This is a genomic window from Streptomyces sp. NPDC001153, from assembly GCF_053598315.1.
Window position 1 is genome coordinate 1 of record NZ_JBSFJZ010000013.1, and the last position, 53,644, is coordinate 53,644.

The window sequence follows — 53,644 nt, forward strand, 5'->3', positions numbered from 1 at the left end:
CGCGCCCTCGCGGAACGCGCCCAGCACCATGGAAGCCTCACCGATGGCGGCCAGTCCCTTGCCCCGGACGTCACCGATGATCACGCGGGTGCCGCAGTCGGAGCGGGCGATCGCGAACAGGTCGCCGCCTATACGGGTCTCGTCCTCGGCTGCCAGGTACAGCCACGCCACCCGCAGCGGCCCGATCCGGCGTCGTGGGGGCCGCAGCAATACAAGTTGCGCCGTCTCGGCGACCGACCGTGCCCGAGTCAGCTCCCGGCTGCGCCGCTCGCGCACGTGGCAGACGAAGACGACCAAGGCGGACAGCAGGGCCAAGCCAGCGATCTGCGAGAGGTGGTTGGTTGTGGTCAGTCCGCCGTGGAACACGGCGATGAGCACCTGGGCAGCCACAGCCAGTGCGCCGATGAGGGCGGTCAGCCGCGGCCCGGCCAGGGACGCGGTCAGGGCCGGCGCGATCACCAGCAAGGGGCCCAGGTGGACGTCCGGCGGGGAATGGATGTCCACCACGGTGATCACGACGATCAGCGCAAGGGGGATTGCCACCAGCCTGCGGCCCAGCTGCTGCTCTGGGAGGCGGTCCACCGGCACACGCCCCGCACCCATACATATCGGTATACACCCGCCTGTAGTGGATGTCCCCGATGCCACGCAGTACTGGCATGGCCACGACACTCCCTGGCCCAGCGTCCGAGACCGTGCCCGCTGCGTGCCGGTGCCGGCCGCCCTGGAGGGCCGAAGGTGGTTGGACTGGCAAGGTGCCGTTGCACGCCCGGTGCGATACGCGCCGGATGCGTCAGGGGGTCAGGCCGGCACTGGTCAGCCAGGTGTGTTCGCAGGTCGCAGAGACGTCGCGGCCCACCCGTCCGAACCCTGGCAGGAGCGAACCCGATGCCGTACGCGAACATCAAGGTCCCCGCAGGCACCCTCACCGAGCAGCAGAAGGGGCAGATCATCGCATCGGCAGCCACGTCCTGACCGCCGCCGACAGGAGGAGATGCACCGACGCGACGTTCTCATTCGTGCAACAGCCCTGCCGGCCGCACCCGCCGTGCCGGCCCCGCCCATCCCGGACAGCGTGGAAACACCAGGCTGACCGGGCACTCCGAGCTCACCGGTCCCGCACGAGTACCGCAGCGGGTGGCAGGCACTGCCGCCCATAGGCGGCGGCGCCCGACAGGAGCACGGTGCCGTCGTCCTCGGCAGCAAGGTCTACGTCATCGCGGGCATAGCCCCGACACCTGCCGGCGGCTTCACCACCACCAACCGGGTCGAGGTCTACGACTCCCGGACCGGCCGCTGGTCGGACGTCGCTCCGCTGCCGGTGGCGATGAATCACTCCAAGGCGGCGGCGGTCGGCGGCAGGATCTACGTACTCGGCGGCATGTCCGGTGGGGAATCCTGGCAGGCGCTGCGCGACGCCTATGTCTTCGACCCGCGCACGAACCGGTGGTCCTCCGTGCCCTTGATGCCACCGGGCACCGAGCGGCCGTGACCGGGGGCAGGCCCACGTACGGGGAGAGGTCTACGCCCTCGACGTGCGCACCCGTCGGTGGGGCCGGCGTTCCTCCATGCCGACGGCCCGCGGCGGCATCGCGGCGGCCGCCGTCGGCATGACGGCGCGCGACCGCCGGCAGCTCCTCGCGCCCATGCCCGTGCCCCGCCACGGCACCGCCACTGCCGCCGTGGACAACATGATCCACATACCCGGAGGAGGCACCAAGGGTGGCGGCGCCCCGGTGGACACCCGCAACGCCTACCGCCCGCACGGGCGCTGGCCCGGACACGTTCCTCCATAGCGTGGACCTGGAACACACCACAGGAGGTGGATCGTTGTCGCCGCCCCACTGTCCCAGGGCCGTGCGGGGCAGTCGGCAGGGCTCAATCGGCGCATTCCCGGCCGTCGGAGTAGATCACCAGTGTCTGTTCCGGCTGTTCGGCCAGGTGGAACGCGGTGTAGGCGAAATCGACCGTCCCGCGTCCCGGGCTCCGTAGCCGTTTACGTCCGCCGTGCCGGACTTGCACGTCGTACTGCGGCCACCAGGCACGCACTTGCGGGCTGCCCGCGGTCAACTCGTCGATCAGCCGGGTGTACCGGACGTCGCCCGCGTGGCGTCCGGCCAGCGTCCGCAGCCGGGCAAGCAGGCCGCGCGCCTCGGGCTCCCAGTCGACCAGAACGTCCCGGGCCGCAGGTTCGAGGAACACCCAGCGGGCGAAGTTCGCCGGACGGTCCGCGGCCGCGGTCAGGTGCGGGAACAGCTCGTCGGCCGCCTGGTTGTAGCTGAGCACGTCGTAGGTGCCGCCGATGATGTACGCCGGGTGCGGCTGAAGCAGGAGCGGGACTGCCGCCACCTCGGCCGCGAGCGCCTCGGGTTCTTCGGGTTCGGCCGCGGGCGCGTGTCCGGCCAGCCGGAAGAGGTGAGCGCGCTCGTGCCGGTCCAGCTGCAGCACCGCGGCGAGGGCGTCGAGCACCTGCTCCGAGGCGCGGATGTCCCGGCCCTGCTCAAGGTACGTGTACCAGGTCGCGCTGATCCCGGCGAGCAGCGCGAGTTCCTCCCGGCGCAGGCCCGGCGTCCGGCGTCGGCCGGTGTGCGGCAGTCCGACCTTGTCAGGGGTGATCCGCTCCCTGCGGCTGCGGAGGAAAGCGCCCAGCTCACGGCGTTGGTCCGGCTGTTGCGGCATGGCGGGATGGCACCTCTGGTTCCAGAATGAACGCGCTCTGGATACCAGGCTAATGCCATCGCAGACTGAAGCCCGAGCGGGAGGTGCGGATGTCACCGGCGGCCTGCGGCCGGTCATCCCGGCGCCGGGCGGTCCGGGCGCGCGGACGCGTTCGGGGCGATCACCCGGAACCGGTACCGAGAAGGAAGAGGAAGACGTCATGTCGGGAATCGACGGCAAGGTTGTGGCGATCACGGGAGCCGGCAGCGGCATCGGCGAGGCGACCGCACTGCTGCTCGCCGAGCGAGGCGCGCGGCTCGTGTTGGGTGCGCGCCGGTCCGAGCGCCTCGCGGAGCTGGTGGCGCGGATCGAGAAGTCGGGCGGAGCGGCCGTGCAGACCCGTACAGACGTGACCCGACGGGACGACCTGCACGCCCTGGTCGCGCTGGCGGGCGAGCGATTCGGCCGGCTCGATGTGCTGGTCAGCAACGCCGGGGCCGGCACGATCTCGCCTCTCGACGATCTGCGGGTCGACGAGTGGGACCAGATGGTCGACGTCAACATCAAAGGCGTGTTGCACGGGATCGGCGCCGCGCTGCCGGTCTTCCGGGCCCAGGGCACGGGCCAGTTCATCACCATCGCCTCCACGGCCGCATTTCGCATCGTGCCGACCATGGCGGTCTACGCCGGTACCAAGCTCGCGGTCCGCGCCATCTGTGAGGGCCTGCGCCAGGAAGCCGGTGACTCCTTGCGGGTGACCACCGTCTCGCCCGGCGTCATCGGGACCGGCTTCGCCGAGGCATCAACCAATCCGCAGGTCCGAGCGGAGATCACGAAGATGCGGGACCGGATCGCGATCCCGCCCGAGGCGATCGCCCAAGCCATCGCCTTCGCCATCGAGCAGCCGGCCACGGTCGACGTGAACGAGATCGTCGTCCGGCCCACAGCCCAGAACTGAACCCGCCCAAGTCCGAGGCGCATTGCGGCCCCGGACGCCCATCGCTCCTCGAGGCCCTGGCCTCCAACCGCTCCGAGCAGGTGCGGCGGTGCAGAGCACGGACGGAATGCACACGGATGCCTGCCGGTCGGCCCCTACACCGACGACGTCCAGCGGCTGGTCACCAGCCTCGCTCGCCGCACCGGCCTCCGGCGACCACCGGCTCGATCCCGCACACCGCTGCCCGGCCGCCGTCGACGACGCCGTCACGGCCTACCGTGCGCTGCTGGACGCCGGGGCCACGGTCACGGGGGAGCCGGCCGGGGCCGGTCTGGCGACGGCAACCCTGCCCGCCGCCCGGCGCGCAGGTCTGATGTTGTTCGCAGCGTCGGTGAACGGCGCGGTCGAGCCGCCCAGCTTGCCGTGTGCGACGGTGCCGAAGACGGCGAGGGTGCCCAGGATGTAGATGACGGCGCAGATGAGCGTGCCGTAGACGGCGGCGCGGGGGGGGCGTTGCGCTCCGGGTCGCGGACCCGGATCACGCCACCCAAGGAAGGCCTGTTCAGCTCCCTGTAGCGAGCCGACGGACAGGCCTGGCGGCCGGGTGGTTCAGACCCGCGCGGGCCCGGGCCTTCTCCCCCGCAGCCAGGCGCGCAGACCTCGCTTGGTCCGGGCCGCGGCCTGTTCGGCACCGCGGTCTGCCCGGCGGGCCGAGGACGGTGCGGCCGCCCGCACCACCGGCGTGCCGTGCCAGTCGAACGCTCGGGCCGCGGGCTCGCCCTTCGGCTCGGGCGGCCACTGCAGCGGTGGACCGCTCGGCCCGGTCGCCACCGTCACCGGGCCGCCCTCCGGCCCGGGTGCTCCCAGCAGCGGCTCGGCGGCCCAGGCCTCAGCCGACTGCGCGCCGGTCTCCGACAGCGCCGCTACGGCTTCCCCCGTGAGTCGTGTGTCCGTGCGGGCCAAGGGCGGGATGGGTCGTGCGACGGCTCGCACGGCCGGTGCGGTGCGACGGAAGGCCGGGCTCGGGGCCGGTGAGTGGGCGCGGGCCTCCTCGAGCACATGAGCCAGTTCGCTGCGGAGCCACTCGATCTCGTCCGCGTCCTGCGCGGTCGTGATCCGTTCGGCGAGGTCGGCGGCAGGCGATCCCGGAATGTCGTGACCGGGTGGCGCGGGCCGGAACCGGTTCACATAAGAGCGTTCGTAGGGATCCTTGACGACGTCCGCGATCTCGACGCGCGACAGGAAGGCTGCCACGGCGCCGGCCCGAGCCCACGGATCGTCCGCTTGCCTCAGCAGGAACCCCAGATGGCGTCCCCGCCAGTTGCGGGCACGCAGGTCCACTCCGGCCTCCAACTGGCCCCGCAGGTTCTCGGGCGTACGTCCCTTGAGCAGATGGGCGTTCTCGGTGTCCGAGGTGAAGTTCCGCAGGTCGTCGGCCAGATACAGCCAGACCACGGCTCGGTAGCGGTTGAGGTACCACTTCACCGGCACGAGCAGGCCCAGGCGGGCGAGGCGGGTGAACCGCCCGGCCGGGATCTTCATGAGGGCGGCACCCTCGGTCGTGCCGACCACCCGCACCCGGTCACGGAGAACGTCAGGGTAGGTCTCCTGCGCGCGAAGGCGGTCGATCTCCGCGCGCTCCACCCTGCGGTCTCCTCCCCCGCCCTCGTCGGGCACGGTCCGGATGTGGCCGAGGTGAACGGCGAGGTCGAACTCGCCCCGTTTGAGGCCCAGTTCCCGAGCGGCATGGCTCCGGGTGCAAGTGGTGGGCCGGCTCGGGCTGAAGGTGCTTGCCGACATGGTCGCACTCCCCCGTGGAGTCGTTGGCTCACGCCCTGTGCGTTCGCCGTGCACCCACCGTAGCCAATTCGGCGCAAGGCGTGGCAGCCCTGTGGATAACTCTGCGACGCGAAGAGAAACCGCAGGTCAGGCGTCTGCGGTAGGGGTTCGCTCCGGTTGCCTGGCGTCGACGCCGAGGTGCTCTCCGACGCGATTGACGAGCAGGGTCATCTCGTAGGCGATCTGGCCGATGTCGGCCTCCGCGCCGCTGAGCACGCACAGGCAGCTGCCGGTGCCGGCCGCGGTCACGAACAGCACCGCGTCGTCGTACTCGATCATGGTCTGGCGTACCCTGCCGGCGCCGAAGTGGCGTCCCGATCCCTTGGCGAGGCTGTGCAACCCGGATGCCACGGCGGCCAGATGCTCGGAGTCCTCACGTCGTAGGCCCGTGCTCGCGCCCGTGACCAGCCCGTCGTTCGACAGGACCAGCGCGTGCCGCACGTCGTCCACTCGCTCGGTCAGATCGTCCAGGAGCCAGCCGAGTCCCTGGTTCTGCGCCATCTCCGTCTCCCCGTGTGGTGTCTCCCCCTGGCTGGAGGAACTCCCCGCCAGCCTTCCCCACGTCCGGCGTCCGGGCAAGCAGGATGGGCACATGGCACAGAAGATGACCGACGAGGAATGGCGGGCGTTCGTCTCGCACGGTACCCGGACCGGCAAGCTGTCCACCGTTCGCGCCGATGGGAGCCCTCATGTGGCGCCGATCTGGTTTCTGCTGGACGGTGACGAACTGGTCTTCAACACAGGCAAGGACACGGTGAAGGGGCGCAATCTCGCCCGGGACGGGCGCGTCGCCCTGTGTGTGGACGACGACCGTCCGCCGTTCCACTTCGTGGTGCTGAACGGCCGCGCACGGCTGTCGGAGAACCTGGAGGAGGTGCGTCATTGGGCCACCCGGATCGCCGCCCGGTACATGGGTGAGGAGCGCGCCGAGGAGTACGGCGCCCGCAACGGCGTTCCGGGCGAACTGCTGGTCAGGGTCCCGGTCGACCAGGTGGTGGCTGTGAAGGATCTGGCGGCTTGAGCGACGGGCTCAGCCGACCGAGTCCAGGAGCCGGGCGGTGTGCATCCGCCCGGCGTACTCGACGAGCCGGATCAGGACCTCCTTCCCGGAGTCCCGGTCACGGGCGTCGCACAGCACCACGGGAGTGCCGTGGTCGAGGTCGAGGGCACGCGAGACGTCGTGTGCGCCGTAGGTGCGGGCGCCCGCGAAGCAGTTGACGGCCACCACGAACGGGATGCGCCGGTGCTCGAAGTAGTCGACGGCGGGAAAGCAGTCCTCCAGGCGCCGGGTGTCCGCGAGGACGACGGCGCCGAGGGCGCCCTGGGACAACTCGTCCCAGAGGAACCAGAAGCGGTCCTGTCCTGGTGTGCCGAAGAGGTAGAGGGACAGGCCGGAGCGGATGGTGATGCGGCCGAAGTCCATGGCGACGGTGGTGGTGACCTTCTGGTCCACGCCGTCGGTGTCGTCCACCAGTTGCCCTGCCTCGCTGAGCAGTTCCTCGGTGCGCAGCGGCCGGATCTCGCTGACGGCCCCGACCAGGGTCGTCTTGCCGACGCCGAAGCCGCCGGCGACCAGTATCTTCAGCGCCAGGGCGGTGGTGTCGCCGACGGCTTCGGAGTGCTCGGTGACCATGATCACTTCTCTCGGGATGGCCGGCTTCGGCCGGCGTCCGTCTGCTGCGGGCGCGAAGGCAGCATCATGACAACGGGGCCGCGCCCGCGGGCTGTTGGACCGAAACCCACCTGATGTGACTGACTCGCGTCCGGTCGGAGGCGGAACGCGTACGGATCGGCCTGCCGAGCGGCGTGCGGCGGCTTCGGAACGTTCATCACAGGGCTCGCAATCCCTCGATGACCTCGCGCAGGATCCGCTCGTCGGGCAGGTGGGCCGGCGGCACGGGACGGCTGATGACCACGCAGCCGAGTTCCAGGAGGTCGCCGAGGAGCACCCTGACGACGCCGACGGGAAGGTCGGCGTCCGCCGCGAGTTCGGCGACGGACTGTGTCTCCGTGCGGCACAGTTCGATCAGGGTGCGGTGTTCGGGGCCGAGCGCCGCGTCCTCGAGCGCCGGTGCCGCGGGGTCGAGGGTGACGAGGGCGATCAGGTCGAAGCGCACCCCGGTGGGACCCGGCTGGGTGCGCCCGCCCGTCATCGCGTACGGGCGCACGAGTGGTCCGGCTTCGCCGTCGTACCACTGGCTGCCCGGCTCCCACGGACCGGCGCTGTGGTTCTCGGTCATCTGTGCCGCCTGTTCCGGGTCATCCGGCTGCGGGCGGCTGCGCGGTGACCCGCGGCGGCGTGTACAGGTGCTCGCCGACCCGTTTGACCAGGCGCGCCATCTCGTAGGCGACCAGCCCGATGTCGGCGGTCACGGCGGTGAGTACGGCGAGGCAGGAACCGTCACCGGCGGCGGCCACGAAGAGGAACGCGTCGTCCATCTCGACCATGGTCTGCCGCACGCCACCCGCTCCGAAGTGCCGTCCCGCGCCCTTGGCGAGGCTGTTGAAGCCGGAGGCCACGGCGGCGAGGTGTTCGGCGTCCTCGCGCGCGAGGCCGGTGGAGGCGCCGACGGCCAGTCCGTCGTTGGAGAGCACGACGGCGTGCCGTACCTCGTTCACGCGCATCACCAGGTCGTCGAGCAGCCAGTCCAGTTCGCCGGAGCGCTGGCCGGCCCTCGTGTTCGGGTCCTGGATCATGCCGGGTCTCCTTCGCTGTGGTCACTGCCCGTTTCGGGGTCCGGGGCGGCGCCGCGCCCGGGCTGTCTGCCGCCGCCGCGAGCCCAGCCGTCGCGGTAGGCGGCCATCCGGTCCCGTACCAGTTCGGGGGTGCGCCGTTCGTCGCTGTGCCGTGTGGTCTCCTGCGCCGGCTCCTGGGAACGCTGCTGCCGGAGCTGAGGGGCGAGGCTCGCCTGGCGCACACGGCGTGGGAGGTTGTCCGAGCTCTCGGAGTCGTTGGGCGGTCGGTGCAGCCTCAAGGCGGTGACTCCGGGGGGTGGGGTCTCGTCTCCGGTTCCGTGGGGGCGTGGCTCGTCGACGGCGCCATGAGGGCCGGGAACGGTGACCGCGAGGGCGGGCCGGTCCGGCCGTGCGGCGACGGCCTCTTGATGTGGACTTGTGCCGGGTACGCGCGCGTACTCGCGTTCCGGGTCCTGACGGGACTGTTCACCTTGACGAGAGGAACGTTCCGTCGCGCCGGTGTGCAGCAGCGCGGTGGGCAGCAGGACGACCGCGGTGGTGCCTCCGTAGGGGGAGGTCCGCAGATGCACCCTGACGTCGTGCCGGGAGGCGAGCCGGCTGACCACGAAAAGTCCGAGCCGGTCGCTGTCGAACAGGTCGAGTGCCTCGGACTGTTCGATGCGGCGATTGGCCTCCGCGAGGGTTTCGGCGCCCATGCCGAGACCCCTGTCCTCGATCTCCAGGGCGTAGCCGTTGCCGACGGGCTCGCCGGTGACGCGCACACGCGTGTGGGGCGGGGAGAACTGGGCGGCGTTCTCGACGAGTTCGGCGAGCAGGTGGGTGAGGTCGGCTACGGCGGCACCGCTGACATGGGCTTCGGGGAGCTGACGCACCTCCACGCGCGCGTAGTCCTCGATCTCGGACACGGCGGCCCGTACGACGTTGGTCAGGGACACCGGCATGCGCCAGGCCCTACCGGGTGCGGCGCCGGAGAGGATGATCAGGCTCTCGGCGTGCCGCCGCATACGCGTGGTGAGGTGGTCGAGGCGGAACAGGTCGCTGAGCTCGTTGGGGTCCTCCGAGCGGCGCTCCATGCTGTCCAGGAGGCTCAGCTGGCGGTGGACCAGCACCTGGCTGCGGCGGGCCAGGTTGACGAAGACGCCGGAGATGCCGCTGGCGAGTTCGGCGCGTTCCACGGCAGCGCGCAGGGCGGCGCGGTGCACGGTGGTCAGGGCTTCGGAGACCTGACCCGTCTCGTCCTCGGCGGGTGGTCCGGCGGGCGCCTCCGCCTGGATGTCGATCTCCTCGCCCGCGCGCAGTCTGCGCATCGCTTCGGGGAGTTTGCGGCGGGCGATCTCCAGGGCGTCGTTGCGCAGGCTCACGAGTTCGACCACGAGACCGCGTCCGATGCGGACGGAGATGACGAGCGAGGCGGCGACGGCGGCCAGGCCGAGGACAACGGCGGCGCCCGCGGGGCTGAGCAGGCCGCGCGTGACCGGGTCGGCGCGGCCCGCGACGGCCCGGCCCGTGTCCGCCGCGATGCCCTGCATTCCGTCCTGCACGCGCGCGTGGGCGGCGTTCCAGGCGGCCTGCGGTGCCGCCTCGGCCGGCTTGCCGCCGGGCCTGGCAGCGATGATCTTGTCCTCGGCGGCACCGAGGGCAGTGTAGGCGTCACTGCCGGCCAGATCCTGCCAGGCGGCACGCTGGGCGGTGGGCAGGTCGGCGACCGCGGTCTCGGTGAGGGTACGGCGCGCGGCGACGGCGGCGCCGAAGAGCCGTAGCCGTTCGCCCTGCAGCTGCGCGGCGGTCCGCGCGCTGCCGAGCAGCGTGTCCTCCTGGGCGAGCGCCTCGGCGGCCCGGCTGAATTCGAGCAGCACGCGCGCGTCGGAACCGACATCGGCCCGCTGGATGCCGGTGAGGGCGCCGTCCACGGCGAAGGCCGCGCCGATGGTCTTCGTGTACTGCGCGTACACCGTGTCCCAGCCGGCCTTGCGGTCGAGTACGGCCGTGCGCAGGGCGCGCAGGTGCTCGGCACCGGTGACGAAGAGGCCGAGGCGTCCGGAGACACCGGCGGGCAGTTCCTCGCTGTCGGCGACGGTGTTGTGGCCGCCGAGCCGCAGCTCGGCCACGGCCCCGTCGGTACGGGCTGCGAGGCCTCGCAGGTCGGTGTCGTCGCCGGCGCCGGGCGCGGTGGCGTAGCGCACGGCTGCGGTGCGCTCGGCCTGCAGAGCTGTGACGGCCGCCGCCACCGGGGTGCGCAGTTCGGCGTCGACCCGCTGGGACTGCCGCAGCCGGGCCACATCCTGGGCGGTGGTGACGGTGGCGTACGCCCATAGGGCGAGCAGGGAGACGACCGGCACCATCAGCAGGCTGACCACCTTGGCGCGCACGGTGCGGGGGCGCAGGTACCGGCGCTTGCCACGCGCGCGTGCCTTGGCCGCTGGGGTGCCGAAGGGGCGGTCGGCTGCCTCCGCGGCGGGCGGTCCGGCGTGTGCGCGGCGGCCGCGCGGCGGATGCGCGGGAGTGCCGGCTTTTGTGGTGGTACGGGGTGGGCGCATGGCCTCCTCGTTCGGGATGTGGGTCGGGGCGCTCGGGCCGGGCTGCCGCTAGCGGGCGATGCTCTCGACGGCCCGCTGGGCGAAGGCGGACGCCTCTCGCTCGTCGGCCGTGGGCGAGAGGGCGACGAAGGCCGAGGTGATGAACAGGTAGGACCCGAGGCCGACGGCGAGGGGGAAGATGAACTGCATCGCCGTGGCCCCGGGCAGGGTCTCGCCGGAGGGGTTCACACGCACACTCACCGCGAACATCCCGGTGTAGTGCATGCTGCTGACGGCCGCTCCCATGACGAGGGAGGCGACGGTGACCGCGAGGGGCGACTTGATGTTGAGCCCGGCCCACAGGGCCGCGGTCGCCGCCACGACGGCGATCAGCACCGAGACTCCGACGAGGAGGGGGTCGTACCTGATGTCGCCGTGCAGCCGGACCGCCGCCATGCCCAGGTAGTGCATGCTCGCGACGCCCACCCCGGTGGTGAGGCCGCCGAGGAGGAGCGCCCGGGTGCGGTCGCGGCTGTAGCCGACGGCGAAGACGCCGGCGCAGACGACGACCATGGCGACGAGGAGGCTGAGGATGGTCAGCGGCACGTTGTAGCGGATGTCGGTGCCGCTGACGCGGAAGCCGAGCATGGCCACGAAGTGCATGGTCCAGATGCCGGTCCCGATGGCGGAGGCCGCGGTGACGAGCCAGTTGCGGCGCGAGCGGCCCGTGGTGGCGAGCGCGCGGACGGTGCAGCGCAGTCCGAGCGCGGCGCCCACGCAGGCCATGAGGTACGACAGCACGGGGGTCAGCCAGCCGAAGGCGGCGTGGTCCAGGTGTCCCATGGCCAAGGGACGCTAGGGGGGCACGGGCGCACAAAGGGGGCGCATTTCGAAAGGTGTTGGAATATGACACCCGGATGCGACGGAACGATCGGGTCCGGCCCGAACATGTGCGCCTACGTATCCCTCGTGACGGTGAGGAATCATGCCGAACATGAGCGACGACCACACACACGTCCAGGAGTTCTTTACCGCCCGTGCGGCCGACTGGGACAGCCGGTTCCCCGACGACGGCCCCGCCTACGCGGCGGCCGTCGCCGATCTCGGGCTGCGGCCGGGCGATCGTGTGCTGGATGCGGGCTGCGGCACGGGGCGCGCACTGCCGCCGCTGCGGGCCGCCGTGGGCCCGTCCGGGTTGGTGATGGGCGCCGACGTGACCCCGGCGATGCTCGAGGCCGCCGTGCGGGCGGGCCGGCACCGGGAGGGACGGCTGCTGCTCGCGGACGTCGCCGCGCTGCCGCTGCGGTCCGGGTCGCTGGACGCCGTGTTCGCGGCCGGGCTGATCGCCCATCTCCCCCGGCCGGAGGAGAACTTGCGGGAGCTGGTGCGGGTGGTGCGGCCCGGCGGCATGCTCGCGCTGTTCCATCCCATCGGCCGCGCGGCTCTGGCGGCGCGCCAGGGCCGGCAGATCACACCGGACGACCTGCGCGCCGAGGCCAACCTCCGTCCGCTGCTGGCCCGTGCGGGGTGGAACATGACGTCGTACGCCGACGAGGACGCCCGTTTCCTCGCGCTGGCGGTGCGCCGGCGCGAGGACTGAACGTCGAATCCTCCGAGAGCGGGCGGCTCAGTCCGTTCCGGCGACGGCCGCGGCGAAGGCGTCGGGGTTGTCGAACATGACGTTGTGCCCAGCGCCCGGCACCGTCACGACGCGTACCCCGGCGGCCTCCAGGCTCTCCCGGCCCGCCAGTTCGCCGCTCAGCTCACCCTGGAGGTAGACCCGCTCGACGGGCAACTTCTCCAGGGTCGTGCGCATCACCGGGTCCGATCCCTGGCGCAGGCCGACGGCGCTGCGGTGCAGGGCGCGCGGGTCGGCCAGCCGCATGGTGGCCGCCCACAGCGGACCGACGGTCTGCAGCACGCGTGCGTGGTGCTCGTCGACGAATTCGTCCTCTTCGTAGGACGCGATTCCGCTGCTGGCAGCCGTGAGCGGCGGGAAGGCGTCCAGGTTGGCCTCGGTGAGGACGAGCCGGGAGGCGAGGTCGGGCCGCCGGTGGGCGAGCACGATGGCCACGGCGCCGCCCATGCTGTGCCCGATCAACTCGGCGCCGCGCACTCCGGCTTCGTCCAGCGCCACCGCCACGGCGTCGGCGTGCTCCTCCAGCGTGTATCCGAACGTGCCGGGCCGGTCGCTCAGGCCGTGCCCCGGAAGATCCACGAACAGGCTGCGCCGGCCCGCGAGTTCGGGCCGGGCCGCGATGTGCGCGTGATAGACGGCGGACATCGAGCCGAGCCCGTGCAGATACACCCGGGCGGGCTCGGCACCCGGCGCCTCGGTCCAGCGGATCCGGCTGCCCTCGCTGTCGAACACGACCTGCTTCACGTCGCCCTCCCTGGCATCACTCCGACCCTCGAGACTATACCTCGATGGCGATGTATAGCTGCACGGAAGTATTCGGTTGGCGAGGTACGGCGCCCCGCGCGAGAATGCGGCCGTGCTCGAACTCGCCATCCTCGGTTTCCTCTACGACGCCCCGCTGCACGGGTATGTCCTTCGCCGGCACATCGCGGCCCTCACCGGCCATGTGCGGCCCGTCGCCGAGAGCACGCTGTACCCGGCGATCAAGCGGCTGGAGAAGGCGGGCCTGCTGGTCCGGGCCACCGAGCCGGGCACCGTGGCAGCGCCGCGCCACGTGCTGAGACTGACCGAGGAGGGCAGGCGTGAGCTCAGGCGCCGGCTCGCCGAGCCCGCACAGCGAGAGATCACCGACGAGAACCAGTGGTTCACGCTGCTCGCGTTCCTGCGGCACCTGGAGGATCCGGCCGCCCAGGCGGCCGTACTGCGACGCCGGCTGGCCTTCCTGGAGGAGCCGGCGAGTTTCTTCTACGACGGCGACCGGCCGCTGCGCGCCGAGGAGCTGGACGATCCGTTCCGGCGCGGTGTCCTCACCATCGCGCGTGCCACGAGCCGGGCCGAGCTGGCCTGGCTGCGCGACACCCTCGCCTCACTCGACGACGTCGGCCGCTGAGCCGTCCCGGTGCCGCACCGGACAGCCGCGCAGCCCGGGGACCGGGCGGGTGCCCAGGTCCGCCACCCGGTAGCCGTCCGGGTAACCCTTGATCTCCCAGTTCTGGCGCGCGAAGTGCGGGGCACGGCGGGGCGGCAGCAGCCTGACGAGCCGGCCACGCGTGCGTACGGCCCGACGCACGAACGCCGAGGTGGCCGCGCCGGGCGGGGTGTAACGGAAGGCGCGCAGCAGCGGCTCGTCGAGCAGGGCGAGCGTCGCCGTGCGCAGCAACGGCGCCAGAGGGCGCGGATACCAGGACGCCATCAGGTCGAGTGTGGCGTCCGATACCTGCCGGGACTGCTCGTCCCAGCCGAAGTGCTCCTCCTCGTAGGCGTCGAGGAGGGCCTCGAACTCCTCGTACCTCTCAGGGATGCCGGGAATGCCCATGTGGCGACCGAGGGTGCGGTAGTACTCGGCCGTGGCGACGATCTCGTGCCGGGACAGCCGCCGCCAGCCGTAGGCGTCGATCCAGCGCCTCGGCATCACCACGAAGGTGCTCAGCACATACCGCATGTCGTCGTCGCTGATGTCGTAACTGCGGTGCATCTGGTTGATGCGGCGGATCGCGGTACGGCCTTCCTCGGAGGCGAAACCGTGCTCGACGACGGTGTCGAGGAGCAGCGCGGTGTCGTCGTACCGCTTCTGCGTGCGCTCGGTCAGCTCCGCCGTCCGCGCGAGCAGCCTCCCGATGCTCGGCACCGCGTAGGTGCGATACAGGGCCAGCTCCAAGGCGCGCGTGTAGTCCCAGGGGAACTCGAACGCCACACTGAGCCGGTAGATCTCCAGGGCGTCCGACACCGGGTCCAGCCGGCGGATCTGTCCGAGCCGCTCGAAACGCTTCACCACGTCGTCCCCCTTCTGCCGCAGAAAGTCCAACTCTACGTTGAAAGCGAGCAGATGAACGATCGGCGATGACCCCGTTCGAGGGAAGGGTGGTCCACGTGTTCGGCCAGATACGCAAGTACACCGCCAGACTCCGCACCTCCACGCTCGCGCAGCCGACGGGCACCCGGGAGAGACGTGCGCACAACTTGTTCGAAGCGGCGGCCACTTATGTCGTGGCGCGTGCGGAGGACGATCAGGACCGGATCGAGGAGGCGGCGGCCTGGGTGTCGCCGGAGGCTCTGTCGTTCGGGGTGAGCGAACTCGCCTGCCGGGCCGTCGTCGCGCTGGCCCGGGAACGCGACGAGTCGCCCGCGGCGGTGGCCCGTGATCTCCTCGGGCTGCCCACGGGCTGAGCGGAAGCCGCCCGTCCGCGGTGGTCGTTTCGCCCCCGTCCAGGCGGAAACCTGCAGCTCCGCGTGGTGTGAGGAGTCGTGACAAGCGGCTTCCGCTCGCACTAGGGTGCGCGCCGATGGACGAACCACTGGGAGGCAGGGATGGCCGGAGCCGACGATGAGGCCGTCGCCGCCGCGGACGATGCGCTGTACGTGCTGACGGCGGTGCTGCTGACGCCGGCGCAGTTTCCGAGCGTTCTGGGCGACGACTATCCAGAGGCGTGCGCGGCGCTGGGACTCGCGCCGCTCGCCGACGGGTACGGCCTGGTGCTGGGCCAGGACGGCGACGGTGCGCGCTGGACGGTCGTGATCGACGACGTCTCGCTGGTCGCCGTGGCGATCGCGTCCTGGGACTGCGGCATGGAGTACGAGCTGTCCCCGGACGAACGCGCGGTGGTGGCCGCCCTGCCGGGCTGGCCGCTGGCCGTCGCTGTCGCGGCTCCGGGCGTCCCCGCCCCGCACGACCCCGATCCCGAGATGGCGGACCGGCCTGCGCTGAGCCCGCCGGACACCAGTTTCTGGGGACCGGCCCAGCGCCGCCTGGGCGCCGACGAGATAGCCCTGCAGTGGGCGACGTGGCGGGAGCAGATCAACGACGAGGAATTCTCCGCACCGGGCGGGCAGGGGAATCCGGATCGGCAGGAGAAGCCGGGCGAGCCGGAGAAGGTCGCGGAGTCGTGGCCACAGGGCACGCAGGACGTGCCGCAGAGCGGCCACCAAGGGATCAGGCGGGTGCTCGCGGAGGCACGCGCCTATGTCGACTCACCGCCGCCACTCGGCCGGGTGCGCTCGTCGTTCGCCCCCGGTGACGCGCGTACGCTGCGCGCCGACGGCCCCGGCTGGTCGATGGTGGCCCGCACCGACGACATCGCCTTCGTCCTGCTCGACGAGGAGCCCGGCGAGGTCCTGCCGGTGGGCCGGGGCCCCGAGCTGCCCGGTTTGCTGGAGGCACTCGACAAGATGGCCGTACGGCCCATCTGAGGCCGGACGGCGCCGGGGCCGGGGCCGGCACGCGAGGCGGGGCGCGCCTGGGACCCACCGCCCGATGCCGGGCCTCCTACGGCCTGCCGCCTGTTGCCGGACGCGCACACGGTCGCCGTTCGCGGGGCAATGAGCGACGGCAAGCTCGCCGTCCGGGGCCGGAGGACGATCCTGCCACCACCCGAGACCGGACGACGACCGCACGGCTCAGTGGCTACGGGGCCTGCACCACCGGTCTCGGGCCGGGTACGGCGGTCTCGGGGCCGGGACCGCCGCCCATCCCGCGTGTTCCGCGACGGCGGCCGTATGGCCGACGCCGAGCCCTGGTGGCCCCGCGCGGTGCGATGCCGCCAGGCACGCGCCCGGCGCTGCCGCGAGGGCCAGGTGCGCCCCCGAGAGCCGGACGCGCCCCAGAGGCCCGCGCAGTCCCCGCAGTCATCTCCGCGTGCCTCCCGGCGGCACCCCCGGTCCCGTCAGCGGCCGAGTTCCTTGCGCGTGACCCTGCGGAGCCTGCGCCGCTGTGAGGGGTCCAGCGCCAGATACGCGGCCACCGGAACCCCGACCACGACCAGGAACGCCACCCACCAGGGCAGCCAGATCAGCAGGAGCAGCCCGACCGCCACACCCCCTACGGCGATCTTCGCATTGTTCGACATGAGCGTCGCCTCCTTCACGGCCACTGCCGCTCTCTGCTCCGAGAACGGCCCCCCGCTCCCCGCGGTTCCCGAGCCCGCCCCTGAGACATCCCTGAGGCCCACCCCTAGTGGATGGGGCTCACTGCCCTCGTGGCTCACTGCCCTCGTGGCTCACTGCCCTCGTGGCTCGCTGCCTTCATGGCTCGACGCGCGGCCTCACCCGCGCCGGACAAGACCGTGATAGCACTCCGCGCCCCGGGCCCGCGAGTGCCACGACCGCTGGCCACCACTCGAACAGATTGTGAAGTGGCTCGGATCACGACGCCGGCATGCCGGGGCCGCCTTCGGCGTGCTGTTACAACCGGCGACTCCGACCTCGGTAGTCAAATGTGAGGAGTGCGGCAGAGGTGTGCAGACCATTCCCATGGCACCACCCTCCGCGCTCCGAACTGGCAGGTGACGCAGAGCCAGTTGGCAGGTGACGCCCCAGAAGGCGGCCGAGCAATGCCCTTGGCACAGTGCACGCGCGCGTGTGTGTGATCAACGGCGGGGCGCGGTGCACGGGCAGCAGGATTGCGGACGTACGGACCGGCTCGACGCGGTCGTACGCCGTGGACATCGCGATGCGCTCTCAGCCGACGACCACGACGCCTGGCGCGGTGGCCCGCTGTCCGCACGGGACGGGAAGCTGGTGCGCGAACTCGCCGCCGCCATGCCCCCCGGAGGCCCATGCGGTACCGCTCGCGCCCCGAGGCGACCCGCCTCCCGGACCCGGAGCGGCCGCTGCGCGCGTGCCTCGACGCGATCGCCGACGTACTCCCCCGCTCCCGGCGGCCGAGGCGGTTACCGGTGGCCGCACCCACGCGGCGCCCGAGCCGCAGCGGCCGTGTCGCAACGAAGCGGGTCACTGGATTCCTGCGGGCAGGACGGGCCGCGATCCGGCGACGGTACTGGAGGCGGCACGGCTCGGGTCCGAGTCGGAGGACACAAAAGGGCTCTGACGGTCGGTCACCGCGTGACCGCCGCGATCCGATGAACGGCCGACGCCGGTCGTTCACCCCGCGGTCGTGCGCCGTTCCTCATGGGGCCCAACTCTGGCCGCTGTCAACGAACTTGCCCCCAGGAGGCCAGATGCCCCCGCACGATGCCGGCCGGCGCCGCGTCCACCGTTTCATCGCAACGGGCCTGCCGCTGGCCCTGGCGGCCGCTCTCGTGGCCGCGGGAACGGCTACGGCGGCGCCGTCCCGGGACGCCCGCGTCATCTCCAAGGCGACGCTCGGCGAGATCCCGCTCGGCGCGTTCAGCAACGCACTGCTGCCCGGAAGCGTCGACGACGACCACGGAGTGAAGCTCGGCGGCATCGGCAGTGACATCTACCCGGCGGGCCGCAAGGGCGAGTACTGGACGGTGACCGACCGCGGCCCCAACGGCCAGATCAAGGTGGACGGCAAGAAGCGCCGCACCTTCCCGGTCCCGGGATTCGACCCCGCGATCGTGAAGATCCGGGTCTGCGGAGACACGGTTCAGGTCATCGACGCGATCCCACTGACCACCTCAGGAGGAAAGGCCGTCACCGGGCTGCCCGATCAGCAGGGCCGCGACGAGGCGCCGTACACCTACGACGCGAAGACGCCGCTCTCGTACAACCCGAACGGGCTCGACACCGAGGGCATCGTGCGCGCCCCCGACGGGACGTTCTGGCTCGTCGACGAGTACGGCCCCTCGCTGATCCACGTCTCCGCGCGCGGGGAGGTGCTCACCCGGTACGTACCCAAGGGGCTCGGCCTGACGGGCGCCGACTACCCGGTGGTGGAGGCGCTGCCGTCGATCTTCCTGCACCGCAAGATCAACCGCGGTTTCGAGGGGCTGGCGCAGCTTCCCGACGGTGACCTGGTGATGGCTCTGCAGAGCCCGCTGTCGCTGCCGGACGCGAACGCCGGGAACGCCTCGCGCACCACCCGGCTGCTGCGCTTCTCACCGCGCGAGAACGCCGTCACCGCCGAGTACGCCTACCGGTTCGACCCGGTGAACGTGGTCGACCCGAGCGAGGACGACACCTCCGAACTCAAGATCTCCTCGATCGTCGCAGTGGGCGGCGACCGGCTGCTCGTCGAGGAGCGCACGGACAAGGCGGCGCGGCTCCAACTGATCCGGCTGGGGCGCGAGTCGAGCATTCTGGGCGGCCCCTGGGATGACGACACGACCTCGCCGTCCCTGGAGCAGCTGGACGATCCGGCGGCCGCCGGCGTGCCGGTGCCGGCCAAGCGGCTCGTGGTCGATCTCAACAAGGTCGACGGCGTACAGCAGAAGATCGAGGGCATCGCGCGCGTGGACCACGACACGCTCGCCCTCATCAACGACAACGACTTCGGGATGACCGACGGCGCCGGCGCCTTCGACGCGCAGGGCCGACTGGTCGACAGCGGGATCAAGACGACCGTCGTGTACATCCGGCTGCCCGAGGGGCTGTGACGCCCCTGGGCTGGACAGTCCGGAAAACGGACTGACAGAGGGCCGGGACGGCGGCGTGCCGCCCCGGCCTTTCCGGCGCTCAGCCGCGCGCCCCCAACAGGTGGTCCATGGCGAGCTGGTCGAGACGCTCGAACGCCATGCCGCGCGCGGCGGCCGCCTCTACGTCGAAGTCCTCGAAGGCGGTGCGGTCGCCGAGCAGGGCCTGCAGTCCGTCGGCCGCGGTGGGCTGGGACAGCTCGTCCAGGCGCGAGTCCCGCAGCGCCTGCTGGACCTCCGGGTCGGCGCGGAAGGCCGCGGCACGCTCCTTGAGGATGAGGTAGTTGCGCATGCAGCCCGCCGCCGAGGCCCATACGCCGTCGAGGTCCTCGGTCCGCGGCGGCTTGAAGTCGAAGTGCCGTGGCCCCTGGTAGCCGGCGCTCTCCAGCAGGTCCACCAGCCAGAACGCCGCGCGCAGGTCACCGGCACCGAACCGCAGGTCCTGGTCGTACTTGATGCCCGACTGGCCGTTGAGATCGATGTGGAACAGCTTGCCCGCCCACAGGGCCTGCGCGATGCCGTGCGGGAAGTTCAGTCCGGCCATCTGCTCGTGGCCGACCTCCGGGTTCACGCCGTACAGCTCGGGTCGCTCCAGGCGCTCGATGAAGGCCAGCGCGTGGCCGACGGTGGGCAGCAGGATGTCGCCGCGCGGCTCGTTCGGCTTGGGCTCGATGGCGAAGCGGATGTCGTAGCCCTGGGCGGTGACGTACTCGCCGAGCAGGTCGAAGGCCTCCTTCATCCGGTCCAGCGCCACGCGCACGTCCTTGGCGGCGCCGGACTCCGCCCCCTCGCGGCCGCCCCAGGCGACATAGGTCTTCGCGCCCAGTTCGACCGCCAGGTCGATGTTGCGGATCGTCTTGCGCAGCGCGTAGCGGCGCACGTCGCGGTCGTTGGCGGTGAACGCGCCGTCCTTGAAGACGGGGTGCGTGAACAGGTTCGTGGTGGCCATCGGCACGGTCATGCCGGTGGCGTCCAGGGCTTGGCGGAACCGCTTGATGTGCGACTCGCGCTCGGTCTCCGACGACCCGAACGGGATCAGGTCGTCGTCGTGGAAGGTCACCCCGTGGGCGCCGAGCTCGGCCAGGCGCTGCACCGTCTCGACCGGGTCCAGGGCGCGGCGGGTGGCGTCGCCGAACGGATCCCTTCCCTGCCAGCCGACTGTCCACAGGCCGAAGGTGAACCTGTCCTCGGGGGTGGGCTGGAAGCTCATGCCGCGGCTCCTTGCTGCGTTGCGACTATTTCGTCATGGCCGTTTACAAATTAGTATGCGCTCGCGCCTCTGGGAAGAGACAAGATGTCTTTGTCCCGCGGAGTCGTGGAAAGTCACCGAAGTCGCGGAACGTCGCGGAAAAGGGAGAGCCCGATGTCAGCAGCCGAGGGTCCGCTCGTCGTCGGCGTGGACACATCCACCCAGTCCACGAAGGCACTGGTCGTCGACGCGGCCACCGGCCAGGTGGTGGCGAGCGGCCAGGCACCGCACACCGTGTCCTCGGGCGCGGGCCGCGAGAGCGACCCGCGTCAGTGGTGGGACGCGCTGTGCGAGGCATTGCGCCAGTGCGGTGACGCGGCCCACGAGGCGGCCGCCGTGTCGATCGGCGGCCAGCAGCACGGCCTGGTCACCCTGGACGAGCGGGGCGAGCCGGTGCGTCCGGCGCTGCTGTGGAACGACGTGCGCTCGGCACCGCAGGCCCGCCGTCTGGTGGAGGAACTGGGCGGGCCGAAGGCCTGGGCGGAGCGCACGGGCAGCGTGCCCGGCGCGTCCTTCACGGTCACCAAGTGGGCGTGGCTGGCCGAGCACGAGCCGGAGTCGGTCCGTGCGACCAAGGCGGTGCGGCTCCCGCACGACTACCTCACCGAGCGCCTGACCGGGCAGGGCACCACCGACCGCGGCGATGCCTCCGGCACCGGCTGGTGGGCGTCCGGCACGGAGAGGTACGACGCGGAGACCCTCGCCCACGTCGGTCTCGACCCGGCGCTGCTGCCCCGGGTGGTGCGGCCGGGAGAAGTGGCCGGCACCGTGCGCGACAGCCACGACCTGCCGTTCTCCAAGGGCACGCTGGTCGCTCCCGGCACGGGCGACAACGCGGCGGCGGCGCTCGGTCTCGGCCTGCGGCCCGGCACGCCGGTGCTCAGCCTCGGCACGTCCGGCACGGTGTACGCCGTCTCCAGGCGCCGCCCGGCCGATCCGACCGGCACGGTGGCGGGGTTCGCCGACGCGCACGGGGACTGGCTGCCCCTGGCCTGCACCCTCAACTGCACGCTCGCTGTGGACCGCGTCGCGGCGCTGCTGAGCCTGGACCGCGAGGCGGTGGCGCCGGGCGGCTCCGTGACCCTGCTGCCGTACCTCGACGGCGAGCGCACCCCCAACCTGCCGCACGCCTCCGGTCTGCTGCACGGCCTGCGCCACGACACGACCGCCGGGCAGCTGCTGCAGGCCGCGTACGACGGCGCCGTGCACGCGCTGCTGGGCGCGCTGGACCTGGTCCTCGACGAGGACGCGGACCGCAGCACCCCCCTGCTGCTGATCGGCGGCGGAGCGCGCGGGACGGCCTGGCAGCAGACGGTACGGCGGCTGTCCGGGCGGCCGGTCCAGGTTCCCGAAGCCCGGGAACTGGTGGCCCTCGGAGCCGCGGCTCAGGCCGCGGGCCTGCTCACCGGCGAGGATCCGGCCGCGGTGGCCCGCCGCTGGAACACGGCCGCGGGCCCGGTTCTGGACGCCGTGGAGCGCGACCAGGGGACGCTGGAGCGGATCACCGGGGTACTCTCCGACGCGGCCCCGCTGCTGGAGCGGGGGACGCAGACCACCCCGCGCGCATGAGCCGGGCGGCAGACACCGAGGACTGACTTCAGGCATGACCGCACCGCTGCACGAAGCCCGCCCGCCGGGCGCCGGCCGCGCCCTGCCGGACACCCAGCAGGGCATGCGCCGGCGCAATCTGGCCCGCGTGCTGCACGCCGTCAGCGCGGAGGGCTCGCTGTCGCGGGCCGCGGTCGCCTCGCGCATCGGGCTGACCCGGGCGGCCGTGTCGACGCTGGTGGACGAGCTGATCCGGTGGGGTCTGCTGGAGGAGCTGGGCCCGGAGCGGCCGGGCCGGGTGGGGCGGCCCGGGTCGGCGCTCGCGGTGAGCGGTCGCGGTCCGGCGGGCATCGGCGCCGAGATCGGCGTCGACCACCTCGCGGTGTGCGCGGTCGATCTGCGCGGCGAGGTCCGGGCACGGGCCGTGCGGCACGGGGCGAACCGGGGCCGGGCGCCCGCACCGGTGGTCGAGGAACTGACCGAGCTGGTGCGCCGGGTCGTCGCCGAGGCGGAGCGGGAGGCGCTCTGGCCCGCCGGGCTCGCGGTCGCCGTGCCCGGACTGGTGGCGCGGGACGGCCGTACGGTCGTACGCGCCCCGAACCTCGACTGGCACGACACCGACCTCGGCGCGCTGCTGCCCGGCCTGTGGCCGCTGACCGTGGACAACGAGGCCAACTTCGGTGCGCTCGCCGAGCTGTGGCTGGGCGACGGCACCCCGCGCGATTTCCTGCACGTGTCGGCCGAGATCGGCATCGGCGCCGCGGTCGTCGTGGACGGCGGACTGCTGCGCGGCACCCGCGGCTTCGCGGGCGAGCTGGGTCACGTGCCGGTGCGGCCGGACGGACCGCCCTGTCCGTGCGGCGGCCGGGGCTGCCTGGAGCAGTACGCGGGCGAGGAGGCGGTACTGCGCGCGGCGGGGCTGGAGCCGCGCGAGGACCTGGTGGGCCTGCTCGCGGAGCGCGCCGAGCAGGGCGACGAGAACGTACGGGCAGCCCTGCGGGAGGCGGGTACGGCGCTCGGCATCGCCCTCACCGGGGCAGTGAACCTGCTCGACCCCGAGGCCGTGGTCCTGGGCGGTGCCCTGGCCGGTCTCTCCCCCTGGCTGCTGCCGTCCCTGGAGACGGAGCTGACGAGCCGCAGGGCGGGCCCGCCCTGCCCGGTGGCGGTGTCCCGACTGGGCCCCGAGGGCCCGCTGCTGGGCGCCGCGCACTCGGTCGTCCGGGGCGTACTGGACGATCCGGCGGTGGCGGCGGAACGTTCCTGACGTCCCCGACCGAGTCGCCGGGAGCTCCCGAGCCGCCCGAAATCGAGACGGCGCGGCTGCCGGTGTTCACCCGAACGGGTGGCGGGGTTTTCCACAAGTGGAGGCCTCTCCACGGATGCGGTGTGCGCACTTCTGCCCAACCCGCCCGCGCCGTACCGTGATTCACGCGAGGCACGGGCCGGCGGACCGTCAAGGCCGCCGGGTGCCGAACCGTTGACGGCATTTCACACACAGGCGTCGGGTGGCAGTGGGCTGACAGGCATCGGGGGACACACATGCACGAGGAGACGACCGGGGCGCTGCGGCGTGACGCCGTCGGGCTGCGCGAGGTGTTGTTCCAGAGCGTCACGGCGATGGCGCCGGCGGCCGCCGTGGCCGCGTCGATCCCGGCCGGTGCCGCCTTCGCGGGCGGCAGCCTGCCGCTGGCGGTGCTGATCGCCCTGGTGGCCTGTCTGTTCACGGCGTCGTGCGTGGCCGAGCTGGCCCGGGAGCTGCCGGCCGCCGGCTCGGTGACCACGTATGCGGCCCGGGGGCTGCACCCCGCCGTCGGGTTCCTCGTCGGCTGGGGTTACGTCTTCGTGGAGATGCTGGTCCCCCCGCTGCTGCTCCTCCAACTGGGCTTCACGGCGGCGGGCACGCTGCACGAGGAGTGGTCCTCATGTCCGGCGGACCTGTGGTGGCCGTGGTCCCTGGCGGGCGCCGGCGTGATCGCCGTCGCCGGTTACCTGGGGGTCCGCGCCTCGGCCCGTTTCGGCACCGTCCTCGGCGTCTTCGAGATCCTCGTCTTCCTGGTGTTCGCCGTCCTGCTCATCGGCAAGGCGGGCGACGCCAACACCCTGTCGGTGTTCGGCACTTCGCACACCGCCGACGGCCACGCGGGGATCAGTGGCGTGTTCGCCGGGTCCGTGTACACGGTGCTGGCGTTCGCGGGGTTCGAGGCCGCGGCCCCCCTCGCCGAGGAGACACGCGACCCCCGGCGGACGATGCACCGCGCGGTCCTCGGGGCGGCCCTGGGCATCGGCCTGTTCTATGTGATCACGACGTATGCGATGACCGTCTACTTCGGCCCGGACCGCTTCGCGAAGTTCGGTGCCTCGGGCGGCGCCTCCTGGGACGGCGTAGCCCGGGCCTCCTTCGGTCTCTTCTGGGTACTGGTCTTCCTCGCGGTGATCAACTCCACGATCGCCAACGCCAACGCGTGCGCCAACGTCTCGACCCGTACGGCCTTCGCCCTGGCCCGTATCCGGGTCCTGCCCCGCCTGCTCGCCACACTCCACCCCCGGCACCGCTCCCCCGTGGCCGGTATCGCGCTGCAGACCCTGGTGGCGGTGGGGGCGGTCCTGGGACTCGGTTTCGGCTACGACCCCGTGACCGCGTTCCTGCTGCTCGCCACAGTGATCGTCACGGTCGTCGTCGGTGTCTACATCGTCGTGAACCTGGCCTGCGCCGGCTACTTCCTGCGGGCCGGCCGGGCCGTCCTCAAGCCGGTACGGCATCTGCTGTTCCCGGTGCTCGGTATCGCGGCCTTCGTCCCCGCCCTGCTGACGGCCGCCGGCCTCCCGGTCTTCGACTTCGTCACCGAACTGACGGCCCCGGTCTCCTACGCCGGCCCGATCGTCGGCGTCTGGATGGCGGCCGGCGTGCTGGTGCTGCTCCTGCTGATACGGCGTCACCCCGAGCGCATAGCCGAGACGGCTCGGGTGCACCTCGACACGTACGACGCGGCCGGTCCCCGCCAGGACGGGACCGTGCCCCGCTGACCTGCCGGACCCTCTTCCCTCAGAAGGGACCATCTCCACGATGACCGACCCCCGGATCCTCACCGTGCGCCCGGAACCGGACTCATACGCCTGGACGTTCGGCGGCGCGCCGCCCGTGGCGCGGATCGCGCCCGGCACGGTTCTCGACCTGTACACGGAGGACTGCTTCGCCGGCCGGGTGCGCTCCGAGAAGGACCTCGTCTCCGAAGTCTGCGAGTTCCCGTTCCTGAATCCGCAGACCGGCCCCTTCCACATCGAGGGCGCCGAGCCGGGCGACACGGTGGCCGTGCACTTCGTGTCGATCGAACCGGCCCGCGACTGGGCGGCGTCGACCACTGTCCCGCTCTTCGGCGCGCTCACCTCCACGCACACCACGGCCACGCTGCAGCCCCCGCTGCCAGAACGCGTCTGGATCTGGCAGCTGGACCGCGCACGGCGCACCGCCCTCTTCCAGGCACAGGACAGCGACATCCAGGTGGAGCTGCCCATGGATCCGATGCACGGCACGGTGGGCGTGGCCCCCGCCAATCTCGAGGTGCGCTCGGCCCTGGTGCCGGACGCGCACGGCGGGAACATGGACACACCCGAGATGCGGGCCGGCGTCACCTGCTACCTGGGCGTCAACGTCGAGGGCGCCCTGCTCAGCCTCGGCGACGGCCACGCCCGGCAGGGCGAGGGCGAGACCTGCGGCGTGGCCGTGGAGTGCGCGATGAACACCGTGGTGGTCGTCGAGCTCCTCAAGGATGTCGCCACACCGTGGCCCCGGCTGGAGTCGGACACCCACATCATCTCGACCGGCTCGGCCCGCCCGCTGGAGGACGCGTTCCGGATATCGCAGCTGGACCTGGTGCAGTGGCTGGCGCGCGACTACGGGTTCAGTGAGCCGGACGCGTACCAATTCGCAACCCAGGCGGTGGAATCGCCGTTGGCCAACGTGTGCGACACGAACTACACGTGCGTGGCCAAGCTCCGCAAGGAGTGGCTGCCGGCCCGCGAGACGTACCGGGGTGTGCACGCGCGGCTGCGGGAAACCGCGCGGGCCCTGCGGGGCTGACACCGACCACGTACCGAAGACGCGCTCGCGACTGGTGACGCCCCCCGCCCCCACACCCACAACTCCTGACGCCCCCCACACCTCCGAAAGGCACCCGCCGATGGACATGGAGATGGACCCGGCCGGATCTGCACAGCGCACTGAGCCGGAGCAACCGGCGAGCGAGGCCACGCCGCGCCTGAGCAGACGACGGCTGCTGAAGGGCGCGGCACTCGCCGCCGTCCCCTACGCGCTGCTCCCCGACCCACGCGCCGGTGCGCAGACCGCGTCCGTCGACTACCCGCCCGCCGAGTGGCAGCCGGCGAGCCCCTCCAACTACACCGCGTCCGACCGCCCCGGCAGCTACGCCATCGACCGCGTGATCATCCACGTCACGCAGGAGACGTACGCCAACGCGCTGGCGATCTTCGAAAATCCGGAGAAGAAGGTGTCCGTGCACTATCTGGTCCGCTCGGCGGACGGGCACGTCGCGCAGTGTGTGCACGAGGCCGACATCGCCTGGCACGCGGGCAACTGGGACTACAACACCCGCAGCATCGGCATCGAGCACGAAGGGTGGGTGGACCAGCCGGCCTACTTCACCAACGCCCTGTACGAGGAGTCGGCCAAGCTCACGGCGGCGATCTGCGACACGTACGGCATCCCGAAGGACAGGGAGCACATCATCGGCCACTACCAGGTGCCCGGCACCGATCACACCGATCCGGGTCCGAACTGGGACTGGGTCCGCTACCTGAGACTGGTCAACTTCGCCTAGCCGGAAGACGATGGTCGCTGGGACCGACATCGCCCATCACCGCTGAACCGTCGGGGAGGCCGAGTTGACCGATCCGTGGGTGGCCCTGGAGCCGGGGGCCGATCCCGCCGAGCGGATCCGTGTGCTGCGCCGGGCGCACGAGACGTTCACCACGGTGGGCGCGGTGCCGCGCCCGGTGCGGTCGGTGGTGGCGGAGTCGTGGCGGCGCAGCGCGCGGGCCGGTGTCGGACCGGACGGCACCGCCAGCGTGGAGCTGACCGACGGCGACCTCGGCGCGTACCGGGCGGAGCACCCGCTGGCCAGGGTGATGCCGCTGTTCCGGGAGCTGCTCGGCACGTTCGCGGCCGACGGCGAGCATCTGCTGGCGGTGTGCGACGCGCACGGCAGGCTGTTGTGGGTCGAGGGACACCCCGTGACCCGGCGCCGGGCGGACGGGATGAACTTCGTACCGGGGGCGCGCTGGTCGGAGAGCGCGGTCGGTACGAACGCGCCGGGGACCGCGGTCGCCGTGGACCGGCCGGTGCAGGTGTTCGCCGCGGAGCACTTCATACGGCGGGTCCAGCCGTGGACGTGTGCGGCGGCACCGGTGCACGATCCGCGCACGGGGCAGGTCCTGGGCGCCGTGGACATCACCGGCGGGGACGGGCTGGCGCATCCGCACAGCCTCGGGTTCGTGCAGGCGGTGGCGCGGGCCGCGGAGGCGCAGCTCGCGCTGCTCGACCCGCCCGGGACCACGGTGGACACACCGCTGCTCGGCGCGCTGGGACGGGACGAGGCCGAGTTCGTCCTGGACGGCAACCGGATCCGGCTCAGCCGCCGGCACAGCGAGATCCTCGTGCTGCTGGCCCGGCATCCCGAGGGCCTGAGCGGTGACGAGCTGCTGTGCGCGCTGTACGCGGACGAGTCGGTGACGCCGGTGACCCTGCGTGCCGAACTGGCCAGGCTGCGAAGGCTGTTGGGCCCCGACCTGCTCGCCTCGCGGCCGTACCGGCTGGCGGCCGCGGTCGAGTCGGACGTGACCGTGGTGGAGCGGCGGCTGCGGGCGGGCGCGGTCACGGCGGCGGCGGAGGCGTACACCGGTCCGCTGCTGCCCGGTTCGCAGGCGCCGGCGATCGTACGGCTGCGGGACCGCCTCGCCGCCGACTTGCGCATGGCACTCATCGCGCACCGCGACCCTGACCTGCTGGCGGACTGGGCGCACGCGCCGTGGGGCGAGGACGACCTCGAGGTGTGGCGGGCGCTGGCCGCGGTGCGGCCCACGGCGCCGGTGCGGTCCCGGCTCGCCGCGCTGGAGGCCGAGCTGACGGCACCGGTCGGCCGGACGCCGGGGCGGGCCCGTGGCGCAACGTGGTTGCAACGTCCGCCCGCCTAGCCTCGCGCCCGAGAGCTGCCCAACGGCGGGCAGCGCTGCACCGGGAGGCAGACCAGCATGACTCGTTACGCGGCGCCGGGCACCGAGGGCGCGATCGTCTCCTACCAGGCGCGCTACGACCACTTCATCGGCGGGGAATACGTGCAGCCGTTGCGCGGGCAGTACTTCGAGAATCCGTCGCCGGTCAACGGACAGCCGTTCACCGAGATCGCGCGCGGCACCGCGGAGGACGTGGAGCGGGCGCTGGACGCGGCGCACGAGGCCGCGCCGGCGTGGGGCCGTACGCCGGTGGCGGAGCGCGGCGACATCCTGCTGAAGATCGCCGACCGCATGGCGGCCAACCTCGAAGCCCTCGCGGTGGCGGAGAGCTGGGAGAACGGCAAGCCGGTCCGCGAGACGCTGGCGGCCGACATCCCGCTGGCGATCGACCACTTCCGTTACTTCGCGGGCGCGATCCGGGCACAGGAGGGGTCGCTCAGCGAGATCGACGACGACACGGTGGCGTACCACTTCCACGAGCCGCTCGGGGTCGTCGCGCAGATCATCCCGTGGAACTTCCCGATTCTCATGGCGGCGTGGAAGCTCGCGCCGGCGCTCGCCGCGGGCAACGCGGTCGTCCTCAAGCCCGCCGAGCAGACGCCGGCCTCGATCCACTACTGGGTGGGCCTGATCGCGGACCTGCTGCCGCCCGGCGTACTGAACATCGTCAACGGCTTCGGCGTGGAGGCGGGCAAGCCGCTGGCGTCCAGCCCACGCGTGGCGAAGGTGGCGTTCACCGGGGAGACCACGACGGGGCGGCTGATCATGCAGTACGCCTCCGAGAACATCAAGCCCGTCACCCTCGAGCTCGGCGGCAAGTCGCCCAACATCTTCTTCGACGACGTGTGGGCGCAGGACGACGACTTCCGCGACAAGGCGCTCGAGGGCTTCACCATGTTCGCGCTCAACCAGGGCGAGGTCTGCACCTGCCCGTCGCGGGCGCTGATCCAGCGCGGTCACTACGCGGAGTTCCTCCAGGCGGCGGTCGAACGCACCCGGCGGATCAAGCCGGGCCACCCGCTCGACACCGACACGATGATCGGCGCCCAGGCCTCCAACGACCAGCTGGAGAAGATCCTCTCCTACCTGGACATCGGCCGGCAGGAGGGCGCGAAGGTCCTCACGGGCGGCGAGCGCGTCGAGTACGACGGCGAGCTCAAGGGCGGCTACTACGTCCAGCCGACCATCTTCGAGGGCGACAACCGCATGCGGATCTTCCAGGAGGAGATCTTCGGCCCGGTCGTCTCCGTGGCCTCCTTCGACGACTTCGACGACGCCATCAAGATCGCCAACGACACGCTGTACGGCCTCGGTGCGGGCGTGTGGACCCGGGACGCCAACACGGCCTACCGCGCGGGCCGCGCGATCCAGGCGGGCCGGGTGTGGACCAACTGCTACCACGCCTACCCGGCGCACGCGGCGTTCGGCGGCTACAAGCAGTCCGGGATCGGCCGTGAGACGCACAAGATGATGCTGGAGCACTACCAGCAGACGAAGAACCTGCTCGTGTCCTACTCACCGAAGAAGCTCGGTTTCTTCTAGACCACGACAAAGGGCGCCTGACCGGACGCCTGCCGAGAGACCAGAGGACCTGTTTGCATGCCTTGACCAGGTCGCTACGTGATCACCGGACTGTGCGCCCCCTGACGACTGCGCGCTGTCCACGGCACCGGCCAGGAACGTGACCAGCTCGTCGATGAGCGGGGAGCGGGCACCGGGTCTGCTGACGGCGAGCATCTCCCGGTGAAGCGGCGCGACGCCGGATGGCAGGACCACCCTCTCGACTCCGGCGTCGTGTCCTGCTCCGAGGAGCGTGGCCGGGATCAGGCCCACCGCGAGGTCCGCCCGGATCATGGCAAGCATGCTGTGCAGGTCCTCGGTCTCCAACGTCACCCGCGGCGCGATCCCGAGCTCTCCGGCCCAGCGGTGCAGCAGACGCCGGTCGGACCATGAGCAGGTCGAAGCGGTCGGGCGGCTCGCCGCGCTCCAGGCCGGCCGGCTGGACATCCTGACGAGCGTCCAGACCGGCCAAGGGCAGGGGCAGGGGCAGGGGCAGGGGCAGGGGCAAGGGCAGGGAAGGGATATGGATACGGGCTGGGGCGGGCGTTTTCGCGGTGGCCGGGCGATGCTGGTGAGCGAGTAGCCCTGCGAGCAGGCCGGGAGGCGCGGCCAGGTGACAGCCGTCAATCCGTTGAACAGTGCCTCGGTGCTGGCCGCCTTCGGCGCGATCGGCGTCCTGGTGGTGATCTTCGCGGAGTCCGGTCTCCTGGTCGTCGGTTTCTTCCTGCCCGGTGACACCCTGCTGTTCCCGGCCGGTGTGCTGTGCGCCGGCAGCGCGGACCAGGCACCCCGCCTTGCGTTGTGGCAGGTGCTGCTGTGCGCGGCGGTCGGGGCGGTGGCCGGCGGGCAGGTCGGGTACCTGATCGGGCGGCACGGGGGGCGGGCGCTGCTGGCCCGCACCTCCAGTCGGCGGGTGAAGGCGGCGGCCGTCCGGGCCGAGGAACTGCTGGCCCGGTACGGACGCGGGAAGGCGCTGGTCATCGGCCGGTTCGTGCCGTTGCTGCGGACGGTGCTGCACCCCGTGGCCGGTGTGCTCGGGGTGCCCGTGCGGACCTTCACGGTCTGGCAGACCGTGGGCGGGGTGCTGTGGTCTCAGCTGCTCGTCCTCGCCGGTTACACCCTCGGTACGTCGGTCCCGCACATCGACGACTATCTGCTGCCGCTGGTCGCCGTGGTCGTCGTCCTGTCGATGCTGCCCCTGCTGTTCGAGGCGCGCCGCGCCCGCCGCGAAGGGCGTGCCCGCCGCTGAGCGACCCGATCCCCGACGCACACGCGCACCGCATGGCGGCGGACGGGAAGAACACCGACATGACCGGGCTCCCGAGCGGGCCGCTGCATCGAGGCGCACGGCATCGACCACATCCCCGACTCCGAGCGGCGCGGGCGCCCCCGCGAGCTGTTCTCGGTGTGGGCCCCCGCCAACGTGAACCACCTCAGCCTGGTCGTCGGCGGCGCGCTGGTGCTGATGGGCACGAGCCCGTGGCGGGCGATCACGGTGAACCTCGTCGGCATCCTGTTCTGGCTGCTCACGGGGCTGCTCGCGATCCCGGGGCCGGCGGCGGGCGCGCCGAGCGAGGTCATCACCCGGGCCACGTCCACAGAGGCGGAAAGACGGCGATTCCCTGCCAGCGCCTCCCACTGCAGGGTGTCTGGCGCGCAGTACGTCATCTGCCCGGGCGCTCCCGGGCGGCCGGCGCGGGACGGGTCCCGGCCGTTGAGGCAGAACACCCCGCCGAGCACGTCGTGGCCGACCACGAGCCCGTCCGCCGGGTACCAGCCGGGGTCGGGCTCCGCGGGGAAGGCGTTGACCCGGCCGAGGCTCGGCAGACCGCCGGCGGCCGACTGCGCGCCGAAGACCCGTACCCATCCGTCGTCCACAGGACCAGCCCGCCGCAGTGCAGGGTCAGCGCCCCCAGTACCGAGCGCGCGGCTGCAGCAGACAGCGGCGGCCCTCGTCGGGGTCGGCGGGCAGGACGCGCAGCGGTACGGCGCTCGCGGCGAACGCCTGCTGGAGTTCCGGCCCTGCCGGATCGGCCCCCCGTACCGGCTCGTCGATGTCTCGCATCCGAGTATGATCGCAGGCCGGGTACGGCGGCCGGGCACCAGACGGATCAGCGGGACTTCCGGCGCTTGCGGTTCGGGCGGGGGGTGCGCTGAACCGCGTCCAACTCCCCTACCGCCGCGCGGAGGTGAGCCGGGTCGCTCTCGCGCGAGCCACCGGCGCACCACCAGGACGGCCGGCCGTCGGCATCCCGCGGGTGCATGCCGAGGTCATGGACGGTGCAGACCGGCCACGCCCGCCACAGACGCTCCGACACCGTGTCCTGGGCGGCGTCGGCGACGGCCATCAGGGCTTCGGCGGCGGACCGCCCGGGGGTCAGGGAGCTGCCGTGGGCCTCGCCGTTGGACAGCGCCACGTAGACCTGTTCGTCCAGGTCCTCGTACCCCGGGTAGGCGATCAGACGCAGCGGACGCTGATCGGGCAGGGTCGCCGCCAGGTCCCGGTTGACGGCCGCCAGCGCCTCGTCCCACAGCGGATGTTCGCCGTCGAGCACGAGGCGCGGCTCGGACCGGTCGGGGAAAGCGCACATAAGCCCATCCTCTCAGGTGCACGGCCGACTACTCTGGTCGCCGTCCACCGCAGCCCACCGCCCTTCGGAGCCACAAGATGCACGTACGCCGTGTCGTGCCCAACGTCCGGTCGGCCTCGCTGCCGCAGAGCGCGGAGTTCTACGGAGTGCTGGGGCTGGAGGAGGTCATGAACCACGGCTGGATCATGACGCTGGCCTCCCCCGACAACCCTGCCGCGCAGCTCGGTCTGATCACCGAGGACCGCACCGCGCCGGTCGCCCCGGACCTGAGCATCGAGGTCGAGGACGTGGACGCGGCGTACGCGGCGATGCTGGACCGCGGCGCGGAGATCGTGTATCCGCTCACGGACGAGGAGTGGGGCGTACGGCGGTTCTTCGTGCGTGATCCCGATGGCCGGGTGGTGAACGTACTCGGCCATCTCTGAGCCCCGGCCGGGGCCGACGAGGCGTTCTGGACGGGGCGGTGACGATCCGTGAGACTGGGCCGGGTCCGACGACCCGTGCTCCGGCTCTTCAGGACGGTGACCCCATGGACGAGGAAACCCCGCGCGTCGAACTCACCCCCGAGGCCGCGGACCTGGTGCGGCGGCTGCACGCCGACCACGGTCCGCTGATGTTCCACCAGTCCGGCGGCTGCTGCGACGGCAGCGCGCCCATGTGCTACCCGGACGGCGAGTTCCGCACCGGCGACTCGGACGTGCTGCTGGCGGAGCTGACGGTGGACGGCGTGGCCGAGCCCGTCACCTTCTGGATGTCCCGGAGCCAGTACCGAGCCTGGAGCCACACCCGGCTGATCGTGGACGTCGTCCCCGGACGGGGCAGCGGCTTCTCGCTGGAGGCACCCGAGGGGGTGCGTTTTCTCACTCGTTCTCGCGTAGTCGACGCCTAGTCGGCCCGGCGGTCGCCGCGCTCTGGTCCACTGCCCTTTGAACAGGGAAAGTTGACGAGGCATCAGGGGGCACGGTGATCAGACGTCGCAGGCGTTCGGCAGCGGGCAGAGCGGTTCTCACGGTTGTCACGGTGTTCGGTGTACTGGCCGGTGCGGCCCTGACGGGGGCGGCACCGGCCGGCGCCGTACCGGCCGACAGACGTATCGCGCCGGGTGTCACCTACCGGCAGTTCGACGTCGCCGCGGCTGCGGGCCCGGCACACGCCCATCTGCTCACGGTCGACCTGGCCAATCCGCACGTCCGCGTGGACCTGCTGTACCCGGGCGCGGTGGCGGCCCGGGCCACCGTCTCCCGGATGGCGGACTCGGCCGGGGCGGTCGCGGGGGTCAACGGTGACTTCTTCAACATCAGCGAGACCCAGCATCCGGGCGTGGAGGCCACCGGAGCGAGCGTCGGACCGGCGATCGCGGACGGGCAGGTCCTCAAGGCGGCGGTGCCGCAGGGCCAGCGGTTCGGTCCCGCGCTGCCGCCGGACACGAACACGGAGGACGTCCTCGGCGTGGGCACCGACCGGCGGGCCCGGCTGGACCGCCTCTCCCTCACCGGCAGCGTGGGCACGCCGGAGGGCTCGTTCCCGTTGCGGGGCCTCAACCAGTACGCGCTCCCGGAGAACTCTGTCGGCGCCTTCACCGCACGCTGGGGCAGCGCCTCCCGGATGCGTGCCGTCTGCGGCACCGACACCCAGCGGTCGGCTCCGTGCAGTACCGACACCTACGAGGTGAGGGTGGAGAGCGGCCGGGTGGTGTCCGCCTCCGACACTCCGGGCAGTGGTTCGATTTCGGCGGGCACCACGGTCCTGGTGGGCCGTGAGGCGGGTGCGCAGCGGCTGCGCAAGCTCTCCGTCGGGGATGCGGTGACCGTGACGCACTCCCTGGTGGCGGCCTCGTCCCGGGTGCCGTACGCCTTCGCGATCGGCGGCTTCCCGGTCCTCAGGGACGGCGAGGCGCTGTCCGGCCTGGACGACAGCACCTCGGCGGTGCGCACGGTCGTGGGCTTCAAGGGCGGCGGACAGCAGCTGCTGATCCTGGCGCTGGACGGGGCCGCCCAGTACCGGACCGGTATGACGGTCGCGGAGGAGGCCGCCACCATGCGTTCGCTGGGCGCGTCCGACGCGTTCAACCTCGACGGCGGCGGCTCGACGGAGCTGGTCACCCGCGACACCGGGGCGAGCGCCGTGACGGTCCGCAACCATCCGAGCGGTGGTGCCGAGCGTGCGGTCGCGAACGGCATCGGGGTGTTCTCGGCCGGCTGACCTCAGGGCCGCAGGCTGCTCACCAGGTCGGCGGTGGTCATGAGCCCGCTGTGGATGGTGGGCGCCATGCTCGTGCCGGCCAGGAAGAAGCCGAGCAGCATGCAGACCAGGGCGTGGGAGATCTTCAGCGAGCAGTTGCGAATGAAGATCACGGCCAGGATCAGGAGCAACACGACCGCAGAGACGGGAATGACCACCAGGAACCTCCTCCGCCACACCCCATGAGTGGCGTTTCGGCCGCAAGTGTGGCGTAGCGGAGGGTTCGTCCGGTCGGCTGACGTGTCCCCCAAACGTGTGGTTCTACGCGGTGGGGTGGGTGTCGAGGAAGTTCTCCAGGCCGGCCAGGTCGTCGGTGTTGAGGTAGTCGACACCGGCGGCCAGCAGTTCCGCCCACAGGGCGTCGCGGGCCGGGCCCGCGGCGTCCGGGGTGGCCCAGAACCGCACCTGCTGCCCGCGCGCGTGCGCGGCGGCGGTGATGCTCCGCAGCTTCTGCCGCTCGGCGTCGGGGAACGCGCCCTCGCCCGACCAGGTGAAGTTCTGCGTCCAGTTGTCGCTGATCAGCGAGATGAAGGTGGCCGGGGCGGCGGTGCCGAGGTCGGTGAGCCGGCCGTCGTAGAAGGCGCGCCGTTCTTGTTGCGCCTCCATGGGGATGCGGGCGGCGCGGTCGCCGGAGATGACGGCGGTGACCGGACGGGGATGCACGCGGCCGTGCGCGTACCGGGTGAACAGGTGCGGGTAGCGGCGCAGCCGGCGGTCGAGTTCGAGGTACGTCGAGGAGCCCTCGGTCTTGATGTCGATCAGGAGCTGCAGCGGCCGGCGCCAGCCCCGGTACACCGAGCCGTGGCCCGCCCGGACCCGGGCGGCGAGCGGGTCGAGGTAGAGGGATTCGAGGGTGCGGGACGGGTCCAGTTCGGAGCTGTCGTGTCCGATGAGGAGCTGGTCGCCGACGAGGAAGATGTCGGCCTCGACACTGTTGAAGCGGTGGTCGAGCGCGTCGAACAGCGGCCTGGGGTGCTCGTAGTCGTTGTGGGCGTGGGCGTTCCACAGCGGGTGTGGACCGCGCCGTGCGGTGCCCGCCCTGGCCTGCGACGCGGGCAGGGCGACCGCGCCGGCGAGGGCGGCGCCGAGGGTGGTGAGGGCTCTGCGACGGGTGGTGAGGGCTCTGCGACGAGTGGTGAGGGCCATGCGCATACTCCCTTGAGGTGCCGGATGGAACCCTCAAGGGAGTATGCGTTCGCTCTACAGCCAACTGCCTGTGCACAGAGGGGAGTTCGTCCTCTGTTCACCTGCGGCCACCGGTGGTCAGGGACCCTGGAGATCCACCAGCCCGGCCAGTGCCTCGCGGTGCGCCCCCGCCGTGCCACAGGCGATGGAGTCCGCCTTGGCCCGCTTCAGATACAGGTGGATCGGATGCTCCCAGGTCATGCCGATGCCGCCGTGCAGCTGCAGCGCCTCCTCGGCCGCGTGGACGGCGACGGGCGACGCGTACGCCTGCGCGACGGCGACCGAGACGTCCGTGTCCTCACCGGTGGCCAGCGCGTCGGCCGCGGCACGCGCGGCGGCCCGCAGGTTGACGACCTCCAGCCACAGCTGGGCGAGCCGGTGCTTGAGCGCCTGGAATCCGCCGACCGGCCGGTTGAACTGCTTGCGCTCCTTCAGATAGCGGACCGTTTCGGTCAACGTCCAGTCGGCGACGCCGAGTTGCTCGGAGGAGAGCAGTCCTGCGGCGGCACGCAGGGCACGTCGTACGGCGGGTTCGGCGTCGCCGACGCGGCGGCCGGGAGCGCCGTCCAGCCGTACCGTCGCCAGCGGACGGGTCAGGTCGAGGGAGATCTGCGGGGTGACGGTCGCGGCGTCCGCGGTCACGGCGTACAGGCCGCCGTCGTCGGCCGGGACGAGCAGGACGTCGGCCACGGCCGCGTCGGCGATCCCGGTCAGTTCCCCGTGCAGGAGGCCGTTGTCGCGTCGTACGGCCTTGAACGCGGCGCCCGGAGCCGCGTGCAGGCCGACCGCGAGGGCGCCGATGGTGCGCCCCGAGGCCAGCTGCCCCAGCAGCTCCTCGTCACCGCAGGCCAGCAGGGCCTCGGTGGCCACGACCGCGCTGGTGAGATACGGCACCGGAGCGACCGCTCGCCCCAACTCCTCCAGGACGACGGCGACTTCGCGGGCGGAGGCGCCCTGGCCGCCCTGCTCCTCGGGCACCAGGAGCCCGGCCAGGCCCATGCCCTCGGCGAGGGACTTCCACAGGGCTAGGTCGTGCGGGGTGTCCGACTCGACGCGGGCGATGACGTCCGCCGGCGCGCAGTGGTCCGTGAGGAGGTCGCGGACGGCGGCGCGCAGCGCCTCTTCCTCCTCGGAGTACAGCAGGTCCGGCGCTTTTGTCATCGGGCCAGGTCCTTCCATGCGACGTCCTTGTCGGTGCGCGGCTCGGCGGGCAGGCCGAGGACCCGCTCGGCGACGATGTTCAGCAGGACCTCGCTGGTCCCGCCCTCGATGCTGTTGCCCTTGGAGCGCAGATAGCGGTAGCCGGCGTCGCGGCCGGTGAAGTCGACCAGCTCGGGGCGGCGCATGGTCCAGTCGTCGTACGACAGGCCCTCCTCGCCGCGGAGTTCGACCTCCAGGCCGCTGATCTCCTGGTTGAGGCGGGCGAAGGCGAGCTTCATGCCGGAGCCCTCGTAGCCGGGCTGGCCGGCGACGAGCTGCTGGCGCAGGCGTTCGGCGGTGAGGCGGGAGACCTCGGCCTCGACCCACAGCTTCAGCAGGCGCTGGTGCAGTTCGTGGGTGCGCAGCTCGGGGCGTTCGCGCCAGGTCTTCGACACCGGGCCGATCATGCCGCCCTCGCGGGGCAGCCGCATGCCGCCGATGGCCACGCGTTCGTTGTTGAGCGTGGTCTGGGCGACCCGCCAGCCGTCGCCGACCTCGCCGAGGCGGCAGGAGTCGGGGATGCGGACGTCGGTGAGGAAGACCTCGTTGAACTCGGCCTCGCCGGTGATCTGGCGCAGCGGCCGGACCTCGACGCCGGGGTCGGTCATGTCGCAGAGGAAGTAGGTGATGCCGGCGTGCTTGGGCAGGCTCGGGTCGGTGCGGGCGATGAGGATGGCCCAGCGGGCGTTGTGCGCGCCGGACGTCCAGACCTTCTGGCCGTTGACGACCCAGGTGTCGCCCTCCCGCACGGCACGGGTGCCGAGCGCGGCCAGGTCGGAGCCGGCACCGGGCTCGCTGAACAGCTGGCACCAGACCTCCTCCCCCGTCCACAGCGGCCGCAGATAGCGCTGCTTCTGCTCCTCCGTGCCGTACTTCAGGATGGTCGGCGCGGCCATGCCGAGTCCGATGCCGTTGCGGCGCGCGTCATTGTCGGGGGCACCGGCGGCCTCCAGCTCGGCGTCCACGACGGCCTGGAGGTGGCGGGGCGCGCCCAGGCCGCCGAGGCCCTCCGGGTAGTGCACCCAGGCGAGGCCGGCGTCGAAGCGGGCCCTGAGGAAGTCCAGGCGGTCAGTGCTCGCCGGGGGATGCTGGACCAGCAACTCCCGTGTGCGGCGGCGCAGTTCGTCGGCGTCGGTCATGCTGCTCCCTCCATCACCACGGCGATCCGGCCGGTGGACCGGCCGTCCGCCACCTTCTGCACGGCCGCGGCGGCCTCGCCCAGCGGCACCCGCTCGCTCACCAGCGGCTTGATCGCGCCCCGGGCGGCCAGTTCGGTCAGTTCCTCGTGGCAGCGCAGGATGAGCTTGGGGTTCTTGGTGTTGTACAGGCCCCAGTGCAGGCCGAGGATCGAGTAGTTCTTCACCAGCGCGTGGTTGAGGGCCGGGCTGGGGATGGTGCCGCTCGCGAAGCCGACCACGACGATCCGGCCCTCGAACGCGACGAGTTTGGCGGACTGGGCGTAGGCCTCGCCGCCGACGGGGTCGTAGATCACGTCGGCGCCCCGGCCGCCGGTGGCCTCCTTCACGGCCGTGATCACGTCCTCGGAGCGGCGGTCGACCACCACGTCGCAGCCCAGCTCGCGGGCCACGGCGGCCTTGTCCGCGCCGCCGACGACACCGATCACCCTGGCCCCGGCCGCCTTGCCGAGCTGGACGGCGGCGCTGCCGACACCGCCGGCGGCGGCGTGCACCAGCAGGGTCTCGCCCGCCTCCAGGCGGGCCCGGCGGTGCAGGCCGAACCAGCCGGTCTGGTAGCCGATGTGCAGGGCTGCGGCCTCGGCGTCGTCCAGCGCCTCGGGCGCCGGCAGCAGGGCGCGGGCGTCGGCGAGGGCGTACTCGGCGAAACCGCCGTACGGCAGCGCGGGGTTGGCGATCACCCGGCGGCCGTCCTCGGTCTCGCCGCAGATCTCCACGCCGGGCGTGAACGGCAGCGGCGGGCGCACCTGGTACTGGCCCCGGCACAGCAGCGCGTCCGGGAAGTTGATGTTGGCGGCGCGCACGCGCAGCAGCACCTGGCCGTCCGCGGGCACGGGCCGCTCCACCTCCGCCAGGCGCATCACCTCACTCGGCTCGCCGTTCTCGTGCACTTGCCATGCCTGCATGCGGGGCCTCCACGGGACTGCTTCGTCTGACCGGGTCCGACGGCATACTAAGCGGTCGCTTGCCGATCAGGGAACAGTCGGCCCCACCCAGGTGCGCGTCGTGTCGGTCACTTCCGGGACGCCGGCCGCGCCCGTACGTGCATCCGCTCCCCCTGCGGCCCGAACAGGCTGAGGAACTCCACCGGCCCCTCCCCCGTCGACCCGAACCAGTGCGGCACGCGGGTGTCGAACTCGGCGGCCTCCCCCGCCGACAGCACCACGTCGTGCTCGCCGAGGACCAGCCGCAGTCGCCCGGACAGCACATACAGCCACTCGTAGCCCTCGTGGGTGCGCGGGTCCGGCTCCTGCCTGCGCTTCGGTTCCAGCACCTTGTAGGCCTGCAGGCCGCCGGGCTGGCGGGTCAGCGGCCAGTGGGTGCGCCCGCCCCGCACGATCGGCTCGGACCGGACCCGGGGGTCCCCCACCGGCGGCGCCCCGACCAGCTCGTCCAGCGGCACCTGATGGGCCTGGGCGATCGGCAGCAGCAGTTCGAGGCTGGGCTTGCGCAGGCCGGACTCCAGCCGGGAGAGGGTGCTGACGGAGATGCCGGTGGCCTCGGACAGCGCCGCCAGGGTCACCTCCCGGTCCTTGCGGATGCGGCGCAGCCGGGGTCCCACTTCGGCCAGAACGTCGTCTGTGCTCATGCCCCCTATTGCAGGAACGGCAAATACGTTTGTCAATCCCGCAGGCGTCGGGCGACGGTCGCCCCATGACCCAGAAGAGGACCCAGAACAGGACCGGGAACAGGACCGAGAACAACAGGTACGAAGTAGTCGTCGTCGGCGGCGGAGCCGCCGGGCTGTCCGCCGCGCTGGTCCTCGGCCGCGCCCGGCGCCGCACGCTGGTCGTCGACGCGGGCGAGCCGCGCAACGCGCCGTCCGCGCACATGCAGGGCTACCTCTCCCGCGACGGCATGGCACCGGCCGAGTTCCTGGCCGTCGGGCGCGAGGAGATCGCCCGGTACGGGGTGGAGCTGGTCCGGGACCGGGTCGTGGACGCGGCCAGGGACGAGGACTTCACGGTCGTACTCGCGAGCGGAGGGACCGTCCGGGCCCGGCAGCTGGTGATCGCCACGGGCCTGAAGGACGAGCTGCCGGACGTCCCCGGGCTGGCCGAGCGGTTCGGCCGGGATGTGATCCACTGCCCGTACTGCCACGGCTGGGAGGCCCGCGACCTGCCGACCGGGGTGCTCGCGACGTCGCCGCTGAGCGTGCACCAGGCGCTCATGGTCACCCAGTGGTCGAAGGACGTGCGGTTGTTCCTGCACGAGGTGAGCGAGTCGGAGCTGACGGACGACGACCTGCGCCGGCTGGCCGCCGCCGGGGTCACGGTCGTACCCGGGAGGGTCGCGGGACTCCTCGTCGCCGAGGACCGGCTCGCCGGGGTCCGGCTCGAAGACGGCACGGTCCACGACCGACAGGTCCTGTACGCCGCCCCGCGCGCCGTACCGAACAACGACCTGCTGGTGCGGCTGGGCGCCGAGCTGCGCGAGACGCCGTTCGGCGCCTACCCGGTGATCGACGAGCGGGGCCTGACGACCGTGCCCGGCCTCTGGGCGGCGGGCAACGCGAGCGGCTTCGCCGAACAGGTGATCAACGCGGCGAGCCGGGGGTACCGGGCCGGGGCGGCGATCAACGGGGAGCTGCTGTTCGCCGATCTCGACGCCGCCGTCCGGGTGTAGCCGCCGCTCCCCCGGTGCACGATGACTGCATGCTGCTGACCCGGCTGGCCCAGGTGTCCCGGGAGGTCGCCGCGACGGCGGCCCGGTCCCGCAAGACGGCGCTGCTCGCGGAGCTGTTCCGGGAGGCGGAGGCGGACGACGTGCCGATCGTCATCCCGTACCTGGCAGGGCGGCTGCCGCAGGGCCGGCTGGGCGTCGGCTGGAAGGTGCTGAGCCGCCCGGTCCCCCCGGCCGGCGAGCCCACGCTCACGGTCCTGGAGGTCGACGCCCTGCTCGGCGAGCTCGGCAAGGTGTCGGGGCCGGGCTCGCAGGCGGAGCGGGTCCGGCTGGTGGGCGAGCTGATGGGCGCGGCCACCGAGGAGGAACAGCGTTTCCTGCTCGGTCTGCTCACCGGCGAGGTACGGCAGGGCGCGCTGGACGCGGTCGCGGTGGAGGGCCTCGCCCAGGCGACGGGCGCCGGCCCGGCCGCCGTACGCCGGGCGGTGATGCTCGCCGGGTCGCTGCAGACGGTCGCCCAGGCCCTGCTCGCCGAGGGGCCCGGGGCTCTGGAGAGGTTCCGGCTCACCGTCGGCCGCCCGGTGCTGCCGATGCTGGCGCACAGCGCGTCCTCGGTCGCGGAGGCGGTGGAGAAGCTGGGCGCCTGCGCGGTGGAGGAGAAGCTGGACGGCATCCGGGTGCAGGTCCACCGGGACGGCGACCTGGTCCGGGTGCACACCCGCACCCTGGACGACATCACCGGCCGGCTGCCCGAAGTGACCGCCGCCGCACGGGAGTTGCGGGGCGAGCGGTTCATCCTGGACGGCGAGGTGATCTCCTTCGACGCGGCCGGCCGGCCCCGGTCCTTCCAGGAGACGTCGGGCCGGGTCGGCTCCCGCACGGACGTGGCGAAGGCCGCCGAGGAGACCCCGGTCTCCCCCGTCTTCTTCGACGTCCTGTCGGTCGACGGCACCGATCTGCTGGACCTGCCCTTCGCCGAGCGGCACGCTCGGCTGGCCCAGCTGGTGCCCGAGCCGATGCGGGTGCGCCGGACGGTCGCCTCCGGGCCCGGGGACATCGCGGAGGCGGAACGGTTCCTCGCCGAGACCCTGGCCCGTGGTCACGAGGGCGTGGTGGTCAAGGCGCTGGACGCGCCGTACAGCGCGGGCCGGCGCGGCGCCGCGTGGCTGAAGGTCAAGCCCGTCCACACCCTCGACCTCGTCGTGCTGGCCGCCGAGTGGGGCCACGGCCGCCGTACGGGCAGGCTCTCCAACCTCCACCTCGGTGCCCGCACCCCGGACGGCGGCTTCGCCATGCTCGGCAAGACCTTCAAGGGCATGACCGACGCGATGCTCGCCTGGCAGACCGAGCGGCTCCGGGAACTGGCCGTGGAGGACGACGGCTGGGTGGTCCGGGTCCGCCCCGAGCTCGTCGTGGAGATCGCCTACGACGGTCTGCAGCGCTCCACCCGCTACCCGGCCGGCGTCACCCTGCGCTTCGCCCGCGTGGTCCGCTACCGCGAGGACAAACGGCCCGAGGAGGCCGATACCGTGGAGGCCCTGCTCGCGGCCCACCCGGAGGTCAGGCCATGACGGTCCGTGCGACGAAGCGCAGCGCGGGACTGCTGTTGTTCCGGCACAGCGACGAGGGGCTGGAGGTGTTGCTGGGCCATATGGGGGGTCCGCTCTGGGCGAAGAAGGACGCCGGGGCGTGGACCGTCCCCAAGGGCGAGTACGACCCCGACGAGCCCGCCTGGGAGGCCGCCCGGCGCGAGTTCCAGGAGGAACTGGGGCTGGCGCCGCCCGACGGGAAGGCCGTACCGCTGGGCGAGGTGGCGCAGAAGAACGGCAAGGTCGTCACGGCGTGGGCCGTCGAGGCGGACCCGGACCTGAGCGGCTTCAGCCCCGGCACCTTCTCCATGGAGTGGCCGCCGCGGTCCGGCCGGGTGCGCGAGTTCCCGGAGCTGGACCGCGTGGAGTGGCTCGGCCTGGACCGGGCGCGTGCGCTGATCATCGCGGCGCAGACCGCGTTTCTCGACCGGCTGGCGGAGCACTCGGGCTGAAGGGGGTAGCACGCGTTGCGGAGGGCCGTACCGCGCGCGAAGGTCTGAATAAGCCCGCTCCCAGGGAGGTCAGCCATGCCCATCGCGACGGTGAACCCGGCGAACGGCGAGACGCTCAAGACGTACGAGCCCATGGGCGAGGAAGAGCTGGAACGCCGGCTCCAGCTCGCCGAGGCCACGTTCCGCACCTACCGGACGACCACGTTCGCCGACCGCGCCCGCTTGCTGAACAAGGCCGCCGGCCTGCTGGACGAGGATCAGCAGGAAGCCGCCAGGATGATGACCACGGAGATGGGCAAGCCGATCAAGCAGGCCCGCGCGGAGGTCGCGAAGTGCGCCAAGGCGATGCGCTGGTACGCCGAACGCGCCGAGGGTCTGCTGGCCGACGAGGAGCCCGCCGAGGCGGACGTACGGGATTCCGGCGCGTCCCGGGTGCGGGTGCGGTACCGGCCGCTGGGGCCCGTGCTCGCGGTGATGCCGTGGAACTTCCCGCTGTGGCAGGTGATCCGGTTCGCCGCGCCCGCGCTGATGGCGGGCAACGTGGGCCTGCTCAAGCACGCCTCCAACGTCCCCCAGACGGCCCTGTACCTGGAGGACCTGTTCCACCGGGCGGGCTTCACGGAGGGCTGTTTCCAGACGCTGCTGATCGGCTCGGGGGCGGTGGACGACATCCTGCGCGACGAACGGGTCAAGGCGGCCACCCTGACCGGCAGCGAGCCGGCGGGCCGGGCGGTCGCCTCCACCGCCGGCGAGATGATCAAGAAGACGGTGCTGGAGCTGGGCGGCAGCGACCCGTACATCGTGATGCCCTCCGCCGACCTGGACCGGGCGGCCCGGATCGCCGTCACCGCGCGGACGCAGAACACCGGGCAGTCGTGCATCGCCGCCAAGCGGTTCATCGTGCACACCGACGTCCACGACGCCTTCGCCGAGAAGTTCGTCGCCGGCATGAAGGCGCTCAGGACCGGCGACCCCCTGGAGGAGGACACCGACATCGGCCCGCTCGCCAGCGAGCGCGGCCGGGCCGATCTGGAGGAACTCGTCGACGACGCCAGGCGCACCGGGGCCGAGGTGCTGTGCGGCGGCGAGCGCCCCGACGGTCCGGGCTGGTTCTACCCGCCCACCGTGCTCGCCGGTATCACCCGCGAGATGCGCATCCACCGGGAGGAGGCGTTCGGGCCGGTGGCCACGCTGTACCGGGCCGGAGACCTGGACGAGGCGATCCTGATCGCCAACGACTCGCCGTTCGGCCTCAGTTCGAACGTGTGGACGCGGGAAGAGAGCGAGATCGAGCGGTTCGCCCGCGACCTGGAGGCCGGCTCCGTGTACGTCAACGGCATGACCGCCTCCCATCCGGCGTTCCCGTTCGGCGGGGTCAAGCGGTCCGGGTACGGCCGTGAGCTGTCCGGGCACGGAATCCGGGAGTTCTGCAACATCACCACGGTTTGGCAGGGTGCGTGAGCGCCGCGCGGCTACCATCCCCTTTTGTGAACCGCGAAGTGACCCTGCCTCTGATCGTCGACGACTGCGGTACCTTGCAGGTGGCCGCGGCCGACGTGAGTAAGTTGCTGCGGACCGTGGGCGGGCGGTGGCTGCGGCTTGTCGAGGCCGGGGAACAGGGGCTGGACGAGGATACGGTCGCTGCTCTGACCATCGAGCTGGCCAAGCTCGCGGATCGCATCGATGTGGCCTGTATCGCGCACAGCAGCGGGGCCCCCTAGGTCAGGTCGCCTGTCCCACCGTCAGCCAGAACATCCCCTCGTACGTCTGGAGCAGGCTTCCGTAGGTGTGTGCGCGGTCCGCGGTCAAGGTGCCCGTGTCCAGGGCCGCCTGCACCGCCGCCGTCGCCTGTTCGTCCAGGTCCGGGGCCGGTTGGGCGAAGAAGTCGAAGAAGGCGCAGGCGGCGTCCCCGAAGCCGTAGTGCGTGCGCAGGCCCTGCGCGATGCGGGCGCAGTAGTCGCCCCAGGCGGAGAAGTTCGCGGTGAGGGCGACGACGACGTCGGCCGGGGAGGCGTTGAGGGCCAGCCAGGAGACGTAGGCGGGGTAGGCCTGGCAACCCGCCAGGGGGACGTAGGCGCGGGCGCGCTCCTCGGTCACCCCGCAGGCCCGGGCGAAGCCCTCCAGATGGGCTGCCGCCAGCTCCTCGCCGGTCGCGAGCGTGGTGAAGAAGGCCGCAGAGGCGGTGTCGGCGCTTGCGGCCAGGTGCTCGAAGGAGCGGCGGTCGGCGGGGATCACCCACTGCTGTTCCAGGGCCAGGCGGGCTAGGGCCCCAGGAGGCGCCTCGCCGCGTTCCACGAGGGGGACGAAGGGGTTGGCGCCCGGGTCGGGGGCGAGTGCCGTGGTGGTCGTCTGCAGCAGATTCCTGGCCGCTTCCGTCATGGTGTTCTCCCTCCCGTGGACACGCGGATTCCTACCCGGCCCCGATGCCGGTGTCCCCGGTCTGGAGTAGTTCGGCGCGAGATCGTCGCCGGGTCGAGTGATCGTGGGTGAACCACCCCTTGAGGTGAACGACCCTCTGACCGGCGGGCGCAAGCCTTCCGGAAGGCGAAAGCAGGCACGGTTCATGGCGACTTTGTGCAGACCCTCGGTGTCGGTTCCCGAACACGTGATCACGATGGAGGAGACGCTGGAGCTGGCGCGCTCCCGCCACGCGGACCACCCCCAACTGCCGCTCGCACTGCGGCTGATAGAGAACACGGGCGTCAGGACACGGCACATCGTGCAGCCCATCGAGGAGACCCTGAAGCATCCCGGCTTCGAGGAGCGCAACAAGCTCTACGAGGCCGAGGCCAAGGCCCGGGTCCCCGCGGTGATCCAGCGGGCGCTCGACGACGCGGAACTCCTCACCGACGACATCGACGTGATCGTCTACGTCTCGTGCACGGGCTTCATGATGCCCTCGCTCACGGCGTGGCTGATCAACGAGATGGACTTCGACCCGACCACCCGACAGCTCCCCATCGCCCAGCTGGGCTGCGCGGCCGGCGGCGCGGCGATCAACCGCGCGCACGACTTCTGCACGGCCTACCCCGACGCCAACGCGCTGATCGTGGCCTGCGAGTTCTGCTCGCTGTGCTATCAGCCCACCGACCTGGGCGTGGGCTCGCTGCTCTCCAACGGCCTGTTCGGTGACGGCATAGCCGCCGCCGTGGTCCGCGGCAAGGGCGGCACCGGCGTCGAGCTGGAACGCAACGGCTCGTACCTGATCCCGAAGACCGAGGAGTGGATCATGTACGACGTCCGGGCGACGGGGTTCCACTTCCTGCTCGACAAGCGGGTGCCGGCCACCATGGAGCCGCTGGCCCCGGCACTGCAGGACCTCGCGGGCATGCACGGCTGGGACGCGTCCGACCTGGACTTCTACATCGTCCACGCCGGCGGGCCGCGCATCCTCGACGACCTCAGCAAGTTCCTCCAGGTCGACCCGCACGCCTTCCGGTTCAGCCGGGCCACCCTCACCGAGTACGGCAACATCGCCTCCGGCGTCGTGCTGGACGCGCTGCGCCGGATGTTCGACGAGGGCGGCGCGCAGAACCGGGCGCGCGGGCTCCTCGCCGGGTTCGGACCCGGCATCACCGCGGAAATGGCGCTGGGCCGCTGGCGCAGCTGACGACCGAGAGACGGTTCGAGTACGGCATGACCGAAGAGACGCTCACCGAGACCCTGCCCCCGATCCGGCACTGGCCGGCGCTCGACCTCACCGGGACGGACTTCGACCCGGTGCTGAGAGAGCTCATGCGCGAAGGACCGGTCACCCGCATCCAGCTGCCCAACGGCGAGGGCTGGGCCTGGCTGGTGACCCGGATGGACGACGTGCGCATGGTGACCAACGACCCACGCTTCAGCCGTGAGGAGGTCATGAAGAAGCCGGTCACCCGGCTGGCCCCGCACTTCATCCCGGACCCGGGCGCGGTCGGCTTCCTCGACCCGCCCGACCACACCCGGCTGCGCCGCTCGGTGGCGGCCGCGTTCACCGCCAAGGGCGTGGAGCGGGTGCGGGAGAAGGCGCGCGCCATGCTGGACGAACTGGTCGACGAACTCCTCCAGGACGGCCCGCCCGCCGATCTCACGGCGACGATCCTCAGCCCGTTCCCGATCGCGGTGATCTGCGAAATGATGGGCGTCCCGGCCGCCGACCGGCACACCATGCACACCTGGACCCAGCTCATCCTGTCCTCCTCCAACGGCAAGGAGGTCAGCGAGAAGGCCAAACGGGAGATGGCCGCCTACTTCTCGGACCTGATCGGGCTGCGCGAGAACAGCACGGCCGAGGACGTCACCTCGCTGCTCGGCGCCGCGGTGGGCCGGGGCGAGGTGACGCTCGAGGAAGCCGTCGGGCTCGCCGGGCTGCTGCAGATCGGCGGCGAGGCGGTCACCAACAACAGCGGGCAGATGTTCTATCTGCTGCTGACCCGCCCCGACCTGGTGGAGCGGCTGCGCGCGGAGCCGGAGATCCGCCCCAAGGCGATCGACGAGCTCCTGCGCTGGATCCCGCACCGCAACGCGGTCGGCCTGTCCCGGATCGCCATGGAGGACGTGGAGATCCGGGGTGTGCGGATCCGCGCGGGCGACGCGGTGTACAACTCCTACCTGGCCGCCAACCGTGACCCGGAGGTCTTCCCGGACCCGGAGACCATCGACTTCTCCCGCAGCCCGAACCCGCATGTCTCGTTCGGCTTCGGCCCGCACTTCTGCCCCGGCAACATGCTGGCCCGGCTGGAGGAGGAACTCATGGTGGACGCCCTGCTGGACCGGATTCCGGGCCTGCGGCTGGCCGTGGCGCCGGAGAAGGTGCCCTTCAAGAAGGGCGCGCTGATCCGGGGTCCCGAGGCCCTTCCGGTGACCTGGTGAGTGGGCGATGACGGAGACCGAGGGACTGTACGTACCGCCGGGCCACGGCCGTGTCGTCGAGACACCGGCCCAGCGGGTGACGTTCAAGGTCACCGGCATGCACTCGCGGATGGCCTCCACCTTCGAGGTGGAGGTCCCGCCGGGCTTCGACGTGGGCGCCCATGTGCACACGCGCAGCGAGGAGTTGTTCTACGTCCTGGAGGGCGAACTGGACGTCCTCGCCTTCGAGCCGCGCATCCGCACTCCCGACAACTGGCGGAGGTGGGAGTCGAGTTCGGGCAGCCGGGTGGTACGGGCGACTCCGGGCACGGTCGTCGTCGTACCACCGGGGTGCCCGCACGCGTTCGCCAATCCGACGGACACCCCGGCGAAGATGTTCTTCCAGGCCTCTCCCCCACCGGATCACGAGCGCTACTTCGAGGAGCTGCTGGAGATCCTGGGGAACGGGGGTCCGCCGGACCAGCAGGCGATCGAGGCCCTGCGGGCCAAGTACGACATCGAGCAGCTGACGCCGCTCAGGCATCGTTAGCGGATGGGCATGCCCGAGAGGGTGCGGGCGATGACCAGGCGCTGGATCTCGCTCGTGCCCTCGAAGATCGTGTAGATCGCGCTGTCCCGGTGCATGCGCTCCACCGGGTACTCCCTGGTGTAGCCGTTGCCGCCGAGGATCTGGATGGCCTGGGCGGTGACCTTCTTCGCCGTCTCGCTGGCGAACAGCTTGGACATGGAGCCCTCGGCCGCGGTGAACGGCCTGCCGTTGACCGCCATCCAGGACGCACGCCAGACCAGCAGCCGGGCGGCGTCGATCTGTGTCCGCATGTCCGCCAGCTGGAAGGCCACGCCCTGGTTGTCGATGATCGGCCGGCCGAACTGCTCGCGGGTCGTGGCGTAGTCGAGGGCGACCTCGTACGCGGCCCGGGCGGTGCCGACCGCCATGGCGCCGACCGCCGGGCGGGACGCCTCGAACGTGGCCATCGCCGCGTTCTTGACGCGCTCGCCGCCCTTCGCGGCCTTCTCCCGCGCCCGGGCCAGCCGCTCGTCCAGCTTCTCCTTGCCGCCGAGCAGGCAGGAGCCGGGGACGCGGACGTTGTCGAGGACGACCTCGGCGGTGTGCGAGGCGCGGATGCCGTGCTTCTTGAACTTCTGGCCCTGGGCCAGGCCCGGCGTGCCCGGCGGGACGATGAAGGACGCGTGGCCCTTGGAGCCCAGCTCCGGGTCGACGCTGGCGACGACGACGTGCACATTGGCGATGCCGCCGTTGGTCGCCCAGGTCTTCGTGCCGTTGATCACCCACTCGTCCTTGGCCTCGTCGTAGACGGCACGCGTGCGCATGGAGGCGACGTCGGAGCCGGCGTCGGGCTCGGAGGAGCAGAACGCGGCCACCTTGACGTCGTCGACGTCGCCGTACATCTGCGGGATCCAGGTGCCGATCTGTTCCTCGGTTCCGTTGGCGAGAACGCCCACGGCGGCCAGGCCGGTGCCCACAATGGACAGGGCGATGCCCGCGTCGCCCCAGAACAGCTCCTCCATGGCCATCGGGATGCCGAGGCCGGTGGGGTCGAAGTACTGCTGCGCGTAGAAGTCGAGGGAGTAGATGCCGACCTTCGCGGCCTCCTGGATGACCGGCCAGGGAGTCTCCTCGCGCTCGTCCCACTCGGCGGCCGCGGGGCGGATCACGTCGGCGGCGAAGCCATGGAGCCAGTCCCGGACTTCCTTCTGTTCGTCGTTCAGCTCCATGGTGAACTCGGCCATGTCCCCTCCAGCGGCGGCGGTGCGATGTTACTAGCGGTAACCCGAGTCTGTTACCGACGGGTAGGAAAAGTCAACCGCTGATGACGTCTCGGCATCCCGTTCGATGTCAGGGGCACAGTCAGTGTTAGTTTGCGCAGGCGTCACCGAATCAGCACGGGTGGGGAGAGCACATGGACACCACACAGCGGACCGATCAGCAGCGGTCCGCCGACCGCCGACGGCGCGAGCTGCTGGAGGCCGCCGACCGGGTGGTGCTGCGCGACGGCCCACAGGCGTCGATGAACGCGATCGCCGCGGAAGCCGGGATCACCAAGCCGATCCTCTACCGCCACTTCGGCGACAAGGGCGGCCTGTACGCGGCTCTGGCCAAGCGGCACACGGACGCGCTGCTCGATTCACTGCGGGCGGCGCTGGACGCTCCCGCGGACCGGCGGGAGCGGGTGGAGTCGACGCTGGACACGTATCTCGCCGCGATCGAGGCACGGCCTCAGGTGTACCGGTTCCTGATGCACCCCGCGGAGGGGGGCGGGAGCGGGGACCAGGGCTTCGACGTCGGCAAGCATTCGGCTCCGCTGCTTCGGCGGATGGGCGAGGAGCTGGCCCAGGTCATCGAGGAGCGGGTGGATCTCGGTCCGGAGAGTCAGCAGCTGGCCCGGGTGTGGGGGCACGGGATCGTCGGGATGATGCATGCCGCCGGGGACTGGTGGCTGGGGGAACGGCCCTGTTCCCGGGCCGAGTTGGTGCGGTCCCTCGCCGACCTGTTGTGGGGTCGCCTTGCGGCTGCAGGGGACAGGATGGGAGGTCCGGGGTTCTGAGGGGCGACACGGCCCCAAGCCCCGGGTTTACCCCTCACCGGTGCCATGCGGCTCGCTCGACCCGCCTCGCCAGTCTGCGCCTGCGCCACCCCGTCAGGTGATCCGCGTACACCCGGCCCTCCAAGTGGTCGTACTCGTGCTGCAGGCACCGCGCGAAGAACCCGGTGCCATGCACGGTGACCGGCTCCCCCGTCGCCGTGAAACCCTCGACCACCGCATGGTCGTACCGCTCCGTCCCCGCCTCCAGGCCCGGCAGGGACAGGCAGCCCTCGGGCCCACGGATCACCACCCCGTCGGCCTCGACCAGCCGCGGGTTCACCACATGTCCGAGATGCCGGATATCATCGTCGTCCGGGCAGTCGTACACGAACACCCGCAGCGGCACCCCCACCTGATTCGCCGCCAGACCGACCCCCTGTGCCGCGTACATCGTGGCGAACAGGTCCTGCACGAGGGCCGCCAGTTCGGGGCCGAATTCGGTGACTTCCCGGCATTGTTCGCGCAAAGCCGCGTCGCCGAGCAGGGTGAGAGGCCGGACGCGCCCGTGGGCGCCCGGAATGGAACCGTGTCGCATGGCGGCAAGGGTACGGTTCGTTCAGCCCATGCCCGCCGCTCAAGACGTGGGCCGGGATTCGGGTGTGCGAACGGATCTCGATAGGCTGAGGTCACACCACGCTGCCGGATGGCCCCAGGCGCGGCGCGTACGCAAGGAGGATCGAGAACTGATGGCAGGCAACTCGGACCCGCTCACGCCGCGGGCCAAGCTGGCCGTGACCGCGGGCAAGGCGGTCGCTGCGGCATCGCGCGCCGCGGGACGCGGCAGCGGGTCGGTGATCGGTGGCCGGGTCGCGCTGAAACTCGACCCCGACCTGCTCGGACGGCTCGCGCAGAACCTGGACGTCATCCTGGTGTCCGCCACCAACGGAAAGACGACGACCACCCGACTGATCGCCGAGGCGCTGCGCGCCGCGGGCCCGGTCGTGTCCAACGCGCTGGGCGCCAACATGCCGGCCGGTATCACCTCCGCGCTCGCGGGCGGCTCGGACGCCAAGTTCGGTGTCATCGAGGTCGACGAGAAGTACCTGGCCGGTGTGGCCCGGGACACCGACCCGAAGTGCATCGCCCTGCTCAACCTCTCCCGCGACCAGCTCGACCGTGCCGCCGAGACCCGGATGCTCGCCGAGAACTGGCGCGAGGGTCTGGCCGGATCCAAGGCCGTCGTCGTCGCCAACTGCGACGACCCGCTGGTGGTGTGGGCCGCCTCCTCGTCCCCGAATGTGATCTGGGTCGCGGCCGGGCAGATGTGGAAGGACGACGCCTGGTCCTGCCCGTCCTGCGGTGGCGTGATGCAGCGCCCCGGCGAGGACTGGTTCTGCGGGGAGTGCGGCTTCCGCCGGCCCACGCCGACCTGGGCACTGTCCGGGGATCACGTGCTGGATCCGCACGGGTCCGCCTGGCCCATCCATCTGCAGCTTCCGGGCCGCGCCAACAAGGCGAACGCCGCCTCCTCCGCGGCCGTCGCCGCCGTCTTCGGGGTGCCGCCGCAGGTCGCCCTGGAGCGGATGTACCAGGTGCAGGCCGTCGCGGGGCGTTATGACGTCGTGCAGTTCCAGAACCGCGATCTGCGGCTGCTGCTGGCCAAGAACCCGGCCGGCTGGCTGGAGACGTTCTCCCTGATCGATGCGCCGCCCGCCCCGGTGATCCTGTCCGTGAACGCCCGCGGCGCCGACGGCACCGACACCTCCTGGCTGTGGGACGTCGACTACACCCGGCTGACCGGCCACCCGATCTTCGTGATCGGCGACCGGAAGCTGGACCTCGCCGTCCGTCTGGAGGTCGCGAACCAGCACTTCCAGGTCTGCGACGACCTCGACCAGGCCGTGCAGATGTGCCCGCCGGGCCGGATCGAGGTCATCGCGAACTACACCGCGTTCCAGGACCTGCGCCGCCGCGTCGGCAACTGATCTTCTGATCCTCGAAGGGCGATCACCTCATGAGCGACAACCAACTGCGGCTGGTGTGGATCTACCCGGACCTGCTCAGCACCTACGGCGACCAGGGCAACGCCCTCGTCGTGGAGCGGCGGGCGCGGCAGCGCGGCCTGGACGTGGCCCGGCTGGACGTGCGCAGCGACCAGCCGATCCCGACCTCCGGCGACATCTACCTGATCGGCGGCGGCGAGGACCGTCCCCAGCGGCTCGCGGCCGAGCGGCTGCGCCGGGACGGGCATCTGCAGCGCGCGGTGCAGAACGGCGCGATCGTCTTCTCCGTGTGCGCCGGGTACCAGATCCTCGGCCACGAGTTCATCAACGACCTCGGCCAGCGCGAGCCGGGCCTCGGCCTGCTCGACGTGGTGTCGGTGCGCGGCGAGGGCGAGCGGTGCGTCGGTGACGTGCTCGGCGACATCGACCCTCAGCTGGGCCTGCCGCAGCTGACCGGCTTCGAGAACCACCAGGGCGTCACCCACCTCGGCCCCACCGCCCGCCCCTTCGCGCGGGTGAAGATCGGCAAGGGCAACGGCACCGGGGACGGCACGGAGGGCGCGTACAACGGGACCGTCTTCGGCACGTACATGCACGGCCCGGTCCTCGCCCGCAACCCGCAGATCGCCGACCTGCTGCTGAAGCTGGCGCTGGACGTCAACGCGCTGCCGCCGATCGACGACCGCTGGTACGAGGCACTCCGCAACGAGCGCATCACGGCTGCGCAGCAGCCTGCGTGAACACTGTTGCGCGGCAGCCCGCGTGAGCACTGCCGCGCAACAACCCGCGTGAACACTGCTGCTCAGCAGCCCGCCCCGGTGCGGCTTCAGCGATATTCCAGCGTGGTGCGCCAGCCTCGTAGTGGGCCCGCCTGACGGCCCGTCCGCTCACATGTGCGGGCGCGTCCAGCAGGCGGACGCCCGCTACGGAGCCACCCCCTCACGCCGGTAGGGTGGCCGGGAATCCGCCGGACACCGTGGTCCGGTTTCCCGGCCCACGTTGAGAAGGTATTTCGGGCTATGCGCATTGGTGTCCTCACGTCCGGCGGCGACTGCCCCGGCCTGAACGCCGTCATCCGGTCCGTCGTGCACCGTGCCGTCGCCGACCACGGCGACGAGGTCATCGGCTTCCGGGACGGCTGGAAGGGCCTCCTGGAGTGCGACTATCTCAAGCTCGACCTCGACGCCGTGGGCGGCATCCTGGCGCGCGGCGGCACCATCCTCGGCTCCTCCCGGGTCCGCCCGGAGCATCTGCGGGACGGCGTGGAGCGGGCCAAGGGCCATGTCGCGGAACTCGGCCTGGACGCGATCATCCCGATCGGCGGTGAGGGCACGCTGAAGGCGGCCCGGCTGCTGTCGGACAACGGGCTGCCGATCGTGGGCGTGCCCAAGACCATCGACAACGACATCGCTGTCACGGACGTCACCTTCGGCTTCGACACGGCCGTCA

56 protein-coding genes and 7 pseudogenes (1 of these 63 cut by a window edge) are annotated in these 53,644 nt (G+C 71.8%); 36 read left to right on the plus strand and 27 right to left on the minus strand.

From position 1 onward, the window contains the following. Positions 1–603, minus strand: a pseudogene (locus ACWDEN_RS16500) (serine/threonine-protein phosphatase); the annotation flags it as partial. Positions 604–1,156: 553 nt separating this feature from the next. Here ACWDEN_RS16500 and ACWDEN_RS16505 point away from each other — a divergent pair. The 3 genes and pseudogenes from ACWDEN_RS16505 to ACWDEN_RS16515 all read left to right on the plus strand — a co-directional run. Continuing rightward, positions 1,157–1,312: pseudogene (locus ACWDEN_RS16505) on the plus strand (Kelch repeat-containing protein); the annotation flags it as partial. A gap of 15 nt (positions 1,313–1,327) precedes the next feature. Then, positions 1,328–1,492 (plus strand): kelch repeat-containing protein, encoded by a 165-nt coding sequence (locus ACWDEN_RS16510; protein WP_450859499.1) that lies wholly within the window; start codon positions 1,328–1,330, stop codon positions 1,490–1,492. A gap of 43 nt (positions 1,493–1,535) precedes the next feature. Continuing rightward, positions 1,536–1,796: a hypothetical protein gene (locus tag ACWDEN_RS16515; protein WP_450859500.1), complete on the plus strand. Its 261-nt coding sequence runs from the start codon at positions 1,536–1,538 to the stop codon at positions 1,794–1,796. A gap of 82 nt (positions 1,797–1,878) precedes the next feature. Here the strand turns inward: ACWDEN_RS16515 and ACWDEN_RS16520 are convergent, their stop codons facing one another. Next, positions 1,879–2,679, minus strand: coding sequence for a helix-turn-helix transcriptional regulator (locus ACWDEN_RS16520; protein ID WP_351607682.1), 801 nt, complete (start codon positions 2,677–2,679; stop codon positions 1,879–1,881). A 199-nt stretch (positions 2,680–2,878) separates the two neighbouring features. On the opposite strand from ACWDEN_RS16520, the gene ACWDEN_RS16525 reads away from it, so the two are divergent. Together ACWDEN_RS16525 and ACWDEN_RS16530 are read left to right on the plus strand one after the other, a co-directional pair. Then, a complete protein-coding gene (locus tag ACWDEN_RS16525; RefSeq protein ID WP_351607888.1) occupies positions 2,879–3,616 on the plus strand; it encodes an SDR family oxidoreductase in 738 nt (245 codons plus the stop codon). 106 nt (positions 3,617–3,722) lie between these two features. Next, a pseudogene (locus ACWDEN_RS16530) lies at positions 3,723–3,914 on the plus strand (hypothetical protein); the annotation flags it as partial. Positions 3,915–3,928: 14 nt separating this feature from the next. Here ACWDEN_RS16530 and ACWDEN_RS16535 read toward each other — a convergent pair. From ACWDEN_RS16535 to ACWDEN_RS16545, 3 genes and pseudogenes are all read right to left on the minus strand, one after another. Continuing rightward, a pseudogene (locus tag ACWDEN_RS16535) lies at positions 3,929–4,131 on the minus strand (amino acid permease); the annotation flags it as partial. A 403-nt stretch (positions 4,132–4,534) separates the two neighbouring features. Continuing rightward, positions 4,535–5,395, minus strand: a pseudogene (locus ACWDEN_RS16540) (DUF6397 family protein); the annotation flags it as partial. Positions 5,396–5,521: 126 nt separating this feature from the next. Beyond that, positions 5,522–5,935 carry a roadblock/LC7 domain-containing protein gene (locus ACWDEN_RS16545; RefSeq protein WP_351607685.1) on the minus strand — a complete coding sequence of 138 codons (414 nt, stop codon included), beginning with the start codon at positions 5,933–5,935 and terminating at the stop codon, positions 5,522–5,524. Between the two features lie 91 nt (positions 5,936–6,026). On the opposite strand from ACWDEN_RS16545, the gene ACWDEN_RS16550 reads away from it, so the two are divergent. Then, positions 6,027–6,455: a PPOX class F420-dependent oxidoreductase gene (locus ACWDEN_RS16550; protein WP_351607688.1), complete on the plus strand. Its 429-nt coding sequence runs from the start codon at positions 6,027–6,029 to the stop codon at positions 6,453–6,455. A 9-nt stretch (positions 6,456–6,464) separates the two neighbouring features. On the opposite strand, the gene ACWDEN_RS16555 is transcribed toward ACWDEN_RS16550, so the two are convergent. The 5 genes from ACWDEN_RS16555 to ACWDEN_RS16575 form a co-directional block, all read right to left on the minus strand. Then, positions 6,465–7,067: a GTP-binding protein gene (locus ACWDEN_RS16555; RefSeq protein ID WP_351607690.1), complete on the minus strand. Its 603-nt coding sequence runs from the start codon at positions 7,065–7,067 to the stop codon at positions 6,465–6,467. Between the two features lie 196 nt (positions 7,068–7,263). Then, complete coding sequence (locus ACWDEN_RS16560; protein ID WP_351607692.1) at positions 7,264–7,674, minus strand: DUF742 domain-containing protein; 411 nt, start codon at positions 7,672–7,674, stop codon at positions 7,264–7,266. 19 nt (positions 7,675–7,693) lie between these two features. Continuing rightward, positions 7,694–8,131, minus strand: a complete 438-nt coding sequence (locus ACWDEN_RS16565) for a roadblock/LC7 domain-containing protein (protein WP_351607695.1) — start codon at positions 8,129–8,131, stop codon at positions 7,694–7,696. Beyond that, entirely contained in the window at positions 8,128–10,668 is a 2,541-nt protein-coding gene (locus tag ACWDEN_RS16570) for a sensor histidine kinase (protein ID WP_450859501.1), read from the minus strand. Before ACWDEN_RS16570 ends, ACWDEN_RS16565 begins: the two co-directional genes overlap by 4 nt. A 48-nt stretch (positions 10,669–10,716) precedes the next feature. Beyond that, a complete protein-coding gene (locus ACWDEN_RS16575; protein ID WP_351607701.1) occupies positions 10,717–11,490 on the minus strand; it encodes an MHYT domain-containing protein in 774 nt (257 codons plus the stop codon). A gap of 151 nt (positions 11,491–11,641) precedes the next feature. On the opposite strand from ACWDEN_RS16575, the gene ACWDEN_RS16580 reads away from it, so the two are divergent. Further along, entirely contained in the window at positions 11,642–12,247 is a 606-nt protein-coding gene (locus ACWDEN_RS16580) for a class I SAM-dependent methyltransferase (protein WP_450859502.1), read from the plus strand. A 27-nt stretch (positions 12,248–12,274) separates the two neighbouring features. Here ACWDEN_RS16580 and ACWDEN_RS16585 read toward each other — a convergent pair whose 3' ends face one another. Further along, positions 12,275–13,030: an alpha/beta fold hydrolase gene (locus ACWDEN_RS16585; protein ID WP_450859503.1), complete on the minus strand. Its 756-nt coding sequence runs from the start codon at positions 13,028–13,030 to the stop codon at positions 12,275–12,277. A 112-nt stretch (positions 13,031–13,142) separates the two neighbouring features. On the opposite strand from ACWDEN_RS16585, the gene ACWDEN_RS16590 reads away from it, so the two are divergent. Further along, the gene (locus ACWDEN_RS16590) at positions 13,143–13,676 is read left to right on the plus strand and encodes a PadR family transcriptional regulator (RefSeq protein ID WP_450859504.1); all 534 of its coding nucleotides are present in this window, start codon (positions 13,143–13,145) and stop codon (positions 13,674–13,676) included. On the opposite strand, the gene ACWDEN_RS16595 is transcribed toward ACWDEN_RS16590, so the two are convergent. After that, positions 13,653–14,558: an oxygenase MpaB family protein gene (locus ACWDEN_RS16595; RefSeq protein ID WP_450859582.1), complete on the minus strand. Its 906-nt coding sequence runs from the start codon at positions 14,556–14,558 to the stop codon at positions 13,653–13,655. The two genes, ACWDEN_RS16590 and ACWDEN_RS16595, sit on opposite strands and share 24 nt — an antisense overlap. 98 nt (positions 14,559–14,656) lie before the next feature. Here ACWDEN_RS16595 and ACWDEN_RS16600 point away from each other — a divergent pair, with 98 nt between their 5' ends. Continuing rightward, entirely contained in the window at positions 14,657–14,953 is a 297-nt protein-coding gene (locus ACWDEN_RS16600; protein WP_351607894.1) for a hypothetical protein, read from the plus strand. A 141-nt stretch (positions 14,954–15,094) separates the two neighbouring features. After that, positions 15,095–15,973 (plus strand): hypothetical protein, encoded by an 879-nt coding sequence (locus ACWDEN_RS16605; RefSeq protein WP_450859505.1) that lies wholly within the window; start codon positions 15,095–15,097, stop codon positions 15,971–15,973. Positions 15,974–16,446: 473 nt separating this feature from the next. On the opposite strand, the gene ACWDEN_RS16610 is transcribed toward ACWDEN_RS16605, so the two are convergent. Continuing rightward, on the minus strand, positions 16,447–16,629 hold the full coding sequence (locus ACWDEN_RS16610; RefSeq protein WP_351607715.1) for a hypothetical protein: 183 nt from the start codon (positions 16,627–16,629) through the stop codon (positions 16,447–16,449). A gap of 1,110 nt (positions 16,630–17,739) precedes the next feature. Here ACWDEN_RS16610 and ACWDEN_RS16615 point away from each other — a divergent pair. Further along, entirely contained in the window at positions 17,740–19,080 is a 1,341-nt protein-coding gene (locus tag ACWDEN_RS16615; protein WP_450859506.1) for an esterase-like activity of phytase family protein, read from the plus strand. A gap of 79 nt (positions 19,081–19,159) precedes the next feature. On the opposite strand, the gene xylA is transcribed toward ACWDEN_RS16615, so the two are convergent. Next, the gene (gene xylA, locus ACWDEN_RS16620; protein ID WP_351607721.1) at positions 19,160–20,326 is read right to left on the minus strand and encodes a xylose isomerase; all 1,167 of its coding nucleotides are present in this window, start codon (positions 20,324–20,326) and stop codon (positions 19,160–19,162) included. Between the two features lie 153 nt (positions 20,327–20,479). On the opposite strand from xylA, the gene xylB reads away from it, so the two are divergent. From xylB to adh, 7 genes are all read left to right on the plus strand, one after another. Next, entirely contained in the window at positions 20,480–21,934 is a 1,455-nt protein-coding gene (xylB, locus tag ACWDEN_RS16625) for a xylulokinase (RefSeq protein ID WP_351607723.1), read from the plus strand. Between the two features lie 34 nt (positions 21,935–21,968). Next, positions 21,969–23,177 (plus strand): ROK family transcriptional regulator, encoded by a 1,209-nt coding sequence (locus ACWDEN_RS16630; protein WP_351607725.1) that lies wholly within the window; start codon positions 21,969–21,971, stop codon positions 23,175–23,177. A 275-nt stretch (positions 23,178–23,452) separates the two neighbouring features. Continuing rightward, positions 23,453–24,937, plus strand: a complete 1,485-nt coding sequence (locus tag ACWDEN_RS16635) for an APC family permease (protein WP_351607728.1) — start codon at positions 23,453–23,455, stop codon at positions 24,935–24,937. Positions 24,938–24,977: 40 nt separating this feature from the next. After that, positions 24,978–25,991 (plus strand): acetamidase/formamidase family protein, encoded by a 1,014-nt coding sequence (locus tag ACWDEN_RS16640; protein WP_351607729.1) that lies wholly within the window; start codon positions 24,978–24,980, stop codon positions 25,989–25,991. A 112-nt stretch (positions 25,992–26,103) separates the two neighbouring features. Next, positions 26,104–26,748 (plus strand): N-acetylmuramoyl-L-alanine amidase, encoded by a 645-nt coding sequence (locus tag ACWDEN_RS16645; protein WP_351607896.1) that lies wholly within the window; start codon positions 26,104–26,106, stop codon positions 26,746–26,748. A 64-nt stretch (positions 26,749–26,812) separates the two neighbouring features. Next, entirely contained in the window at positions 26,813–28,120 is a 1,308-nt protein-coding gene (locus ACWDEN_RS16650) for a GAF domain-containing protein (protein ID WP_450859507.1), read from the plus strand. Positions 28,121–28,177: 57 nt separating this feature from the next. After that, the gene (adh, locus tag ACWDEN_RS16655; protein ID WP_450859508.1) at positions 28,178–29,701 is read left to right on the plus strand and encodes an aldehyde dehydrogenase; all 1,524 of its coding nucleotides are present in this window, start codon (positions 28,178–28,180) and stop codon (positions 29,699–29,701) included. Here adh and ACWDEN_RS16660 read toward each other — a convergent pair. Beyond that, positions 29,675–30,052 carry a hypothetical protein gene (locus ACWDEN_RS16660; protein ID WP_450859509.1) on the minus strand — a complete coding sequence of 126 codons (378 nt, stop codon included), beginning with the start codon at positions 30,050–30,052 and terminating at the stop codon, positions 29,675–29,677. The genes adh and ACWDEN_RS16660 overlap by 27 nt on opposite strands. On the opposite strand from ACWDEN_RS16660, the gene ACWDEN_RS16665 reads away from it, so the two are divergent. The 3 genes and pseudogenes from ACWDEN_RS16665 to ACWDEN_RS16675 form a co-directional block, all read left to right on the plus strand. Next, a complete protein-coding gene (locus tag ACWDEN_RS16665; RefSeq protein WP_450859585.1) occupies positions 30,012–30,302 on the plus strand; it encodes a hypothetical protein in 291 nt (96 codons plus the stop codon). The two genes, ACWDEN_RS16660 and ACWDEN_RS16665, sit on opposite strands and share 41 nt — an antisense overlap. Before the next feature lie 30 nt (positions 30,303–30,332). Then, on the plus strand, positions 30,333–30,968 hold the full coding sequence (locus ACWDEN_RS16670; protein WP_351607737.1) for a DedA family protein: 636 nt from the start codon (positions 30,333–30,335) through the stop codon (positions 30,966–30,968). Positions 30,969–31,031: 63 nt separating this feature from the next. Then, positions 31,032–31,310 (plus strand): annotated as a pseudogene (locus ACWDEN_RS16675) (cytosine permease); the annotation flags it as partial. 95 nt (positions 31,311–31,405) lie between these two features. Here ACWDEN_RS16675 and ACWDEN_RS16680 read toward each other — a convergent pair. From ACWDEN_RS16680 to ACWDEN_RS16690, 3 genes and pseudogenes are all read right to left on the minus strand, one after another. Continuing rightward, positions 31,406–31,597, minus strand: a pseudogene (locus ACWDEN_RS16680) (DUF2625 family protein); the annotation flags it as partial. A 25-nt stretch (positions 31,598–31,622) separates the two neighbouring features. After that, a complete protein-coding gene (locus ACWDEN_RS16685) occupies positions 31,623–31,784 on the minus strand; it encodes a hypothetical protein (RefSeq protein WP_450859510.1) in 162 nt (53 codons plus the stop codon). Positions 31,785–31,830: 46 nt separating this feature from the next. Next, on the minus strand, positions 31,831–32,310 hold the full coding sequence (locus ACWDEN_RS16690; protein WP_450859511.1) for a hypothetical protein: 480 nt from the start codon (positions 32,308–32,310) through the stop codon (positions 31,831–31,833). A gap of 77 nt (positions 32,311–32,387) precedes the next feature. Between ACWDEN_RS16690 and ACWDEN_RS16695 the strand changes: the two genes are divergently transcribed. The 3 genes from ACWDEN_RS16695 (at position 32,388) to ACWDEN_RS16705 (ending at position 34,512) form a co-directional block, all read left to right on the plus strand. Then, positions 32,388–32,735, plus strand: a complete 348-nt coding sequence (locus tag ACWDEN_RS16695) for a VOC family protein (RefSeq protein WP_351607749.1) — start codon at positions 32,388–32,390, stop codon at positions 32,733–32,735. A gap of 104 nt (positions 32,736–32,839) precedes the next feature. Continuing rightward, positions 32,840–33,199: a DUF779 domain-containing protein gene (locus ACWDEN_RS16700; protein ID WP_351607752.1), complete on the plus strand. Its 360-nt coding sequence runs from the start codon at positions 32,840–32,842 to the stop codon at positions 33,197–33,199. A 131-nt stretch (positions 33,200–33,330) separates the two neighbouring features. After that, entirely contained in the window at positions 33,331–34,512 is a 1,182-nt protein-coding gene (locus ACWDEN_RS16705; protein WP_351607754.1) for a phosphodiester glycosidase family protein, read from the plus strand. Between the two features lie 2 nt (positions 34,513–34,514). On the opposite strand, the gene ACWDEN_RS16710 is transcribed toward ACWDEN_RS16705, so the two are convergent. From ACWDEN_RS16710 to ACWDEN_RS16735, 6 genes are all read right to left on the minus strand, one after another. Further along, positions 34,515–34,709, minus strand: coding sequence for a hypothetical protein (locus ACWDEN_RS16710; protein ID WP_055708577.1), 195 nt, complete (start codon positions 34,707–34,709; stop codon positions 34,515–34,517). Positions 34,710–34,812: 103 nt separating this feature from the next. Next, on the minus strand, positions 34,813–35,697 hold the full coding sequence (locus tag ACWDEN_RS16715) for a phosphatidylinositol-specific phospholipase C/glycerophosphodiester phosphodiesterase family protein (RefSeq protein ID WP_351607755.1): 885 nt from the start codon (positions 35,695–35,697) through the stop codon (positions 34,813–34,815). A 117-nt stretch (positions 35,698–35,814) separates the two neighbouring features. Further along, a complete protein-coding gene (locus ACWDEN_RS16720; RefSeq protein WP_351607758.1) occupies positions 35,815–36,897 on the minus strand; it encodes an acyl-CoA dehydrogenase family protein in 1,083 nt (360 codons plus the stop codon). Continuing rightward, the gene (locus ACWDEN_RS16725; protein ID WP_351607761.1) at positions 36,894–38,075 is read right to left on the minus strand and encodes an acyl-CoA dehydrogenase family protein; all 1,182 of its coding nucleotides are present in this window, start codon (positions 38,073–38,075) and stop codon (positions 36,894–36,896) included. The genes ACWDEN_RS16720 and ACWDEN_RS16725 overlap by 4 nt, the downstream gene beginning before the upstream one ends. Further along, entirely contained in the window at positions 38,072–39,037 is a 966-nt protein-coding gene (locus ACWDEN_RS16730; RefSeq protein WP_351607764.1) for an NADPH:quinone oxidoreductase family protein, read from the minus strand. The genes ACWDEN_RS16725 and ACWDEN_RS16730 overlap by 4 nt, the downstream gene beginning before the upstream one ends. A 107-nt stretch (positions 39,038–39,144) precedes the next feature. Further along, positions 39,145–39,720, minus strand: coding sequence for a helix-turn-helix domain-containing protein (locus tag ACWDEN_RS16735; RefSeq protein ID WP_351607767.1), 576 nt, complete (start codon positions 39,718–39,720; stop codon positions 39,145–39,147). A 65-nt stretch (positions 39,721–39,785) separates the two neighbouring features. Between ACWDEN_RS16735 and ACWDEN_RS16740 the strand changes: the two genes are divergently transcribed. The 5 genes from ACWDEN_RS16740 (at position 39,786) to ACWDEN_RS16760 (ending at position 44,516) form a co-directional block, all read left to right on the plus strand. Next, positions 39,786–40,757 carry an NAD(P)/FAD-dependent oxidoreductase gene (locus tag ACWDEN_RS16740; RefSeq protein ID WP_351607769.1) on the plus strand — a complete coding sequence of 324 codons (972 nt, stop codon included), beginning with the start codon at positions 39,786–39,788 and terminating at the stop codon, positions 40,755–40,757. 29 nt (positions 40,758–40,786) lie between these two features. After that, complete coding sequence (locus ACWDEN_RS16745; protein ID WP_351607772.1) at positions 40,787–42,325, plus strand: ATP-dependent DNA ligase; 1,539 nt, start codon at positions 40,787–40,789, stop codon at positions 42,323–42,325. Then, complete coding sequence (locus ACWDEN_RS16750; RefSeq protein ID WP_351607774.1) at positions 42,322–42,795, plus strand: NUDIX domain-containing protein; 474 nt, start codon at positions 42,322–42,324, stop codon at positions 42,793–42,795. The genes ACWDEN_RS16745 and ACWDEN_RS16750 overlap by 4 nt, the downstream gene beginning before the upstream one ends. 75 nt (positions 42,796–42,870) lie before the next feature. Then, on the plus strand, positions 42,871–44,256 hold the full coding sequence (locus ACWDEN_RS16755; protein ID WP_351607777.1) for an NADP-dependent succinic semialdehyde dehydrogenase: 1,386 nt from the start codon (positions 42,871–42,873) through the stop codon (positions 44,254–44,256). 26 nt (positions 44,257–44,282) lie between these two features. Beyond that, positions 44,283–44,516 (plus strand): DUF6213 family protein, encoded by a 234-nt coding sequence (locus ACWDEN_RS16760; RefSeq protein WP_351607780.1) that lies wholly within the window; start codon positions 44,283–44,285, stop codon positions 44,514–44,516. 1 nt (position 44,517) lies between these two features. Here the strand turns inward: ACWDEN_RS16760 and ACWDEN_RS16765 are convergent, their stop codons facing one another. Continuing rightward, on the minus strand, positions 44,518–45,174 hold the full coding sequence (locus ACWDEN_RS16765) for a thiaminase II/PqqC family protein (protein WP_351607783.1): 657 nt from the start codon (positions 45,172–45,174) through the stop codon (positions 44,518–44,520). Positions 45,175–45,358: 184 nt separating this feature from the next. Here ACWDEN_RS16765 and ACWDEN_RS16770 point away from each other — a divergent pair, with 184 nt between their 5' ends. From ACWDEN_RS16770 to ACWDEN_RS16780, 3 genes are read left to right on the plus strand one after another with little or no spacing between them, the layout of a single operon-like run. After that, positions 45,359–46,405 carry a type III polyketide synthase gene (locus ACWDEN_RS16770; RefSeq protein WP_450859512.1) on the plus strand — a complete coding sequence of 349 codons (1,047 nt, stop codon included), beginning with the start codon at positions 45,359–45,361 and terminating at the stop codon, positions 46,403–46,405. Positions 46,406–46,431: 26 nt separating this feature from the next. Further along, a complete protein-coding gene (locus ACWDEN_RS16775; protein ID WP_351607785.1) occupies positions 46,432–47,646 on the plus strand; it encodes a cytochrome P450 in 1,215 nt (404 codons plus the stop codon). Between the two features lie 7 nt (positions 47,647–47,653). Continuing rightward, positions 47,654–48,175, plus strand: a complete 522-nt coding sequence (locus ACWDEN_RS16780; RefSeq protein ID WP_351607788.1) for a cupin domain-containing protein — start codon at positions 47,654–47,656, stop codon at positions 48,173–48,175. Here the strand turns inward: ACWDEN_RS16780 and ACWDEN_RS16785 are convergent. Further along, entirely contained in the window at positions 48,172–49,398 is a 1,227-nt protein-coding gene (locus ACWDEN_RS16785) for an acyl-CoA dehydrogenase family protein (RefSeq protein WP_351607791.1), read from the minus strand. The two genes, ACWDEN_RS16780 and ACWDEN_RS16785, sit on opposite strands and share 4 nt — an antisense overlap. A gap of 170 nt (positions 49,399–49,568) precedes the next feature. Between ACWDEN_RS16785 and ACWDEN_RS16790 the strand changes: the two genes are divergently transcribed. Continuing rightward, positions 49,569–50,213, plus strand: coding sequence for a TetR family transcriptional regulator (locus tag ACWDEN_RS16790; RefSeq protein WP_351607794.1), 645 nt, complete (start codon positions 49,569–49,571; stop codon positions 50,211–50,213). A 34-nt stretch (positions 50,214–50,247) separates the two neighbouring features. On the opposite strand, the gene def is transcribed toward ACWDEN_RS16790, so the two are convergent. Further along, entirely contained in the window at positions 50,248–50,787 is a 540-nt protein-coding gene (def, locus tag ACWDEN_RS16795) for a peptide deformylase (protein ID WP_450859513.1), read from the minus strand. Between the two features lie 151 nt (positions 50,788–50,938). On the opposite strand from def, the gene ACWDEN_RS16800 reads away from it, so the two are divergent. The 3 genes from ACWDEN_RS16800 to ACWDEN_RS16810 form a co-directional block, all read left to right on the plus strand. Next, entirely contained in the window at positions 50,939–52,177 is a 1,239-nt protein-coding gene (locus ACWDEN_RS16800) for a MurT ligase domain-containing protein (RefSeq protein ID WP_450859514.1), read from the plus strand. A 29-nt stretch (positions 52,178–52,206) separates the two neighbouring features. After that, positions 52,207–52,935, plus strand: a complete 729-nt coding sequence (locus tag ACWDEN_RS16805) for a type 1 glutamine amidotransferase (RefSeq protein WP_351607802.1) — start codon at positions 52,207–52,209, stop codon at positions 52,933–52,935. A 279-nt stretch (positions 52,936–53,214) separates the two neighbouring features. Next, on the plus strand, positions 53,215–53,644 hold the beginning of the coding sequence (locus tag ACWDEN_RS16810) for a 6-phosphofructokinase (RefSeq protein ID WP_351607805.1). The gene runs 596 nt beyond the window's last position; 430 of the gene's 1,026 nt are visible here — the first part of the coding sequence; its start codon is at positions 53,215–53,217; its stop codon lies beyond the right edge, outside the window.

Excerpts from the sequence above, each read along its gene's own strand:
- ACWDEN_RS16510 (WP_450859499.1), top strand. The coding sequence starts at position 1,328 with ATGAATCACTCCAAGGCGGCGGCGGTCGGCGGCAGGATCTACGTACTC.
- ACWDEN_RS16520 (WP_351607682.1), bottom strand. The coding sequence starts at position 2,679 with ATGCCGCAACAGCCGGACCAACGCCGTGAGCTGGGCGCTTTCCTCCGC.
- ACWDEN_RS16525 (WP_351607888.1), top strand. The coding sequence starts at position 2,879 with ATGTCGGGAATCGACGGCAAGGTTGTGGCGATCACGGGAGCCGGCAGC.
- ACWDEN_RS16545 (WP_351607685.1), bottom strand. The coding sequence starts at position 5,935 with ATGGCGCAGAACCAGGGACTCGGCTGGCTCCTGGACGATCTGACCGAG.
- ACWDEN_RS16550 (WP_351607688.1), top strand. The coding sequence starts at position 6,027 with ATGGCACAGAAGATGACCGACGAGGAATGGCGGGCGTTCGTCTCGCAC.
- ACWDEN_RS16555 (WP_351607690.1), bottom strand. The coding sequence starts at position 7,067 with ATGGTCACCGAGCACTCCGAAGCCGTCGGCGACACCACCGCCCTGGCG.
- ACWDEN_RS16560 (WP_351607692.1), bottom strand. The coding sequence starts at position 7,674 with ATGACCGAGAACCACAGCGCCGGTCCGTGGGAGCCGGGCAGCCAGTGG.
- ACWDEN_RS16565 (WP_351607695.1), bottom strand. The coding sequence starts at position 8,131 with ATGATCCAGGACCCGAACACGAGGGCCGGCCAGCGCTCCGGCGAACTG.
- ACWDEN_RS16570 (WP_450859501.1), bottom strand. The coding sequence starts at position 10,668 with ATGCGCCCACCCCGTACCACCACAAAAGCCGGCACTCCCGCGCATCCG.
- ACWDEN_RS16575 (WP_351607701.1), bottom strand. The coding sequence starts at position 11,490 with ATGGGACACCTGGACCACGCCGCCTTCGGCTGGCTGACCCCCGTGCTG.
- ACWDEN_RS16580 (WP_450859502.1), top strand. The coding sequence starts at position 11,642 with ATGAGCGACGACCACACACACGTCCAGGAGTTCTTTACCGCCCGTGCG.
- ACWDEN_RS16605 (WP_450859505.1), top strand. The coding sequence starts at position 15,095 with ATGGCCGGAGCCGACGATGAGGCCGTCGCCGCCGCGGACGATGCGCTG.
- ACWDEN_RS16610 (WP_351607715.1), bottom strand. The coding sequence starts at position 16,629 with ATGTCGAACAATGCGAAGATCGCCGTAGGGGGTGTGGCGGTCGGGCTG.
- ACWDEN_RS16615 (WP_450859506.1), top strand. The coding sequence starts at position 17,740 with ATGCCCCCGCACGATGCCGGCCGGCGCCGCGTCCACCGTTTCATCGCA.
- xylA (WP_351607721.1), bottom strand. The coding sequence starts at position 20,326 with ATGAGCTTCCAGCCCACCCCCGAGGACAGGTTCACCTTCGGCCTGTGG.
- xylB (WP_351607723.1), top strand. The coding sequence starts at position 20,480 with ATGTCAGCAGCCGAGGGTCCGCTCGTCGTCGGCGTGGACACATCCACC.
- ACWDEN_RS16630 (WP_351607725.1), top strand. The coding sequence starts at position 21,969 with ATGACCGCACCGCTGCACGAAGCCCGCCCGCCGGGCGCCGGCCGCGCC.
- ACWDEN_RS16635 (WP_351607728.1), top strand. The coding sequence starts at position 23,453 with ATGCACGAGGAGACGACCGGGGCGCTGCGGCGTGACGCCGTCGGGCTG.
- ACWDEN_RS16640 (WP_351607729.1), top strand. The coding sequence starts at position 24,978 with ATGACCGACCCCCGGATCCTCACCGTGCGCCCGGAACCGGACTCATAC.
- ACWDEN_RS16645 (WP_351607896.1), top strand. The coding sequence starts at position 26,104 with ATGGACCCGGCCGGATCTGCACAGCGCACTGAGCCGGAGCAACCGGCG.
- adh (WP_450859508.1), top strand. The coding sequence starts at position 28,178 with ATGACTCGTTACGCGGCGCCGGGCACCGAGGGCGCGATCGTCTCCTAC.
- ACWDEN_RS16665 (WP_450859585.1), top strand. The coding sequence starts at position 30,012 with ATGGCAAGCATGCTGTGCAGGTCCTCGGTCTCCAACGTCACCCGCGGC.
- ACWDEN_RS16685 (WP_450859510.1), bottom strand. The coding sequence starts at position 31,784 with ATGCGAGACATCGACGAGCCGGTACGGGGGGCCGATCCGGCAGGGCCG.
- ACWDEN_RS16690 (WP_450859511.1), bottom strand. The coding sequence starts at position 32,310 with ATGTGCGCTTTCCCCGACCGGTCCGAGCCGCGCCTCGTGCTCGACGGC.
- ACWDEN_RS16695 (WP_351607749.1), top strand. The coding sequence starts at position 32,388 with ATGCACGTACGCCGTGTCGTGCCCAACGTCCGGTCGGCCTCGCTGCCG.
- ACWDEN_RS16700 (WP_351607752.1), top strand. The coding sequence starts at position 32,840 with ATGGACGAGGAAACCCCGCGCGTCGAACTCACCCCCGAGGCCGCGGAC.
- ACWDEN_RS16715 (WP_351607755.1), bottom strand. The coding sequence starts at position 35,697 with ATGGCCCTCACCACTCGTCGCAGAGCCCTCACCACCCGTCGCAGAGCC.
- ACWDEN_RS16720 (WP_351607758.1), bottom strand. The coding sequence starts at position 36,897 with ATGACAAAAGCGCCGGACCTGCTGTACTCCGAGGAGGAAGAGGCGCTG.
- ACWDEN_RS16725 (WP_351607761.1), bottom strand. The coding sequence starts at position 38,075 with ATGACCGACGCCGACGAACTGCGCCGCCGCACACGGGAGTTGCTGGTC.
- ACWDEN_RS16730 (WP_351607764.1), bottom strand. The coding sequence starts at position 39,037 with ATGCAGGCATGGCAAGTGCACGAGAACGGCGAGCCGAGTGAGGTGATG.
- ACWDEN_RS16735 (WP_351607767.1), bottom strand. The coding sequence starts at position 39,720 with ATGAGCACAGACGACGTTCTGGCCGAAGTGGGACCCCGGCTGCGCCGC.
- ACWDEN_RS16740 (WP_351607769.1), top strand. The coding sequence starts at position 39,786 with ATGACCCAGAAGAGGACCCAGAACAGGACCGGGAACAGGACCGAGAAC.
- ACWDEN_RS16745 (WP_351607772.1), top strand. The coding sequence starts at position 40,787 with ATGCTGCTGACCCGGCTGGCCCAGGTGTCCCGGGAGGTCGCCGCGACG.
- ACWDEN_RS16750 (WP_351607774.1), top strand. The coding sequence starts at position 42,322 with ATGACGGTCCGTGCGACGAAGCGCAGCGCGGGACTGCTGTTGTTCCGG.
- ACWDEN_RS16755 (WP_351607777.1), top strand. The coding sequence starts at position 42,871 with ATGCCCATCGCGACGGTGAACCCGGCGAACGGCGAGACGCTCAAGACG.
- ACWDEN_RS16765 (WP_351607783.1), bottom strand. The coding sequence starts at position 45,174 with ATGACGGAAGCGGCCAGGAATCTGCTGCAGACGACCACCACGGCACTC.
- ACWDEN_RS16770 (WP_450859512.1), top strand. The coding sequence starts at position 45,359 with ATGGCGACTTTGTGCAGACCCTCGGTGTCGGTTCCCGAACACGTGATC.
- ACWDEN_RS16775 (WP_351607785.1), top strand. The coding sequence starts at position 46,432 with ATGACCGAAGAGACGCTCACCGAGACCCTGCCCCCGATCCGGCACTGG.
- ACWDEN_RS16780 (WP_351607788.1), top strand. The coding sequence starts at position 47,654 with ATGACGGAGACCGAGGGACTGTACGTACCGCCGGGCCACGGCCGTGTC.
- ACWDEN_RS16785 (WP_351607791.1), bottom strand. The coding sequence starts at position 49,398 with ATGGCCGAGTTCACCATGGAGCTGAACGACGAACAGAAGGAAGTCCGG.
- ACWDEN_RS16790 (WP_351607794.1), top strand. The coding sequence starts at position 49,569 with ATGGACACCACACAGCGGACCGATCAGCAGCGGTCCGCCGACCGCCGA.
- def (WP_450859513.1), bottom strand. The coding sequence starts at position 50,787 with ATGCGACACGGTTCCATTCCGGGCGCCCACGGGCGCGTCCGGCCTCTC.
- ACWDEN_RS16800 (WP_450859514.1), top strand. The coding sequence starts at position 50,939 with ATGGCAGGCAACTCGGACCCGCTCACGCCGCGGGCCAAGCTGGCCGTG.
- ACWDEN_RS16805 (WP_351607802.1), top strand. The coding sequence starts at position 52,207 with ATGAGCGACAACCAACTGCGGCTGGTGTGGATCTACCCGGACCTGCTC.